Annotated in this window: 57 protein-coding genes, 2 tRNA genes and 1 pseudogene (1 of these 60 only partly in view); 25 read left to right on the top strand and 35 right to left on the bottom strand. The window is 68.0% G+C overall.

All coding sequences use genetic code 11. The features are described from left to right. The 3 genes in view from IC535_RS16665 to IC535_RS16655 are tightly spaced (at most 32 nt apart) and all read right to left on the bottom strand, a layout consistent with a single transcriptional unit that may run on beyond the window. Positions 1-1,310: the 5' portion of a purple acid phosphatase family protein gene (locus tag IC535_RS16665; protein WP_228887554.1), read on the bottom strand. Its footprint begins 40 nt before the window's first position; 1,310 of the gene's 1,350 nt are visible here — the first part of the coding sequence; its start codon is at positions 1,308-1,310; the stop codon falls past the left edge of the window. Positions 1,311-1,342: 32 nt separating this feature from the next. Beyond that, entirely contained in the window at positions 1,343-2,461 is a 1,119-nt protein-coding gene (locus tag IC535_RS16660) for a phytase (RefSeq protein WP_228887501.1), read from the bottom strand. Next, positions 2,461-4,965, bottom strand: coding sequence for a TonB-dependent receptor (locus IC535_RS16655; RefSeq protein ID WP_267473093.1), 2,505 nt, complete (start codon positions 4,963-4,965; stop codon positions 2,461-2,463). Before IC535_RS16655 ends, IC535_RS16660 begins: the two co-directional genes overlap by 1 nt. Positions 4,966-5,485: 520 nt before the next feature. Here IC535_RS16655 and upp point away from each other — a divergent pair. After that, positions 5,486-6,121 (top strand): uracil phosphoribosyltransferase, encoded by a 636-nt coding sequence (gene upp / locus IC535_RS16650; RefSeq protein ID WP_228887503.1) that lies wholly within the window; start codon positions 5,486-5,488, stop codon positions 6,119-6,121. A 108-nt stretch (positions 6,122-6,229) separates the two neighbouring features. Further along, a pseudogene (locus tag IC535_RS16645) lies at positions 6,230-6,513 on the top strand (PsiF family protein). A gap of 119 nt (positions 6,514-6,632) precedes the next feature. Here IC535_RS16645 and IC535_RS16640 read toward each other — a convergent pair. The 6 genes from IC535_RS16640 to rsmD all read right to left on the bottom strand — a co-directional run bounded on the left by IC535_RS16640 (position 6,633) and on the right by rsmD (position 11,406). Beyond that, positions 6,633-7,520, bottom strand: a complete 888-nt coding sequence (locus tag IC535_RS16640) for an MBL fold metallo-hydrolase (RefSeq protein WP_228887504.1) — start codon at positions 7,518-7,520, stop codon at positions 6,633-6,635. 91 nt (positions 7,521-7,611) lie between these two features. Further along, the gene (gene ggt, locus IC535_RS16635; RefSeq protein WP_429000409.1) at positions 7,612-9,339 is read right to left on the bottom strand and encodes a gamma-glutamyltransferase; all 1,728 of its coding nucleotides are present in this window, start codon (positions 9,337-9,339) and stop codon (positions 7,612-7,614) included. Continuing rightward, entirely contained in the window at positions 9,336-9,617 is a 282-nt protein-coding gene (locus tag IC535_RS16630; protein ID WP_228887506.1) for a YfhL family 4Fe-4S dicluster ferredoxin, read from the bottom strand. The genes ggt and IC535_RS16630 overlap by 4 nt, the downstream gene beginning before the upstream one ends. A gap of 127 nt (positions 9,618-9,744) precedes the next feature. Continuing rightward, complete coding sequence (locus IC535_RS16625; protein WP_228887507.1) at positions 9,745-10,236, bottom strand: hypothetical protein; 492 nt, start codon at positions 10,234-10,236, stop codon at positions 9,745-9,747. Between the two features lie 47 nt (positions 10,237-10,283). Beyond that, positions 10,284-10,793 carry a pantetheine-phosphate adenylyltransferase gene (coaD, locus tag IC535_RS16620; protein WP_228887508.1) on the bottom strand — a complete coding sequence of 170 codons (510 nt, stop codon included), beginning with the start codon at positions 10,791-10,793 and terminating at the stop codon, positions 10,284-10,286. Positions 10,794-10,800: 7 nt separating this feature from the next. Then, entirely contained in the window at positions 10,801-11,406 is a 606-nt protein-coding gene (gene rsmD / locus IC535_RS16615) for a 16S rRNA (guanine(966)-N(2))-methyltransferase RsmD (RefSeq protein ID WP_228887509.1), read from the bottom strand. A gap of 473 nt (positions 11,407-11,879) precedes the next feature. Between rsmD and htpG the strand changes: the two genes are divergently transcribed. Further along, a complete protein-coding gene (gene htpG / locus IC535_RS16610; protein WP_228887510.1) occupies positions 11,880-13,778 on the top strand; it encodes a molecular chaperone HtpG in 1,899 nt (632 codons plus the stop codon). Between the two features lie 165 nt (positions 13,779-13,943). Here the strand turns inward: htpG and IC535_RS16605 are convergent, their stop codons facing one another. Continuing rightward, a complete protein-coding gene (locus IC535_RS16605; RefSeq protein ID WP_228887511.1) occupies positions 13,944-14,240 on the bottom strand; it encodes a hypothetical protein in 297 nt (98 codons plus the stop codon). A gap of 145 nt (positions 14,241-14,385) precedes the next feature. Between IC535_RS16605 and ftsY the strand changes: the two genes are divergently transcribed. From ftsY to IC535_RS16590, 3 genes are all read left to right on the top strand, one after another. Continuing rightward, positions 14,386-15,708 (top strand): signal recognition particle-docking protein FtsY, encoded by a 1,323-nt coding sequence (gene ftsY / locus IC535_RS16600; RefSeq protein WP_228887512.1) that lies wholly within the window; start codon positions 14,386-14,388, stop codon positions 15,706-15,708. A gap of 116 nt (positions 15,709-15,824) precedes the next feature. Beyond that, entirely contained in the window at positions 15,825-16,964 is a 1,140-nt protein-coding gene (mutY, locus tag IC535_RS16595) for an A/G-specific adenine glycosylase (protein WP_228887513.1), read from the top strand. A 5-nt stretch (positions 16,965-16,969) separates the two neighbouring features. Next, positions 16,970-17,239: an oxidative damage protection protein gene (locus IC535_RS16590; RefSeq protein WP_228887514.1), complete on the top strand. Its 270-nt coding sequence runs from the start codon at positions 16,970-16,972 to the stop codon at positions 17,237-17,239. Between the two features lie 169 nt (positions 17,240-17,408). On the opposite strand, the gene IC535_RS16585 is transcribed toward IC535_RS16590, so the two are convergent. The 10 genes from IC535_RS16585 to IC535_RS16540 form a co-directional block, all read right to left on the bottom strand. Next, positions 17,409-17,873 (bottom strand): DUF6491 family protein, encoded by a 465-nt coding sequence (locus IC535_RS16585; RefSeq protein WP_228887515.1) that lies wholly within the window; start codon positions 17,871-17,873, stop codon positions 17,409-17,411. A gap of 86 nt (positions 17,874-17,959) precedes the next feature. Continuing rightward, positions 17,960-18,673, bottom strand: coding sequence for a lipoprotein-releasing ABC transporter ATP-binding protein LolD (lolD, locus tag IC535_RS16580; protein WP_228887516.1), 714 nt, complete (start codon positions 18,671-18,673; stop codon positions 17,960-17,962). Further along, positions 18,666-19,907 (bottom strand): lipoprotein-releasing ABC transporter permease subunit, encoded by a 1,242-nt coding sequence (locus IC535_RS16575; protein WP_228887517.1) that lies wholly within the window; start codon positions 19,905-19,907, stop codon positions 18,666-18,668. Before IC535_RS16575 ends, lolD begins: the two co-directional genes overlap by 8 nt. Before the next feature lie 23 nt (positions 19,908-19,930). Beyond that, entirely contained in the window at positions 19,931-20,380 is a 450-nt protein-coding gene (locus IC535_RS16570) for a hypothetical protein (RefSeq protein WP_228887518.1), read from the bottom strand. Then, positions 20,331-20,579: a succinate dehydrogenase assembly factor 2 gene (locus tag IC535_RS16565; protein WP_038689039.1), complete on the bottom strand. Its 249-nt coding sequence runs from the start codon at positions 20,577-20,579 to the stop codon at positions 20,331-20,333. Before IC535_RS16565 ends, IC535_RS16570 begins: the two co-directional genes overlap by 50 nt. Positions 20,580-20,699: 120 nt before the next feature. Further along, a complete protein-coding gene (locus IC535_RS16560) occupies positions 20,700-21,485 on the bottom strand; it encodes a succinate dehydrogenase iron-sulfur subunit (protein WP_088432210.1) in 786 nt (261 codons plus the stop codon). A gap of 163 nt (positions 21,486-21,648) precedes the next feature. Then, complete coding sequence (gene sdhA / locus IC535_RS16555; protein WP_228887519.1) at positions 21,649-23,439, bottom strand: succinate dehydrogenase flavoprotein subunit; 1,791 nt, start codon at positions 23,437-23,439, stop codon at positions 21,649-21,651. Between the two features lie 31 nt (positions 23,440-23,470). Beyond that, on the bottom strand, positions 23,471-23,857 hold the full coding sequence (sdhD, locus tag IC535_RS16550) for a succinate dehydrogenase, hydrophobic membrane anchor protein (protein WP_228887520.1): 387 nt from the start codon (positions 23,855-23,857) through the stop codon (positions 23,471-23,473). Then, a complete protein-coding gene (sdhC, locus tag IC535_RS16545) occupies positions 23,854-24,246 on the bottom strand; it encodes a succinate dehydrogenase, cytochrome b556 subunit (protein WP_228887521.1) in 393 nt (130 codons plus the stop codon). The genes sdhD and sdhC overlap by 4 nt, the downstream gene beginning before the upstream one ends. A 56-nt stretch (positions 24,247-24,302) precedes the next feature. Further along, on the bottom strand, positions 24,303-24,476 hold the full coding sequence (locus tag IC535_RS16540; protein ID WP_228887522.1) for a DUF1674 domain-containing protein: 174 nt from the start codon (positions 24,474-24,476) through the stop codon (positions 24,303-24,305). Between the two features lie 39 nt (positions 24,477-24,515). Here IC535_RS16540 and IC535_RS16535 point away from each other — a divergent pair, with 39 nt between their 5' ends. Further along, positions 24,516-25,379, top strand: a complete 864-nt coding sequence (locus IC535_RS16535) for a YgfZ/GcvT domain-containing protein (RefSeq protein WP_228887523.1) — start codon at positions 24,516-24,518, stop codon at positions 25,377-25,379. Between the two features lie 141 nt (positions 25,380-25,520). On the opposite strand, the gene IC535_RS16530 is transcribed toward IC535_RS16535, so the two are convergent. Beyond that, complete coding sequence (locus IC535_RS16530) at positions 25,521-26,615, bottom strand: ABC transporter ATP-binding protein (protein ID WP_228887524.1); 1,095 nt, start codon at positions 26,613-26,615, stop codon at positions 25,521-25,523. 353 nt (positions 26,616-26,968) lie between these two features. On the opposite strand from IC535_RS16530, the gene zwf reads away from it, so the two are divergent. From zwf to IC535_RS16505, 5 genes are all read left to right on the top strand, one after another. Next, complete coding sequence (zwf, locus tag IC535_RS16525) at positions 26,969-28,405, top strand: glucose-6-phosphate dehydrogenase (protein ID WP_306433113.1); 1,437 nt, start codon at positions 26,969-26,971, stop codon at positions 28,403-28,405. Then, positions 28,402-29,409 (top strand): glucokinase, encoded by a 1,008-nt coding sequence (glk, locus tag IC535_RS16520; RefSeq protein WP_228887526.1) that lies wholly within the window; start codon positions 28,402-28,404, stop codon positions 29,407-29,409. Before zwf ends, glk begins: the two co-directional genes overlap by 4 nt. After that, the gene (gene pgl / locus IC535_RS16515) at positions 29,406-30,128 is read left to right on the top strand and encodes a 6-phosphogluconolactonase (RefSeq protein ID WP_228887527.1); all 723 of its coding nucleotides are present in this window, start codon (positions 29,406-29,408) and stop codon (positions 30,126-30,128) included. Before glk ends, pgl begins: the two co-directional genes overlap by 4 nt. A gap of 44 nt (positions 30,129-30,172) precedes the next feature. Beyond that, a complete protein-coding gene (gene edd, locus IC535_RS16510; protein WP_228887528.1) occupies positions 30,173-32,089 on the top strand; it encodes a phosphogluconate dehydratase in 1,917 nt (638 codons plus the stop codon). 202 nt (positions 32,090-32,291) lie between these two features. Next, positions 32,292-32,951 carry a bifunctional 4-hydroxy-2-oxoglutarate aldolase/2-dehydro-3-deoxy-phosphogluconate aldolase gene (locus IC535_RS16505; RefSeq protein ID WP_228887529.1) on the top strand — a complete coding sequence of 220 codons (660 nt, stop codon included), beginning with the start codon at positions 32,292-32,294 and terminating at the stop codon, positions 32,949-32,951. 110 nt (positions 32,952-33,061) lie between these two features. On the opposite strand, the gene IC535_RS16500 is transcribed toward IC535_RS16505, so the two are convergent. The 3 genes from IC535_RS16500 to ispG all read right to left on the bottom strand — a co-directional run bounded on the left by IC535_RS16500 (position 33,062) and on the right by ispG (position 35,884). Further along, positions 33,062-33,709: a response regulator gene (locus IC535_RS16500; protein ID WP_228887530.1), complete on the bottom strand. Its 648-nt coding sequence runs from the start codon at positions 33,707-33,709 to the stop codon at positions 33,062-33,064. Between the two features lie 221 nt (positions 33,710-33,930). After that, the gene (locus IC535_RS16495; RefSeq protein WP_228887531.1) at positions 33,931-34,638 is read right to left on the bottom strand and encodes a phosphatase PAP2 family protein; all 708 of its coding nucleotides are present in this window, start codon (positions 34,636-34,638) and stop codon (positions 33,931-33,933) included. Beyond that, a complete protein-coding gene (gene ispG, locus IC535_RS16490) occupies positions 34,619-35,884 on the bottom strand; it encodes a flavodoxin-dependent (E)-4-hydroxy-3-methylbut-2-enyl-diphosphate synthase (RefSeq protein WP_228887532.1) in 1,266 nt (421 codons plus the stop codon). The genes IC535_RS16495 and ispG overlap by 20 nt, the downstream gene beginning before the upstream one ends. Before the next feature lie 143 nt (positions 35,885-36,027). On the opposite strand from ispG, the gene IC535_RS16485 reads away from it, so the two are divergent. Continuing rightward, the gene (locus tag IC535_RS16485; RefSeq protein WP_228887533.1) at positions 36,028-37,254 is read left to right on the top strand and encodes an ATP-binding protein; all 1,227 of its coding nucleotides are present in this window, start codon (positions 36,028-36,030) and stop codon (positions 37,252-37,254) included. Then, on the top strand, positions 37,251-37,820 hold the full coding sequence (locus tag IC535_RS16480) for a response regulator transcription factor (protein WP_228887534.1): 570 nt from the start codon (positions 37,251-37,253) through the stop codon (positions 37,818-37,820). The genes IC535_RS16485 and IC535_RS16480 overlap by 4 nt, the downstream gene beginning before the upstream one ends. Before the next feature lie 36 nt (positions 37,821-37,856). Here the strand turns inward: IC535_RS16480 and IC535_RS16475 are convergent, their stop codons facing one another. The 8 genes from IC535_RS16475 to pcnB form a co-directional block, all read right to left on the bottom strand. Continuing rightward, positions 37,857-38,294: an XVIPCD domain-containing protein gene (locus tag IC535_RS16475; protein ID WP_228887535.1), complete on the bottom strand. Its 438-nt coding sequence runs from the start codon at positions 38,292-38,294 to the stop codon at positions 37,857-37,859. 13 nt (positions 38,295-38,307) lie between these two features. Then, positions 38,308-39,822 (bottom strand): glucose-6-phosphate isomerase, encoded by a 1,515-nt coding sequence (gene pgi / locus IC535_RS16470; protein ID WP_228887536.1) that lies wholly within the window; start codon positions 39,820-39,822, stop codon positions 38,308-38,310. After that, positions 39,819-40,199: an aspartate 1-decarboxylase gene (gene panD / locus IC535_RS16465; RefSeq protein ID WP_228887537.1), complete on the bottom strand. Its 381-nt coding sequence runs from the start codon at positions 40,197-40,199 to the stop codon at positions 39,819-39,821. The genes pgi and panD overlap by 4 nt, the downstream gene beginning before the upstream one ends. 148 nt (positions 40,200-40,347) lie before the next feature. After that, positions 40,348-40,665, bottom strand: a complete 318-nt coding sequence (locus IC535_RS16460) for a DUF5076 domain-containing protein (RefSeq protein ID WP_228887538.1) — start codon at positions 40,663-40,665, stop codon at positions 40,348-40,350. A gap of 20 nt (positions 40,666-40,685) precedes the next feature. Then, positions 40,686-41,528: a pantoate--beta-alanine ligase gene (panC, locus tag IC535_RS16455; RefSeq protein ID WP_228887539.1), complete on the bottom strand. Its 843-nt coding sequence runs from the start codon at positions 41,526-41,528 to the stop codon at positions 40,686-40,688. Next, a complete protein-coding gene (panB, locus tag IC535_RS16450; RefSeq protein WP_228887540.1) occupies positions 41,525-42,340 on the bottom strand; it encodes a 3-methyl-2-oxobutanoate hydroxymethyltransferase in 816 nt (271 codons plus the stop codon). The genes panC and panB overlap by 4 nt, the downstream gene beginning before the upstream one ends. 31 nt (positions 42,341-42,371) lie before the next feature. After that, positions 42,372-42,860: a 2-amino-4-hydroxy-6-hydroxymethyldihydropteridine diphosphokinase gene (folK, locus tag IC535_RS16445; RefSeq protein WP_228887541.1), complete on the bottom strand. Its 489-nt coding sequence runs from the start codon at positions 42,858-42,860 to the stop codon at positions 42,372-42,374. A gap of 3 nt (positions 42,861-42,863) precedes the next feature. Next, a complete protein-coding gene (pcnB, locus tag IC535_RS16440; protein WP_429000412.1) occupies positions 42,864-44,231 on the bottom strand; it encodes a polynucleotide adenylyltransferase PcnB in 1,368 nt (455 codons plus the stop codon). A gap of 50 nt (positions 44,232-44,281) precedes the next feature. Here pcnB and IC535_RS16435 point away from each other — a divergent pair. Further along, a tRNA-Glu gene (locus tag IC535_RS16435) sits at positions 44,282-44,356 on the top strand. 149 nt (positions 44,357-44,505) lie between these two features. On the opposite strand, the gene IC535_RS16430 is transcribed toward IC535_RS16435, so the two are convergent. Beyond that, positions 44,506-45,936 carry a sugar porter family MFS transporter gene (locus tag IC535_RS16430; protein WP_228887543.1) on the bottom strand — a complete coding sequence of 477 codons (1,431 nt, stop codon included), beginning with the start codon at positions 45,934-45,936 and terminating at the stop codon, positions 44,506-44,508. A 322-nt stretch (positions 45,937-46,258) separates the two neighbouring features. Here IC535_RS16430 and IC535_RS16425 point away from each other — a divergent pair, with 322 nt between their 5' ends. Both IC535_RS16425 and fdxA read left to right on the top strand, forming a co-directional pair. Beyond that, entirely contained in the window at positions 46,259-47,191 is a 933-nt protein-coding gene (locus IC535_RS16425; RefSeq protein WP_228887544.1) for an SMP-30/gluconolactonase/LRE family protein, read from the top strand. Positions 47,192-47,296: 105 nt separating this feature from the next. Then, on the top strand, positions 47,297-47,620 hold the full coding sequence (gene fdxA, locus IC535_RS16420; RefSeq protein WP_228887545.1) for a ferredoxin FdxA: 324 nt from the start codon (positions 47,297-47,299) through the stop codon (positions 47,618-47,620). A 173-nt stretch (positions 47,621-47,793) separates the two neighbouring features. On the opposite strand, the gene IC535_RS16415 is transcribed toward fdxA, so the two are convergent. Next, positions 47,794-48,315 carry a hypothetical protein gene (locus IC535_RS16415; RefSeq protein ID WP_228887546.1) on the bottom strand — a complete coding sequence of 174 codons (522 nt, stop codon included), beginning with the start codon at positions 48,313-48,315 and terminating at the stop codon, positions 47,794-47,796. 26 nt (positions 48,316-48,341) lie between these two features. Further along, a complete protein-coding gene (gene dapA, locus IC535_RS16410; RefSeq protein ID WP_228887547.1) occupies positions 48,342-49,235 on the bottom strand; it encodes a 4-hydroxy-tetrahydrodipicolinate synthase in 894 nt (297 codons plus the stop codon). 96 nt (positions 49,236-49,331) lie between these two features. On the opposite strand from dapA, the gene IC535_RS16405 reads away from it, so the two are divergent. The 8 genes from IC535_RS16405 to IC535_RS16370 all read left to right on the top strand — a co-directional run bounded on the left by IC535_RS16405 (position 49,332) and on the right by IC535_RS16370 (position 55,029). Continuing rightward, positions 49,332-49,961: a glycine cleavage system protein R gene (locus tag IC535_RS16405; RefSeq protein WP_429000410.1), complete on the top strand. Its 630-nt coding sequence runs from the start codon at positions 49,332-49,334 to the stop codon at positions 49,959-49,961. A 78-nt stretch (positions 49,962-50,039) separates the two neighbouring features. Continuing rightward, the gene (locus IC535_RS16400) at positions 50,040-50,519 is read left to right on the top strand and encodes a peroxiredoxin (protein WP_228887548.1); all 480 of its coding nucleotides are present in this window, start codon (positions 50,040-50,042) and stop codon (positions 50,517-50,519) included. Between the two features lie 81 nt (positions 50,520-50,600). Beyond that, positions 50,601-51,998 carry a PhoH family protein gene (locus tag IC535_RS16395; protein ID WP_228887549.1) on the top strand — a complete coding sequence of 466 codons (1,398 nt, stop codon included), beginning with the start codon at positions 50,601-50,603 and terminating at the stop codon, positions 51,996-51,998. Beyond that, positions 51,995-52,501 carry a hypothetical protein gene (locus IC535_RS16390; protein WP_429000411.1) on the top strand — a complete coding sequence of 169 codons (507 nt, stop codon included), beginning with the start codon at positions 51,995-51,997 and terminating at the stop codon, positions 52,499-52,501. The genes IC535_RS16395 and IC535_RS16390 overlap by 4 nt, the downstream gene beginning before the upstream one ends. A gap of 29 nt (positions 52,502-52,530) precedes the next feature. Next, positions 52,531-53,202: a YoaK family protein gene (locus IC535_RS16385; RefSeq protein WP_228887550.1), complete on the top strand. Its 672-nt coding sequence runs from the start codon at positions 52,531-52,533 to the stop codon at positions 53,200-53,202. Between the two features lie 43 nt (positions 53,203-53,245). Next, on the top strand, positions 53,246-54,055 hold the full coding sequence (thiD, locus tag IC535_RS16380) for a bifunctional hydroxymethylpyrimidine kinase/phosphomethylpyrimidine kinase (protein WP_228887551.1): 810 nt from the start codon (positions 53,246-53,248) through the stop codon (positions 54,053-54,055). Further along, a complete protein-coding gene (locus tag IC535_RS16375) occupies positions 54,052-54,891 on the top strand; it encodes an alpha/beta hydrolase family protein (RefSeq protein ID WP_228887552.1) in 840 nt (279 codons plus the stop codon). Before thiD ends, IC535_RS16375 begins: the two co-directional genes overlap by 4 nt. Positions 54,892-54,952: 61 nt before the next feature. Then, positions 54,953-55,029, top strand: a tRNA-Arg gene (locus tag IC535_RS16370).

Genomic DNA, 55,029 nt, shown 5'->3' with positions numbered 1-55,029 from the left:
GCGCGCGTACAGTCGCGGGGGGCGATGCGTCCCTGCGTCAATTCGGTCTTCCGCTTGCGGCCATCGGCGCTACGCGTCAACTCGAAACCGTCGTACAGGCGTCCGGTGACGGTGCGCGCCTCGTAGCGCAGGTGGCCCGGATCGATCTTCAGCACCTGGAACAGCTGGGTGTCCTCGCCGACCGGTGCCATGCTGGTGCGGGCCTCGTCCGAGAGCCGGTACTGCTTCGGCCCGGCCACGCTGACCACGAACTGCGGGGTCGCGCCCTGCCCTTCGCCGCGGCGGCCGTAGGTGTGGTCGTGGCCCTGCAGGACTAGGTCGACCTGGTGTCGGCGCACCACCGGCAGCAGCACATCGCGCAGCTCGGTGTTCTGGCGGCCCTCGCGCGGGGAATAGAACGGCTGGTGCAGCAGCACGATGCTCCACGGGTGCGGGTTGTCGGCCAGCACCTTGTCCAGCCAGGCGGCCTGCGCCTGGGCCGTGCCCAGATCGAGTGCGGAGGTGCCGTCGAGCACCGCGATGCGCACGCCCTGGTAGTCGAACCAGTAGGTGCTGGTATCGGCGGCGTCCACGCCATTGCGCGGCAACGCAAAGGTCACCGGCCAGTGCCGGCCGAGCACCCGGCGCTCCTGCGGGGTGTCTTCGAATTCCTCGAAGTACTCGTGGTTGCCGATCGCCGGGGCCACCGCGGTTTCCTGCGGCAGCCAGCCGGCGGCGGCGAACCACTCGCCCCACTCGCTGTCATCCTGGCCGTCGCCGCCGCTGACCAGGTCGCCGGCGAACAGGCTCAGGCGTGCGTCCGGGGCAGCCTTCAGGCCGGCACGCATGACGCGCGAGACGTGGCTGAGGTTCTTGTTCTGGGTGTCGCCGAAATACAACAGCGTGAGCGGCTGGTCGGCACGGCCGGCGGTACGCAGCTGGTTCCATGCACTCCAGGTGTTCTGGCCCTGCACGCGCCACAGGTACAGCGTGTCCGGCTGCAGTCCGGTCACGTCGGCACGGTGATGATGGGACGCGCCCAGTTCGGTGGTCAGCGCCTGGGTGGTGGCGGTGATGCGGGTCGGCGTGCCGACATCGGGCGAGTCGCCGGCCAGTACCCATTCCAGCACCGGCGCCTGCACCGAGGTGTCGGTCCGCCAGGCGACCGAGAAGCCGCGCGCGGCGTCCTGCGCCGGCGAGGCGACCAGCCGGTCCGGGAAGCCGGTGGCTGCGTAGTGGCGGTTGCCGGCCGGCACCTGGGTGTTCGGCTCGGCGCCGGCCACGGCTTTCTTCTTGGCCAGGGCAGCGCCGCTGCACAGCAGCAGCGCCATCGCCAGCGCGGTCAGGGCGGCAGGAACGCGGCTCACGCGCCACACTCCAGCGGCAGCGACAACTGCCTGGCGATGCTCGCCCAGTCGAAGGCAACCACGCCCTGGTCATCGTGCACCGCGTACAGCGCGCCATGCGGGAAGCGCGCCGACGGCGCCTGCATCGACCAGATGCCATCGGTGTTGGCCACCGTGTTGCCCTGGAACGCACCAACGTGCTTCAGGCTGTGCCGGTCGAACAGATGGAACACGCTGCGCTGCCTGCCCTGCTCGGTGGTGATCCACCAGCCGTCCTTGCCGCAGGTACGCAGCATCACGCCCTCCGCCTGGGCCTTGAACGCATCGCGGCCGAAGGTGGTGCCGGTGAAGCGCCCTGCCAGTGTGTAGACCTTGAGCTCGCTGGCATAGCTTTCGTCTTCTTCGGCGATCAGCAGGCGGTCATTGGCCGGGTCGCCCCAGATCGATTCGACCACGCGCAGCGCGCCGGCCTGGCCGGTATCGCCGATGCTGGCAGTGAGCGTGGCCTGCGCCTTGCCGTCCTGCACGGTGAGCGCGTAACGGCGCACGCGCTTGTCCAGTTCGGCCAATGGCGGCAGCACGTCGTTGCCCTGCGCATCCTCGCCGGCATGGTAGGAGTCGGTCACGTAGACGTCATAGCCCTGGCCCTGCTTGTTGACCCACAGCCCGTAGGGCTTGCGCAGATCGGCGCCGGCAAACACGCCCAGCGGCTTGAAGTCCGGCAGCTGCAACACCTGCACGCGGTGGTTGTCGCGTTCGACGATCAACACCAGGTCATCGACCACGGCGATGCCGTTGGGACGATCGAACTGGCCCTGCGCGGTGCCGGCGCTGCCGACATCGCGCAGATGCGCCCCGGTCTGGCCGTCGTAGACCACCAGCTTGTCGGTGGCCTTGGCGGTGGCGATCAGCCACACCGCGCCGTCGGGCGTGGTCCAGCTGGCCGGCGAGTCGATGTTGTCGTCCGGGGTCATCGGGGTGAGGAACGCCTCGGCGACGGTGGCGACATTACGTGCAGCGGGGGCATCGGCAGCGGCCGTCGGCGCGGCCGGTGCCGCCGCGTCCGGCGTGGCGGCCGGCGTACAGGCAGTGGACAACGCCAGCGCGAGCAGGCCCAGGCAATGGGAGACGCGCATTACAGAGCCACCTTCAGGCCGAGGGCATAGGTGCGACCATACTCTTCGTTCTGCAGGGTGCGCGAGCGCACGCCTTGGTACAGTTCCAGCGGCTTGTCGAGCAGGTTCTGCGCTTCGAAGTAGACGCTCACGTTGGGGGTGAACTTGTAGTCCAGGCTGAAATCGAGCTGGGTATTGGGCGCCACGTAGATGTCGTAGGCGCCGCTGTCGCCCAGCGAATCCAGGTACTCGCTGCGATAGACCGCGGCCACCCGGGTGCTGAAACCGGCCTTCTCATAGCCCAGGTGCGCGCTGTATACATGCTTGGAGGCGCGCGGCAGGGTGAAATCCTCGCGCTCGCGGCCGGCCAGGCCGGGGTCGAAATCGGTGTCCAGCCAGGTGCCGCTGGCGCCGACCAGCAGGCCGTCCCAGCCCGCCGGCAGGAAGGCGAGCTGCTGCTGCCAGTTGAACTCGGCGCCCTTGACCGTGGCCTTGTTGCCGTTGATCACCCGGGTGACCTCGAAACCCGGGTACGCCGGGTCGTTGTTGCTCACCGTGTTGACGATGTAGCCGTCGATCGACTTGTGGAACACGCCCAGCGAGACGATGCCGGTGCTGCCGATGTACTTCTCCAGCGAGAGGTCGATGTTCTTCGATTCATACGGGTCCAGCTGCGGATTGCCGATCCGGACTTCCTCGTCGCCCCGGCTCAGGCCGACGCGCGGCGCCACGTCGCCGAACGACGGGCGCGAGACGGTCTTGTTGGCGGCCGCGCGCAGCACCCAGTCATCGCCAGCGTCGTAACGCAGGTGCAGGCCGGGCAGCACGTTGGTGTAGCTGCGGCTCACGCTCAACGGCGTGACCGTGAAGCTGCGGCCGTTGCTGGCCACCGCGACGTTGTTGCCGGTGGCGCTGAACTGGGTGTTCTCCACGCGCACGCCGCCGATGATGCGCAGCGCGCCGACATCCCAGGTGCCCATGGCGTAGCTGGCGAAGATGTCCTCGCTGGCGGTGTAGTCCTCTTCCAGCGAGGTCAGCGCGTTGCCGCCGGCATCCTGCGGGCGGGCGCTGTACCGGCCGCCGTTCTGCGCCCAGTAGCGGCGCATCGCGTCCGAGCTCATGCCCTGGCCCAGGCTGCCGCCGCGATGGTCGGGGCTGGCGGTGGTCCAGTCCGACAGCGCGATCGCCGGACCCAGGCGCAGTTCGCGCTCGTCCACGTTGACATCGCGGTCGCGCCAACGCCCAAGCAGGCCGAACTTGTAGCTGGACGCATCGCCATCGAAACGCAGGTTGATCTGCGCGCTGTGTTCCTTGTCGTCCACGCGCTTGGGCGAGAGCACTACGCGGTCGAAATCGTAGTTGCCGTTGTCCATCCAGCGCGCGTCGCCGAGCGTATAGCGTGGGATGCCGGTGTTCTGGTCCACCGTGGCGCCCAGGTCGTCGCCGTCGTACTCGAAGCGCGCTTCCATCTCGTCGTTGACGCGCTCTTCGGTGCGGGTATAGCCGAGCTTGTAGTCGACCACCGCGTTGGTGAGGCGGTTTTCGCCGCCGGCGCTGGTGGTGAAGGTGTTTTCCTTCTTGGTGCGGTAGCGCATCCGCTTCTGGATCGCATCGGCCGGCAGGTCATCGACGCGGTACTGGTTGTTGCCCAGCGCGGTGACCTCGCCATCGCCGAAGTTGAAGATGGTGCGCTGGCGGGTTTCGGCGTCGTCGAACTGGCTGTACAGCGTGCGCAGGTAATAGCGGTTGTCTTCATCCGGGCGCCAGTCCAGGTTGAGGTTGGCGCCGATGCGCTTGCGCTCGATCTCGTACTTGCGCTGCTGCAGGCTGTTGGCGAACAGCTCGCCCTCGTCGCCGCCGTCGAACTGGCCGTACTCCACTTCGGTGTTGTCCGACTCGAACTTGCGGTTCTGGTAGTTCACGCCCAGCGCCACGCCGAAGGTATCGGCGAACACTTCGCTGTAGTTGATCGCCGCCTTCGGGCTGGTATTGGCGGAGAGCTGCTGGTGGCTGGCTTCGATCTTGCCGCGCAGGTTGCGGCCTTCGCGGTCGAAGGCCGAGGCGGACTCGACCAGGATCGCGCCGCCGATGGCGTCGCCGGGCATGTCCGGGGTGGGCGACTTGACCACGCGCAGGCGCTCGGTCGAGTCGGAGGGAATCACATCCAGCGGCGCGGCGCGGCTGGAGTCTTCCGGGGTGCCGATGGCGATGCCGTCGACGCTGACGCTGTTGAGGGCGGCATCCAGGCCACGGATCACCACGAAGCGGCCCTCGCCCTGGTCGCGGGTGACGCTGACACCGGGCAGGCGCTGCAGCGATTCGGCCACGTTCTTGTCCGGGTAGACGCCCATGGCGTCGGAGGACACCGCGTCCTCGATGGCATCGCTGCTGCGCTTGAGGTCGACCGCGCGGGTCTGCGACTCCAGCTGCGGGCGGACCTCGACCCGGTCCAGGTCGATCGCGCTGCCACTGGCGGCGGCACCGCTGGCCAGCGCCTCTGCGGCGAAGGCGGACGGACTGGTCATGACCAGCAACGACAGGCTGATGGCCAGCCCCAACGAGGTCTTCTTGTGCACGGTTTCCCCAACGGTGTAAAGATTGGGTCAGCACGTTATGTCCGGCAGGTTGCATGGGCATGACACCGGGGGTATGGCGTGACCTCCAGCCCTATTCCGGTAGTGCCGGCCGCTGGCCGGCAACCTCACTGAAGATCTAAGGCGAAGTGCAGCATCTCGATCTCCTGCGGGAGGGGAGGACAGGCAGCCCCATGCGGGACACGCCGTAAATACGTCCGTGTAGGCTTGGCGAAAACATCCTTGTTTCGACAGTCCCGCATGGGGCTGCCTGCCCTCCCCTGCATGGATGGCCGTATGCGGATGGGCAAGCCGTCGTGCTACCGCACGGCCGCCGTTGATATGCCTACCTTGCGTAATCGGCGTTCTCTCACATCAATGAACAGCCAAACGCTGGCGGGCATCCACTGGCTTTTGGCTTCGGTTGGGCGTTGCGGCACACTAGGCATCTCCCCTCTTCGTTGCCCTCCCCATGAAAATCGTCGAAGTGCGCCATCCGCTGGTGCAGCACAAGATCGGCCTGATGCGCGATGCGTCGCTGAGTACCAAGGATTTCCGCGAACTGGCCAATGAGCTGGGGGGCCTGCTGGCCTACGAGGCCACCGCCGACCTGGATACCGAAGCCCACACCATGGCCGGCTGGGCCGGTCCGGTGACGGTGCAGCGCATCGCCGGCGCCAAGATCACTGTGGTGCCGATCCTGCGCGCCGGGTTGGGCATGCTCGGCGGCGTGCTGTCGCTGATCCCGGCCGCACGGGTCAGCGTGGTCGGCCTGCAGCGCGACGAAGAAACCCTGCAGCCGGTGCCGTACTTCGAGCGCCTGACCGGCCGCCTGGAAGAGCGCGATGCGCTGATCCTGGACCCGATGCTGGCCACCGGCGGCACCCTGATCGCCACCATCGACATGCTCAAGCGCGCCGGTGCGCGCCGCATCAAGGGCATCTTCCTGGTCGCCGCGCCGGAGGGCATCGCCGCGGTGCAGGCGGTGCACCCGGACGTGGAGATCTTCACCGCCGCCATCGATGCCCGGCTCAACGAGAAGGGCTACATCCTGCCTGGCCTGGGCGATGCCGGCGACCGCATCTTCGGCACCCGCGTGGTCGGTTGACCCCGGCGTCTGCAGCGGCGGCCGTCACCGGCCGCCGCTGCTTCACATGGTTTAGCCCTGCCCGGGAAGAAGCTGCGCGCATCCTCAACCCGTGCGTGGAGCTGCGTCATGAAGACCCTGTCCCTGCTGGCCTGCCTGCTGCTGCTCGGCAGCCCCCTGATCGCCAGTGCGGCCACGCCGCAGCAACAGCGCATGGCTGACTGCTCGGTCAAGAACAAAGGCAAGACCGGCGAGGACTACAAGACCGCGCAGAAGGCGTGCCTGAGTGGCCCCGCCCGGTGGCGAGCACGCCGCAGGAGCGCATGAAGACCTGCAATGCCGATGCCGCCGCGAAGAAACTGGCCGGCCATGCGCGCAAGACGTTCATGAGCGGGTGCCTGAAGGCGCATTGACGCGTCGAGCCGGGCTATTCCCGGTGCCGTAGGGTGCCGTGCCGACCACCGGTCGGTGCCTACCGGTGGTTGCGCAGACGGTAGTGCCGGGCGGTGCGCGGCCGAACCAGCCGTAGGCCTTATGCCAGCGCGCGCGCCTTCAATTCACCCAGTTCATGGATGGTGCCGAAGCGGCCCTTTTCATCGCGTGACACCTGGGCCAGCGCGCACTGCGGGTCGTGGGTGAAGAACAGGTGCACGTTGCGCACCAGTTTGTCCTCCAGGAAGCTGCGCTTTTCGTCGATCAGCAGTTCGGCGTTGCGGTCGTAGCCCATGGTGATCGGCACGTGCACCCACGACCGGCCCGGGATCAGGTCGGCGCAGAACACCACCCCGCCGCGTGGCTGGCCGTCGGCCGCCTGCGGCCCGACGATCTCGGCCAGCATCAGGCCCGGGGTATGCCCGTCGCTGAAACTGAAACGCACGCTGCGGCCCAGTGCCTTGGAATACGGGCCCTGGACGATCTCCAGCCTGCCGCTGGCCTGCAGCAGGCCCGGCAGTTCGGGGATGAAGCTGGCGCGGTCGCGCGGATGCGGATGCAGGGCCCGCTGCCAGTGCTCGGCACCGACCAGGAAGGTGGCATTGGGGAACAGCAACTCGGGGCTGCGGCCCTCGCTCCACTGCGCCAGTAGGCCGCCGGCATGATCGAAATGCAGGTGACTGAGCACCACCACGTCGATATCCTCATGCTCGAAACCGGCTTCGCGCAACGACTCCATCAATACGTGGCGCGATTCCTGCACCCCATAGCGGTCGCGCAGTTTCGGCTCGAAGAACGCGCCGATCCCGGTTTCGAACAGTACCGTCTTGCCCGCCAGCGGACTGGCCAGCAGGGCCCGGCACGCCAACTCGATCCGGTTGAGGTCATCGGGCGCCGCCCATTTTTCCCAGACCGCGCGCGGGGCATTGCCGAACATCGCACCGCCATCGAGTTTCTGTGTGTTGCCGTGTATCGACCATAGTTTCATCGGCAAATTATCCGGCGATACGCGTTAAATATTCGCTAGGCATGGTGGCGCCTGTAAAGAAAATCCCGCCTTGCGGGCGGGATTTCGATTGTTACCTGACCGCGGCGCTGCCCACCGGGTTGCGCGGGTCGCTGCCACCGCTGAGCACGTTGCTGCGGCGGTTCCATTCCACCGTCTGCAGGTTGCCCCAGACGTGGCTGGAGCCGCGGCCGCCGGCGGCGCTGTCGCCGGGCAGGTCGATCTTGTGGCCCATCGCCTGCAGCTGCTTGATGGTGCCGGCATCGAAGGCACCGCTTTCGGCCTCGATCAGGTCCGGCAGCCACTGGTGGTGGTAACGCGGCAGCGCGGCGACCTGCTGTGCATCCAGGCCATCGTCATAGCCGAGGATGCCCAGCAGCACCATGGTGATGATGCGGCTGCCACCCGGGGTGCCCAGCACCACCACCTTGTCGGCCGACTCCATGAAGGTCGGGGTCATCGAGCTGAGCATGCGCTTGCCCGGCTTGGGCGCATTGGCGGCATAGCCCATCACCCCGAACGCATTGGGCGTGCCCGGCTTGAGCGCGAAGTCGTCCATCTCGTTGTTGAGCAGAACGCCGGTACCCGGCGGAATCAGGCCCGAGCCGTACAGCAGGTTGACGGTCTGGGTGGCGCCGACGCGGTTGCCGTCGCGGTCGATGATCGAGAAATGGGTGGTTTCGTCATCTTCCAGCGGGGTCGGGTTGCCCGACAGCAGGTCGCTGGGGGTGGCCTTTTCCGGGTGGATGGTGGCGCGCAGGCCCTGGGCGTAGTCCTTGCTGGCCAGCACCTTCTGCGGAATCTGCACGAAATCCGGGTCGCCCAGGAAGAAGGTGCGGTCGCGGTAGGCGCGGCGCATCGCTTCGACCACCAGGTGGGTACGGTGCGCGGCATCCATCGACTTCAGGTCCCAGCCTTCCAGGATCTGCAGCATCGAGGCCAGCGCGATACCGCCCGAGGACGGCGGCGAGGCGGTGGTGATCTTCCAGTCGCGGTAGTTGAACACGATCGGCTCGCGCAGCTTGACCCGGTAGCCGGCCAGTTCCTCGGCCGTCCACTTGCCGCCGGCCTGCTTGACCCCGGCCAGCAGCAGCTTGCCGGTCTGGCCACGGTAGAAGCCGTCGAAGCCCTGCTCGGCCAGGCGTTCCAGGGTGGCCGCCAGTTCCGGCTGGCGGAACAGGTCGCCCTCGGCGATCGGCTTGCCGTTGCGCAGGTAGACCTCGCGGGTGCCGGGGTAACGCTCCATCACCTCGCGGCGCGAGGCGTAGCCGCGCGCCATGCGCGCATATACCGGGAAGCCGTCGGCGGCGATGCGGATCGCCGGGCCCAGCGAGGTGCGCAGCGGCAGCTTGCCGTGTTTGGAGGACAGCTCCACCAGCGCCGCCGGCAGCCCGGGAATGCCGGCCGACCAGGCGCCGTTGACCGAGCGGTCGCGGTCAAGGCCGCCCTGCTTGTCCAGGAAGGCTTCCGGCGTGGCCGACTGCGGCGCGGTTTCGCGCGCGTCGAGCATCACGTCCTTGCCGGTTTTCGCATCGTGCAGCAGGAAGAACCCGCCGCCGCCCAGGCCCGAGCTGATCGGCTCGACCACCGACAGCACCGAGGATACCGCCACGGCCGCATCGAAGGCATTGCCGCCCTTGGCCAGGATCTCCATGCCGGCCTCGGTGGCCAGCCGATGACCGCTGGCAATGGCCGCGCCATCGGGGTGCTGGGCCAGGGTAGCCGGGGCGGCGCCAGCGGACCAGGCCGCCGGCGACCACAGCAGGACGAGCAGCAACCAACGAGGCGAGCGCATGTTCATTCGGATGGGGGCTCCGCATAAAGTTCGGGATGGTCGCGCTGCAGCCCGTACAGCTTGGCCAGCAGGGCGTCCTGGGTTTCGGGGATGTCCGGATCCGGATCGATGCATTCCACCGGGCAGACGACCACGCACTGGGGTTCGTCGAAGTGTCCCACGCACTCGGTGCAGCGGGCCGGATCGATCACGTAGATGGTTTCACCCATCGAGATGGCCTGGTTGGGACAGGCAGGCTCACAGACGTCGCAGTTGACGCAGAGCTCATTGATTTTCAGCGACATGGCGTTATTGCTCCACGCCCGCGCCGGCGGATGAAAACCGGCCTGCGCGGGCGCGCGGGCCGGTCATCGGCGGCCTCCTGCCGGAAGCCGCCCGGGCCGCGCCAGGGCGCGGCCGCCACTGCACGGGTTACTTGGCTTCTACGAAGATGTACTCGGCGCCGGTCGGCTGCACGATGGACTGCACGCGGGCGTTGTCAGCGGCCTGGCCGATGAACACCACGCGCACGCCCTTCATCGAATCGGCAGGCACGTCCTTGAACACGGCCTGGATCATGTCGGCCATCTTCGCCGATGCCGACGAACCGAAGGCCAGCATGTTGCCCGGCTGGATGCCACGGGCCACGGCCTGGGTGGCGCTTTCGACCTGGCGCTCGTACTTGGCGGCGAATTCCGGATCCGATTCGGGCGAGAGGTAGTACAGGAACGGGCTGTTGCTGATGTTGCCCATGTTCTGCACGGCCACCGCCTGCAGGTACTTCTTCCAGCCGGCATCGTCGTTGGCGTCCGGGGCGACCAGCGCCTGCTGGGCTTCGGCGACCGGGGCGGCCTCTTCCTTCTTGCAGGCGGTGAAGGCCAGCGCGAACGACGCGATCAACATGGCACGCATGGTGTTGTTCATGGAATTCCTCCCTTGGTGATTCTTGGTATGTATGGGTCTGACAGGGGTTACGACTGCGCCGCCTTCGCTTCCCGCACCCTGCGCAGTGCTTCAAGCACGGCCGAGGGCACGAAACCGGACACATCGCCGCCCAGGCGGGCGATCTCCCGGACCAGCGAAGACGAAATGAAGCTGTGCTGCTCGGCCGGGGTCAGGAACAGGGTCTCGACCTCCGGGATCAGATGGCGGTTCATGCTCGCCATCTGGAATTCGTACTCGAAATCGGACACCGCGCGCAGCCCGCGCAGCAGGATGCCGCCCTGCACCGAGCGCACGAAATGCGCCAGCAGGGTATCGAAACCGATCACTTCCACGTTGCGGTTGTGGCCCAGCGCGTCGCGCGCCAGTTGCACGCGCAGCTCCAGCGGCAGCGTCGGACCCTTGGACGGGCTCTGCGCCACGCCCACCACGACCTTCTCGAACAATGGCGCGGCCCGGTTCACCAGATCGATGTGACCGTTGGTGATCGGATCGAAGGTGCCCGGGTACACGGCAATGCGGCGGTTGGCCACGGTCATGCGGAAGCTACGCGTTTAGGTCTGGTGAAAGTGTAGCAGTGGCGCGCCGGTACAGGGCAAAACGCACCTCGCGGGTACCGCCTTCACGGTGCAGCAGCCACGGTGCGGGCACCGGCGGCGCCTGCGCGGCCGGCGCCTCCAGGTACAGCCAGGCATCGGCGGCCAGGTGCGGCGCCAGCCCGGCCAGCACCTGGTCCCACAGCCCGGCCGCGAACGGCGGGTCGACGAACACGATATCGGCCAATCCCGCCGGCCGCTGGCCCAGCCACTGCAGCGCATCGGCCTGGACCACCTCGACCTGCCCCTGCGCGCCCAGCCTGGCCACCGACTCGCGCAGCTGCCGGGCCAATGCCGCATCCCGTTCCACCAGCGTGGCCTGCCCGGCCCCGCGCGACACCGCCTCCAGCCCCAGCGCGCCGCTGCCGGCGAACAGGTCCAGCACCCGCGCCCCGCCGATCCGCGGCATCAACCAGTTGAACAGCGTCTCCCGCACCCGGTCGCTGCTTGGCCGCAGCCCCGGCGACAACGGCACCGGCAGCTTGGTCCCCCGCCACTTGCCACCGATGATCCGCACCTGGCCCACGGCCGGCGCCACCGGCTGGCGCGGCTTCATGCGCGGCTCCAGAAGGAAAGAGCGGACGGGTCGAACGAGCAGGAACAGGTCATGGGCACGAAGATCAGGCGATTCAGGGCGTCATTCTAGGCGGTCCGGCCCCCGTCACCACCACGAGTACCGATTCCAGAACGAAGAGCAGCCACGCGTGGCGTGGCTCTACCCGCGTCACTCGGAACGTCTGCCAGAGGCCGGTGGGGATGCGGTCCCGGGACCGTTGGGCAACATGGATGTTGCCCACGAGGCTCCAAGGATGGATTTACGCCGTGTCCCGGGACCGCGTCCCCACCGGCCTCCCACGCAGACAGGTAGGCGCCGCGCTTTTGGCTTCATGCTGCGGCGTCATGCTTCGGCTTCGGCTCCGGCCCTTGGCTCTCGCTCCGGCCCCGCTCTTGAAAACCCACCCCACCACCCCTACCCCTTGAGCCAGCCGCCGCGCCGGGCGCGGCATCGTCCAAGGAGCATCGCCACCCATGACCGAGCAGACCGCAAAACAAACCCTGGGCTTCCAGACCGAAGTCAAGCAACTGCTGCAGCTGATGATCCACTCGCTGTACTCCAACAAGGAAATCTTCCTTCGCGAGCTGATCTCCAATGCCGCCGACGCCGCCGACAAGCTGCGCTTCGAAGCACTGACCCGGCCGGACCTGCTCGAAGGCGACGGCGACCTGCGCATCTGCATCAGCTTCGATGCCGATGCCCACACCCTGACCATCGACGACAACGGCATCGGCATGAGCCGTGACGAGGCCATCGCCCACCTGGGCACCATCGCCAAGTCCGGCACCGGCGACTTCCTGCGCCAGCTGTCCGGCGACCAGAAGAAGGACTCCCAGCTGATCGGCCAGTTCGGCGTCGGCTTCTACAGCGCCTTCATCGTCGCCGACCAGGTCGACGTCTACTCCCGCCGCGCCGGCCTGCCCGCCAGCGACGGCGTGCACTGGTCCTCGCGCGGCGAAGGCGAGTTCGACGTCGAATCCATCGACAAGCCCGAACGCGGCACCCGCATCGTCCTGCACCTCAAGGACGACCAGCACGACTTCGCCGATGGCTGGCGCCTGCGCGGCATCATCAAGAAATACTCCGACCACATCGGCCTGCCGATCCAGATGGCCAAGGAACACCACGGCGAGGACGCCCCGGCCGCGGTCGAATGGGAAACGGTCAACCGCGCCAGCGCGCTGTGGACCCGCCCGCGCACCGAGATCACCGATGCCGAGTACCAGGAGTTCTACAAGCACGCCGCCCACGACCACCAGGACCCGCTGGCCTGGAGCCACAACAAGGTCGAAGGCAAGCTCGAGTACACCTCCCTGTTGTATGTCCCCGGCCACGCCCCGTTCGACCTGTACCACCGCGACGCGCCCAAGGGCCTGAAGCTCTACGTCCAGCGCGTGTTCGTGATGGACCAGGCCGAGCAGTTCCTGCCGCTGTACCTGCGCTTCATCAAGGGCGTGGTCGACTCCAACGACCTCTCCCTGAACGTCTCGCGCGAAATCCTGCAGTCCGGCCCGGTGATCGACTCGATGAAGTCGGCGCTGACCAAGCGCTCGCTGGACATGCTGGACAAGTTGGCCAAGGACAAGCCGGAGGTCTATGCCGGTTTCTGGAAGCAGTTCGGCCAGGTACTCAAGGAAGGCCCCGCCGAAGACTATGGCAACCGCGAGAAGATCGCCGGCCTGCTGCGCTTTGCCTCCACCCATGAGGCCAGCGGCGAGCCCAGCGTATCGCTGGCCGACTACATCGGCCGCATGATCGAGGGCCAGGACAAGATCTATTTCCTGACCGGCGACAGCCACACCCAGGTCAAGGACAGCCCGCACCTGGAAGTGTTCCGCAAGAAGGGCATCGAGGTGCTGCTGCTCACCGACCGCATCGACGAATGGCTGATGGGCTACCTGACCGAGTTCGACGGCAAGTCGTTCGTCGACGTCGCCCGCGGCGACCTCGATCTGGGCGCGCTGGAAAGCGCCGAAGACAAGCAGGCGCAGGAAGCGGCGGCCAAGGACAAGCAGGGCCTGGTCGAGCGCATCAAGAGCGCGCTTGGCGAGGACGTGGCCGATGTGCGCGTCTCGCACCGCCTCACCGACTCCCCGGCGATCCTGGCCATCGGCGAACAGGATCTGGGCCTGCAGATGCGCCAGATCCTGGAAGCCAGCGGGCAGAAGGTGCCCGACAGCAAGCCGGTATTCGAGTTCAACCCCGGCCACCCGCTGATCGGCAAGCTCGACCAGGAAGCCGACACCGCCCGCTTCGATGACCTCAGCCGGGTGCTGTTCGACCAGGCCGCGCTGGCCGCCGGCGACACCCTGAAGGACCCGGCCGCGTATGTGCGCCGGCTTAACAAGCTGTTGCTGGAATTGTCGGCGTAAGGCAGCACAGCCAGGTGCCGACCCCCGGTCGGCGCCCGGCGGGCCCGGTAGTGCCGGCCGCTGGCCGGCTCCTCGCATCACCATGGGTTCCCAGGAGCCGGCCAGCGGCCGGCACTACCGGCGGCGGGCAGGATCCACGTTACCGGCGGCGGCCAGACGCCGCGTTCAGGCGTGCACGTCCAACAACGCGCCCAGCATCTGGTCGCTGCGACGGATCAGCAGCGCATTGGCCGAAAACGCCAGCACTGCTTCTTTCGCCGCAACCAGGTCCGACACCGGGGCCGACGGATCGGGTGGCAGTTCGACCAGACCGGCCGCCACCCCGCCGCCGGCAACCGGGGACTGGGCAACGCCGATCCGGGGGGCGCCAGCCACCGGCAACCGCGCCACGTTCGCCGCGGCGGCCTGCACCCCCAGGTGGGCGGCGCGCAGGCCCGAACCGGCAATGGACATCACGTTCATGGTGGCACGCTCCACGCTACAAGGGCCGCATCGCATGACGCGGCTGTTCACACCCGTTAGCGGCCAGCGTGCGCCAGCCTTTAGCCCGGCCTGCCAGCGCAGGGCGCAGTGGTAGCATATCCCCCTGATTTCAGCGCCGAATCCAATGCTCAGTTTCTTCCGTCGCAAAAAGCCCCAGGACGCTCCGCAGGACGCGCCCAAGACCCAGCACTACTCGGCTGAAGAGCTGGCCGCGGCGTTCCCGCAGGCCAGTCAGGACGGCCCGACGGCGCCGGTCGATGCGCCTGCCGCTGCCGTCGCAGCGTCGCCGATCGCGGCCGAAGTCGCGGCACCGGTGGCCGCGCCTGCCGTGGACCCGGTCGCCGTGCCCGATACGGCCGCTGCCGTTGCGCCCGCCGCGGCCCCGCCGGTGGTTGCAGAACCGCTGGTGGTTGCAGAGCCCATCGCCGCGCCCTTGCCGCCACCGGTGCTGGTTGCCAGCGCGGTCACCCAGGAAGCGGCCCAGCCGCTGCCCGACGCCGGCCAGGACAGCACCGTGCCGGCCGCCCCGGGCAAGACCGGCTGGCGCGACCGCCTGCGCAACAGCGTGATCGCGCGCAGCTTCGGCGGCCTGTTCTCGCGCAACCCCAAGCTCGACGACGACCTGCTGGACGAGTTGGAAACGGCGCTGATCACCGCCGACGTCGGCGTCGGCGCCACCACCGCGCTGGTGGAAAGCCTGCGCAAGCGCATGAAGGCACGCGAGTTCGCCGATGCCAACGCGCTGCTGGCCGCGCTGCGCGGCGAACTGATCGCCATCCTGCAACCGGTCGCCAAGCCGCTGCGGATCGACCCGGCCGCCAAGCCCTTCGTGGTGCTCACCGTGGGCGTCAACGGAGTCGGCAAGACCACCACCATCGGCAAGCTGGCCAAGCGTTTCAAGGACGACGGCCACAGCCTGATGCTGGCCGCCGGCGACACCTTCCGCGCCGCCGCCGTGGCCCAGCTGCAGGCCTGGGGTGAACGCAATGGCGTGGCCGTGGTCGCCCAGGGGCAGAACGCCGATGCCGCCTCGGTGGCCTTCGACGCCCTGCAGGCCAGCAAGGCGCGCGGCACCCAGGTGCTGATCGCCGATACCGCCGGCCGCCTGCATACCCAAGCCGGGCTGATGAACGAACTGGGCAAGATCCGCCGCGTACTCGGCAAGATCGACCCGACTGCCCCGCACGAAGTACTGATGGTGATCGACGGCACCACCGGCCAGAACGCGCTGTCGCAACTGCGCCAGTTCCATGCCGCAGTCACCGTGACCGGCCTGGTGGTGACCAAGCTGGACGGCACCGCCAAGGGCGGGGTGGTGTTCGCGCTGGCCCGCGAATTCGGCATTCCGATCCGTTACTGCGGCATTGGCGAGCGCCCCGAAGACCTGCGCGTGTTCGACCCGGAAGCCTTCGTCGACGCACTGTTGCCCGAAGCGCTGGGCGCCTGAGCAGACAACGCGTGCGCCGGTAGAGCCACCCCATGGGTGGCTGCTTCATCCCCGGTGCATCCGATTGCCGACGCAGCCACGCACGGCGTGGCTCTACCCTTCCGTCCGGAACCTGCATGACCCGCCAGCCTCACGCCAGCGCCCCATTGCCGACCGACGATGCCTTCGTCGCGCGGCTGCTGCCGTGGTTCGACGGCCACGGCCGGCATGACCTGCCCTGGCAGCATCCCCGCGCACCGTACCGGGTCTGGCTGTCGGAGATCATGCTGCAGCAGACCCAGGTCGTCACGGTGATTCCGTACTTCCTGAAGTTCCTGCAGGTATTCCCGACCCTGCCCGACCTGGCCGCCGCCAGCAACGATGCGGTGATGGCGCAATGGGCCGGGCTGGGCTACTACGCCCGCGCGCGCAACCTGCACGCCGCCGCGCAACGCTGCGTCGAACTGCACGGCGGCGAGTTGCCACGTGATTTCGACGCGCTGCACGCCCTGCCCGGGATCGGCCGCAGCACGGCCGGGGCGATCCTCAGCCAGGCCTGGAACGATCGCTTCGCGATCCTGGACGGCAACGTCAAGCGCGTGCTCACCCGCTACCACGGCATCGACGGCTTTCCCGGGCTGCCGGCGGTGGAAAAGGTACTGTGGGCGCTGGCCGACGCGCACGTGCAGTGCGTCCCCGGCGCGCGCCTGGCCGATTACACCCAGGCGCAGATGGACCTGGGCGCCACCGTCTGCACGCGCAGCCGGCCCGCCTGCGTGATCTGCCCGCTGCAGCACGACTGCGTGGCGCGCCGCGACGGCCGCGCGGACCAGTTGCCCACCGCCAAACCGAGCAAGACCCTGCCCGAACGCGAAGCCACCGCGCTGCTGCTGCGCGATGCGCACGGCCGCATCCTGCTGCAGAAGCGGCCGGACACCGGCATCTGGGCGCAACTGTGGACCTTGCCGCAGGCCGACAGCGGCAGCGCACTGCAGGACTGGTTCGATGCACACATCGACGGTTCGCTGGAAGACGCCGAGCCGCTGCCGGTGCTGCAGCACACCTTCAGCCATTACCGGCTGCACCTGCAGGTGCTGGTGCGCCGGGTCCACGGTCTGCGCGTGGAAGACCCCGGCCTGCGCTGGGCCGATACCGATGCGCTGGCCACGCTGGGCCTGCCTGCGCCGATCCGCAAGCTGCTCGACAGTGGCGCGCCGCCCCGCGCGGCCAAGCGCCGTACAATGCGCGGTGCAGCATCCCCGAACGATTCCGAGTAACCCGCATGCCCCGCACCGTCTTCTGCCAGTACGAACAACGCGACACCGAAGGCCTGGACTTCGTGCCCTATCCCGGCGAGCTGGGCCAGCGCATCTTCAACCAGATCGGCAAGAGCGCCTGGAGCAAGTGGCTGGCGCACCAGACCATGCTGATCAACGAAAACCGGCTGTCGCCGCGCGACCCGCAACACCGCGCGTTCCTGGAAGCGGAACTGGAGAAATACCTGTTCGGCGGCGGCGCCGAGGCACCGGCCGGGTTCGTGCCGGAGGCCTGATCGCGCCACGCGCGTACCGGCGCATGCGTACCGACCAACGGTCGGTACCTACCGGGGGGGCGTGGGTCGGCACGCAGACGCGGTGGATACCGACCGTTGGTCGGTACGCGCACGATGACCGGTTCCGGGGAGCCGGCCAGCGGCCGGCACTACCGGTTGCGCGCGGCGGTCAATTTCCTGGCGCAGGCTGCCCTTCTTCGCGCTCCTGCAACTGCGCCTGGCGCAGCTCCTGTTCCGAAGCGCGCAGCGCCTTGACGTCCAGTTTGCGGATGCTGCCGATGAAGCACGGCATGTTCATCGGGCCGGCGGTCGGATCACGCACCAGCACCTTGTCAAAACGCGCCGAGACCCGCCCCATCTGGCTGGTCAGGCCGATCGCCGGGGCATAATCCAGCCCCTGGCAGGGTCCACGCAGTTCCAGCAGGAACGCCTCGCCAGGCTTGGTCCACACCGCCAGCGCGCTGTCGCCCAGCGCGCTCCAGCCATTGAGCGAGTGGAAGTACTGCAGGCTGTCCTGCGGCGGGCCGGCGTGGGCCCGGTACAGGGCCAACCGCTGTTCATCGGTGAGCCGGCCGGTGGTGGCGCAGGCGGCCAGGGTCAGGCACAGCGCGGCGGTGGCAATCAGGGTCTTCATGGCGCCTCCAACGGGATGACTGCCGCGATCATGCACCCTTGCGGCAACGCCGGCGACGGGCCGCCGCCGGCCATTCAGCGCCCAGCTCAGACCTGGCTGTGGGCCAGCGCGTGCAGCCGCCCTTCGCGCAGTTCCAGCACGCGGTCCAGCTTGCGCGCCAGGCTGCGGTCGTGGGTCACCAGCACCAGGGAGGTGTGGTGGGCGCGGTTGAGTTCCAGCATCAGCTCGAACACCGTCGCGGCGGTCTTGTCGTCCAGGTTGCCGGTGGGTTCATCGCCGAGCACGCAGGCCGGTCGGTTGACCAGCGCACGGGCGACGGCGGCGCGCTGGCGCTCGCCACCGGACAGCTCGCCCGGCTTGTGGTCCATGCGATGGCCCAGCCCCACCGACTCCAGCAGCGCGCGGGCACGCGCGGACGCGGTGGCCACGCTGTCGCCGCCGAGCAGCACCGGCATCATCACGTTTTCCAGCGCGGTGAACTCCGGCAGCAGGTGGTGGAACTGGTACACAAACCCCAGCGCCTGGTTGCGCAGCTTGCCGCGCTGGCTGTCCGACAGGCCGGACATGGCCTGGCCGGCCACGAACACCTCGCCGGCGGTGGGCGTGTCCAGCCCGCCCAGTAGGTGCAGCAGGGTGCTCTTGCCGGCGCCGGAGGCACCGATGATCGCCACCGTCTCCCCGGCCGTCACGCCCAGCGACAAGCCGTTGAACACCGGGGTGCGCATGCGGCCTTCGGCATAGGTCTTGGCCAGTGCCTCGGCGCGGATCACTTCATCGCCATGCTGCATCGGCTCATTCATAGCGCAGGGCCTCCGCCGGCTGGGTGCGGGCGGCGCGCCACGCGGGGTACAGGGTGGCCAGGAAACTCATGGCCAGGGCGATCAGGGTGATGATGACGATGTCCGGGGTCTGCATGTCGGTGGGCAGGCCGGTGATGTAATACACATCCTCGGGCAGCAGCTTGACGTTGAATACGCTCTCGATCGCGCCCAGGATCCGCTCCAGGTTCAAGGTCAGGGTGATGCCGCCGACCACGCCGAGCACGGTGCCGAAGATGCCGATCAGCGAGCCCTGCACCATGAACACCTGCATCACCCCGCCCGGGGTCAGCCCCAGCGTGCGCAGGATGGCGATGTCGGCCTGCTTGTCGGTGACCAGCATGACCTGCGAGGACACCAGGTTGAACGCGCCCATGGCGATGATCAGCGACAGCAGGATGCCCATCACCACCTTTTCCATGCGCAGCGAGTGGTACAGGTTGGCGTTCTGCTGGGTCCAGTCGCTGACCCGGTAGGCACCGCCCAGGCTGCGGGCCAGATCCACGCCCACCTCCAGCGCCTTGTCCATGTCGTGCAGCTTCAGGCGCACGCCGGTGACCCCGTCCATGCGCAGCACGCGTTCCAGGTCGTCCATGTTGGCGTAGGCCACGCCGCGGTCGATTTCGTTGTAACCGGCCTCGAAGATGCCGCTGACGGTGAAGCGTTTCAGCCGCGGCATCGCCCCGACCGGGGTGCCCTGCACTTCGGCCAGCGTCACCAGCACGGTGTCGCCGACCTCCACGCCCAGCCAGATCGCCAGTTCCTGGCCCACCAGCAGGTTGTAGCTGCCCGGGGTGAGGCTGTCGAAGCTACCCTTCTTGATCTTCTGGTTGATCACCGACACGCCCGGCTCCAGCGCCGGGTCGATGCCCTGCACGATCGCCCCCTGCACGCGCGGGCCGCTGAGCATGCCCTGGATCTCGATGTACGGCGCCGCACCGGACACGCGCGGGTCCTTCTTGGCCACGTCCACCGCACGCTGCCAGTCGGACATCGGCGCGCCGTCGCTGGTGATGGTGGTATGGGCGGTCATCTGCAGCAGGCGGTCGCGGATCTCCTTCTGGAACCCGCTCATCACCGCCAGGGTGGTGATCAGCACGGTCACGCCCAGCGCGATGCCGAGGATGGAGGCCATCGAAATGAAGGAGATGAAGCCATTGCGGCGTTTGGCGCGCAGGTAGCGCAGCCCGATTGAAACAGGTATGGGTTTGAACATGCAGGTGCGCCGGACGATTCAGGCTATGGTGCCACTGCCGGACGTGAACGGGAAATGCAGTGTGCACGCACGGCCAGTCGCAGTTCACGTCGGCGCGCAGGGGCCAGCGTATCGGGCCAGAACAGCCGCCAGCGGTGGCGCCCGCCCTGCCGCCAGCCAAGCTGCAGCAGCACCCCGCGATCGGACAGCTGCAGGTCCTGGACCGCCTGGCCGGCGACCCGCGCCGGGGCCGGGCCGGGCGCAATGACGATGGCCAGGGCCGGTTGGCGCCAGTAGCGCCATGCCTGCAGGCCGCCGCCGGCCACCACCAGCAGCGAGGCCGGCCACCACCAGGCGCCGGGCAGCGCACTGGCATGCAGCGCCCACGGCGCCAGCGCGGTGATCAGCAGCTGCGCGCCGCATTGCCAGCGCGACGGGCGCCATTCAAGCCGGCAGGGCGCGGATCCTGGCGATGAGTGCGGCGGGCTGGGCATGCGGGCATTCCTCGTAACCCATGAACCAACGCCACAACCTATCGTCCTCGCTTTCCAGCAGGAACAGGAAAACCTCGCGTTCTTCGGTAGGTGCCTGCAGCCAGCAACGGTCCAGGTAACGGCCGAACAGCTGGTCCAGCTCGCGCATGCCGCGCCGGCAGCGCCAGCGCAGCTTCTTCAGTTCAGTGGCTTCGTCCATCGACATCGCATTCCTCGGGATGCCGGCCAACCAAGGCCGGAAACAACAGCGGCACCGGACCTTCCGGTCGGTGCCGCCGCAATCGCCGCCCTGGGGGCGGCGATGACATGAATCGCTGGATCAGGCGCGGCGCGCCATCATCAGCTTCTTGATCTCGGCGATCGCCAGGGCCGGGTTCAGCCCCTTCGGGCAGGTCCGCGAGCAATTCATGATGGTGTGGCAGCGGTACAGCTTGAACGGATCTTCCAGCTCGTCCAGGCGTGCGCCGGTGTCCTCATCGCGCGAGTCGATGATCCAGCGGTAGGCCTGCAGCAGGATCGCCGGGCCCAGGTAACGCTCGCCGTTCCACCAGTAGCTCGGGCAGCTGGTCGAGCAGCACGCGCACAGGATGCACTCGTACAGGCCGTCCAGCTTCTTGCGGTCTTCCGGCGACTGCAGGCGCTCGCGGTCCGGCGGCGGCGGGGTCTGGGTACGGATCCACGGCTTGATCGAGGCGTACTGCGCGTAGAAGTGGGTCAGGTCCGGCACCAGATCCTTGACCACGCTCATGTGCGGCAGCGGGTAGATCGGCACTTCGGCCTTGCCGCAGTCGGCAATCGCACGGGTGCAGGCCAGCGTGTTGGTGCCGTCGATGTTCATCGCGCACGAACCGCAGATGCCCTCGCGGCACGAACGACGGAAGGTCAGGGTCGGATCGATCTCGTTCTTGATCTTGATCAACGCGTCCAGGACCATCGGGCCGCAGGCGTCCAGATCGATCTCATACGTATCGGTGCGCGGATTGCTGTCGTCGTCGGGACTCCAGCGGTAGATCTTGAAGGTGCGGGTGTTCTTCGCACCGGTCTGGGCGGGGAAGTGCTTGCCCTTTCCGATCTTGGAATTCTTGGGGAGGGAAAACTCGGCCATGGCTGTTCTCGTTGGCTCAGGCGGCTCGCGCTGCAAAGCAGGCGCGGGTAGCACGGAAGATGAGGAAGTCGACACCACCGGGCAGCGGCGCACGCGCCACCCCACCCGTGCGGGTGGCGGCGGTCGCGAGCGCTGCGTGAACGGAGGTCATGCCGCAGGTCTGTCAGTAAACGCGCGGCTTGGGCGGGACGACGTCCACGTCCTTGCTCAGCGTGTACATGTGGACCGGACGGTAGTCGAACTCGCACTTGCCGTTTTCGTCGACGTTGACCAGCGTGTGCTTCTGCCAGTTGACGTCGTCGCGGTCCGGGAAGTCCTCATGCGCATGCGCGCCGCGGCTTTCCTTGCGCTGTTCGGCCGAGTTGATCGTCGCCACCGCGTTGAGCAGCAGGTTGTTCAGCTCGTAGGTTTCGATCAGGTCCGAGTTCCACACCAGCGAACGGTCGGAGACCTTGACGTCCTGGAAGGAGTCGAAGATCTCGGCCATCTTGCTGCAGCCCTCTTCCAGCGTCTTGCTGGTACGGAACACCGCCGCGTCGTTCTGCATGGTGCGCTGCATGCGATCGCGGATGACCGAGGTCGGGGTGTCGCCGTTGGCGTAACGCAGCTTGTCGAGCAGGCCCAGGGCCTTGTCGCAGGCATCGGACGGCAGGGTCTTGTGCGGTGCGCCGGACTTGATGGTGTCGGCGCAGCGGTTGGCCACCGCACGGCCGAACACGACCAGATCCAGCAGCGAGTTGGAGCCCAGGCGGTTGGCGCCATGCACCGACACGCAGGCCGCCTCGCCGATGGCGTACAGGCCCGGCACCACCGCATCGGGGTTGTCGCCGACCTTGCGCACCACTTCGCCGTGGTAGTTGGTCGGGATGCCGCCCATGTTGTAGTGCACGGTCGGGATGACCGGGATCGGCTGCTTGTGCACGTCCACGCCGGCGAAGATGCGCGCGCTTTCGGCGATGCCCGGCAGCTTGTCGTCGATGACGCCCGGCCCCAGGTGGGTCAGGTCAAGCAGGATGTGGTCCTTGTGCTCGCCGACGCCGCGGCCTTCGCGGATCTCGATGGTCATCGAACGCGACACCACGTCGCGCGACGCCAGATCCTTGTAGTGCGGTGCATAGCGCTCCATGAAGCGCTCGCCGTTGCTGTTGCGCAGGATGCCGCCTTCGCCGCGCACGCCTTCGGTGATCAGGCAGCCCGCGCCGTAGATACCGGTCGGGTGGAACTGCACGAACTCCATGTCCTGCATCGGCAGGCCGGCACGCATGACCAGACCGCCGCCGTCGCCGGTGCAGGTGTGGGCCGAGGTGGCGCTGAAGTAGGCGCGGCCGTAGCCGCCGGTGGCCAGCACCACGCCGTGGGCGCGGAACAGGTGCAGCGAGCCGTCGGCCATGTCCAGCGCGAGCACGCCGCGGCAGACGCCTTCGTCATCGAAGATCAGGTCGAGCGCGAAGTACTCGATCATGAAGCGCGCGTTGTGCGCCAGCGACTGCTGGTACAGCGTGTGCAGCATGGCGTGGCCGGTACGGTCGGCCGCCGCGCAGGTACGCTGCGCCGACGGGCCTTCGCCGTACTTGGTGGTCATGCCGCCGAACGGGCGCTGGTAGATCTTGCCCTCTTCGGTACGGCTGAACGGCACGCCGTAGTGTTCCAGCTCGATGATGGCCGGGATCGCTTCGCGGCACATGTACTCGATGGCGTCCTGGTCGCCCAGCCAATCCGAACCCTTGATGGTGTCGAAGAAGTGGTAACGCCAGTCGTCCTCGCCCATGTTGCCCAGCGCGGCGGAAATACCGCCCTGCGCGGCCACGGTGTGCGAACGGGTCGGGAAGACCTTGGTCAGGCAGACGGTCTGCAGGCCCTTGGCCGCCAGACCGAACGTGGCGCGCAGACCGGCACCGCCGGCGCCGACCACGACCATGTCGTACTTGTGTTCGGTAATTTTGTAAGCGGACATCTAATCTGGATTCCTGTCTTGGTGCCTGGGCTCAGGCCACGCCGAGCGCAATGCGGGCGACCGCGAACACACTGATGATCGCGCCGAGCACCGCGATGAACTTCACCGTGGTCTGCAGCGCCAGGGCCAGCAGCGAGTTGTGGATGTAGTCTTCCAGCACGACCTGCAGGCCGAGCTGGGCGTGCCAGAACGTGGCCACCAGGAAACCGACCAGCAGCACTGCGTTCCACGGCTTGGACACCGCCTCGGTGGCGGCCACGTAATCGGCGCCGATCAGGCTCAGCACGAACACCAGGAACCAGATGGTCAGCCCGACCAGCGCGGTGGCGGTGAGGCGTTGCATCACGAAGTGTTCGGTACCGGTCTTGGCAGCGCCAAGGCCGCGCACGTTCTTCAGCGGAGTACGGTACTTGTTCATGCGGCGGCTCCGGCGAACACGTAGGCCCACACCAGCGCGGTGAGCACCAGGCTGGCGAATACCGAAATCCAGCTGCTGCGCACGAAGGCGGGGATGGAGAAACCGATCGCGAAGTCCTGCACGATGTGGCGCAGGCCATTGCACAGGTGGTAGGCAAACGACCAGGTCCATGCGAACAGGAACAGCTTGCCGTACCAGCTGCCGGCATGGCCGGTGAAGCAGCTCCAAGATTCAGGGCCCATCATCAGGGCGAGCAGGCCGCCGGCGATGATCAGGGCTCCAACAGACAGAAAGATGCCGGTGGCTCGATGCAGGATCGAGGTGGCCATCTGAATCTGCCAGCGATACACCTGAAGGTGCGGGGAAAGGGGACGTTCTCTGGCGGCCATTCGCTGGGCTCGTTGTCTCGGCTGGGCGGCGCAATGCCGCGTTGGCTCAATGCTGATCAGAAATCGATGCAGCGTCCGTTTTTTTCCCAGTCTCCATACCGCACCGGATCAAGTCCGCCGCGGCCGCCGATTTCCACAGGCACCGCCGGGGTCTGCGGAAGCGGCTGCTTCTGTTCGACCTGCGGGGCTTGGGGTTCGGATTCTGGAGTGGGGGTTGTTTGGCCTATCATGGGTGTTCTCGCAACGCACAAATTTTAGACCCCGTTCACGTGCCTGACAACCTGCCCCTCGATTTTCCCGCGTATCCGCGCCTGCCTGGCCACCAGCTGCTCAGCCTGGATGGCCCCGATGCGGCGGCGTTCGCCCATGCCCAATTCTCCAGCGACGTCACCGCCCTGCCCCTGCGGCACTGGCAGTGGAGCGCCTGGTTGAACGCCAAGGGCCGCACCATTGCTGTGTTCCAGCTGCTTCGGGTGGATCCGGAACAGGTGCTGCTGGTGCTCGCCGACGGCGATGCCGATGCGATTGCTTCGCAATTGCAGCGTTTCGTGTTCCGCCGCAAGGTCAAGGTCGCGGTGCGCCAGGACCTGGGCGTGGCCGGCAGTTTCGCGGCGCCGGAAGCGGCGTCGGGCGCGGCAATCGCGGTTGACGGTGAGACGCTGGAGCTGGATCTGGGCAGCGACGCCCTGCCGCGCACGCTGCGCATCGGCGCCGTGCACGGCGCCGCGCTGCCCGACGATGCGGCCTTCGCCCTGGCCTGGCGCCAGGCCGACCTGCGCCATGGCCTGCCGCGGCTGGACGCCGGCCAGCGCGAACAATGGACGCCGCAGCAGCTGGGGCTGGACCGGTTGAACGGTTACAGCGTCAAGAAGGGCTGCTATCCGGGCCAGGAGATCGTGGCGCGCACCCATTTCCTGGGCAAGGCCAAGCGCGCCCTGCAGCTGCTGCGGGTGGCCGACGGCACCGCCAGCGGCGCGCAGGTACAGCAGAACGGCGGGGCGATCGGCAGCATTGCCAGCGTGGCCGGCGATCTGGCCTTGGCGGTGCTGCCGCTGGAGATTGCGGCAGACCCCCTGTCCGTGGACGGCATTGAGGCAGTGCACCTGCCGCTGCTGGACGGCCTGGCCCGGTAGGCATCGACCGTTGGCCGATGCGTAGGTGGCCCGCCGGCATCGCGGTCACGACCAACGGTCGCGACCTACCGCACGGACAGGTAGGCATCGACCGTTGGTCGATGCATGCCTGACCCGCCGACGGTTGGTCGGCGCGCCCGCTCAATCGGCCGCGTTCAACCGCTCGCCGCTATCGGCATCGAAGAAATGCAGCCCCTGCGGATGGATCGCCACGGCGATGGTTTCGCCCACCTTCGGCAGCGCCTGCGGGGCCACGCGCATCACCAGCGGCTGGCCGCCGGCGGTCATGTTGACGAAGATTTCGTTGCCGACCGGCTCGATGCCGTCGATGGTGGCCACCAGCGCGGTCGCACCCCCGGCCGCGGCCGGCTGCAGATGCTCCGGGCGCACGCCCACCGCGAGCGTCCGGCCGATCCAGGCCGGGTCGATCGTGGCCTGGCCCAGCGGCGCGGTCAGCTGCGCCTGGCGCACTTCCACGCCGTTGTCGCCCTGCTGCAGGGTGCCGCGCAGCACGTTCATCGCCGGGCTGCCCAGGAAACCGGCCACGAACAGGTTGGCCGGGCGATCGTACAACGCCATCGGCGTGTCGATCTGCTGGATCACCCCGTCCTTGAGCACCACGATGCGCTGGCCCAGGGTCATCGCCTCGACCTGGTCGTGGGTCACGTAGATCATGGTGGTGCCCAGCTTGCGGTGCAGCTGCGCGATTTCGGTGCGCACGCTGTGGCGCAGCTTGGCGTCCAGGTTGGACAGCGGTTCATCGAGCAGGAACACCGCCGGCTCGCGCACCAGCGCCCGGCCCAGCGCCACGCGCTGGCGCTGGCCGCCGGACATGGCCTTGGGCAGCTTGTCCAGCATCTCGGTCAGGCCCAGCGTTTCGGCGGCCTCGTTGACCCGCCTGGCGATGGTGGCCTTGTCGTGCCCGCGCAGCTTCAGGCCGAACGCCAGGTTCTCGGCCACGGTCATGTGCGGGTACAGCGCATAGCTCTGGAACACCATGGCGATGTCGCGGTCCTTGGGCGCCACGTCGTTGACCACCCGGTCGCCGATGCTCAGCGTGCCGCCACTGATTTCCTCCAGCCCGGCGACCATGCGCAGCAAGGTCGACTTGCCGCACCCGGACGGCCCGACCAGCACCATCAACTCACCATCGGCCACTTCGAAGGTCGCGCCCTGGACGGCCACCTGGCCGTTGTCGTAGACCTTGCGCACGCCCTGCAACTGCACTTTTGCCATGTCACCCATTCCAGTCCGCCCGCTACCGGGCTGTTGATACGGAACTGCCCTCGGCCCTCCCGATGGCAGGTCGATGGCGTGGTGCCGCATGACGGCGACCACTGCAATCGAATACAGTCTGCGCATTCTGCCATGTAAACGTTTTCACGTGGCAGTATCCAAGGTCGGTCATGCGCACGACGCACCTTCGGGGCCAGATTGTCCCCGGTACGCCACGTGCATAGGCCATCATGGGTTGGCACCTGCCTGTTCATGTTGCCCTGCAACAACTGGACAAAGCATACAACCCGTACCCCGAGAACATAGACGAGAAGCGATTGACAACGATGTCACCCGGATCTGAAACTCGAGCGATGCACGACACCCTCTTCCTGTTTGGCGCCACAGGCGACCTGGCCCAGCGCTATCTGTTCCCCTCCCTGCTGCGCCTGCTCGGCGACGGCCTGCTGCCGGAGGACTTCAAGATCCGCGCACTGGCCCTGTCCGCGCACGACACCGAGGGTTTCCGCGAAATCCTGCGGCCGCGCCTGCAGCAGGCGATGCCGCAGGCCAGCCAGGACGACATCCAGTCGCTGCTGGCGCGCATCGATTACCGCTCGGTGGACCTGCGCAATCCGGACTCGGTGGCCGAGTCGGTCAGCGACCTGGTCAACCGCCACTGCGTCAGCTACCTGGCCATTCCGCCGGGCCTGTACATTTCCACCTGCGAGGGCCTGGCCAAGGGCGGCGCACTGGCCGCGCCGCACCGGCTGATGCTGGAAAAGCCGATCGGCAGCGACAGCGCCAGCGCCGAGGAAATCATCTCCACCATCGGCCAGTGGATCGATGAAGACCGGGTGTTCCGCCTGGACCACTACCTGGGCAAGGCCGCGGTACAGAACCTGATCGCGCTGCGCTTCGGCAACACGCTGCTGGAGGCGGTGTGGAACCGCAACTACATTGAGTCGGTGCACATCGTTGTGGCCGAAAGCGAAGGCGTGGACGGCCGCGATGCCTACTACGCCCGCTCCGGCGCGCTGCGCGACATGGTCCAGAGCCACATCCTGCAACTGCTGTGCCTGGTGGCGATGGAGCCGCCGGCCTCGCTGGAAGCCGATCGCATCCGCGATGAGAAGGTCAAGGTGCTGCGTGCGCTGCGCCCGCTCGATGCCAAGCACGCCGCGCGCGACAGCGTCCGCGGCCGCTACACCGCCGGCACCATCAACGGCCAGCCCGCGCAGGCCTACCAGCCGCCGGAAGGCAGCGATGTGGAGACCTTCGCCGGGGTCACCGCGCATATCGACAACTGGCGCTGGTCCGGGGTGCCGTTCCACCTGGTCACCGGCAAGCGCCTGGCCGAGCGCACCACCCGCGTGGTGGTCACGCTCAAGCCGGTCACCCACTGGCTGTTCGAGCGCCCGCACCGCGGCAACGCCACCCCCAACCGCATCACCTTCCAGCTGCAGCCGCAGGAAAACATCGAGCTGGGCCTGATGAGCAGCCTGGCCGGCCCGGAATGGGGCGCGCTGGAACTGCACCCGCTGGAACTGGAACTGTCGGTCCCCACCGGCCTGCACCGTCGCATCGCCTACGAGCGGCTGTTCCTGGATGCCTTCAACGGCAACCACGCGCTGTTCGTGCGCGATGACGAAGTGCGCGCGGCCTGGGCCTGGATCGACAGCGTCAGCGATGCCTGGAAGGCCGCCAAGCTGCCGCTGCAGCCCTACCCGGCCGGGCAATGGGGCCCGGAAGAAGCCGCCGGCTTCCTGCCCGTCGATGCCGACGCCAGTGGCAAGGACGGCACGGCATGACGGCGCAGAACCAGCCGGTGCTGGTCGCCGACATCGGTGGCACCAATGCCCGCTTCGCGCTTGCCGACACCCAGCTGGCCGCGCCCCTGCAGCAGGACAGCATCCGCGAATTCGCGGTCGCCCAGTTCCCCTCGCTTGGCGATGCCGCGCGCCACTATCTGGAGCAGGTCGGCGCCGAAGCCAGGCGCGGGGTGTTCGCGGTCGCCGGGCGCGTGGACGGTGACGAGGCGCGCATCACCAACCATCCGTGGGTGATCTCGCGGATGCGCACCGCGCACATGCTCGGCTTCGGCGAACTGCACCTGATCAACGATTTCGCCGCACAGGCGATGGCCATTTCGCTGCTGCAGCCGCAGGACGTGATCCAGGTCGGCGGCGCGGCATGGGTGCCGGGCACGCCCGGCCAGCCGCGCAACTACGCAGTGATCGGCCCGGGCACCGGCTTGGGCGTGGGTGGGTTGATCCTGCGCCATGGCCGCTGCTATCCGCTGGAAACCGAAGGCGGCCACGTCAGCTTCCCGCCGGGCACGCCGGAGGAAATCCGCATCCTGGAAATCCTGTCCGAACAGTTCGGCCGGGTCTCCAATGAACGGTTGATCTGCGGCCCGGGCCTGGTCAACATCCACCGTGCGGTATGCGAGATGGCCAACATCGATCCGGGCCAGCTGCAGCCGGTGGATGTCACCGCCCGCGCCCTGCACGGCGATCCGCAGGCGATGCGCACGGTGGACGTGTTCTGCGCGGTGTTCGGCGCCATCGCCGGCGACCTGGTGCTGATGCAGGGCGCTTGGGACGGGGTATTCCTGACCGGCGGGCTGACCCCGAAGATGCTGGATTCGCTGCAGCATTCCGGCTTCCGCCAGCGCTTCGAACACAAGGGCCGCTTCTCCTCGATCATGGCCCGGGTGCCCTCGCTGGCGGTGATGCATCCGCATGCCGGCCTGCTCGGTGCGGCCGCCTACGCCGCCGATGTCGAACGCGACCTGCCCGGAGGCAACGCATGAACACCTTGGACATTTCCGATCGTTACACCCTGGTCCGCCATGGCGATGCCGATGCCTGGATCGAGGCCGTCGCCGCTGAAATGGCGCAGGCGCTCAACCACGACATCGCCGCGTTCGGGCGTGCACGCATGCTGCTGTCCGGCGGCACCACGCCGGCGCCGGTATACCAGGCGCTGGCCGAGCTGGACGTGCACTGGGACCGGGTCGAAGTGAGCCTGGTCGATGAGCGCTGGCTGTCGCCGCAGGACCGCGACAGCAATGCCTGGCTGGTGCGCGAGAGCTTCCTCACCCGTGCCGAAGGCGCGCACTTCGATCCGCTGGTGCGGGTCGGCAAGCCGCTGCCCGAGTGCGTCTACACCGCCAACCTGCAGGCCCAGCACACCCAGGCGCCGTGCCTGAGCGTGCTCGGCATGGGCAACGACGGGCATACCGCCTCGCTGTTCCCCGGCTCCAGGGACCTGGCCCGCGCACTGGAAAGCACCCTGCCCTACGCCGCGCTGGACGCCACCGGCTGCCCCGGCGCCAACCAGTGGCCGCTGCGCATCACGCTGACCCCGCATGGGTTGAAGCAGAGCCGCCAACGCCTGCTGCTGCTGCGCGGCAAGCAGAAGCTGGAAGTGCTCAGGCAGGCGCTGGAAAGCAACAACCCACAGCTGTATCCCATCCTCAATGCGATCGATCTCGACGGCGCGAAACTGCGCATCCACTGGTGCGACTGATCGTGCCCGGTGTCGTTCGTTCGCCCTCTCATAGCCGGTAGCCAATGAGCCTGCATCCCACACTTCATGCCATCACCGAGCGCATCGTCCAGCGCAGCGTCGCCTCACGCGCGGCCTACCTGGCCGGCATCGACGCCGCGCTGCGCGAAGGTCCGTTCCGTTCGCGCCTGAGCTGCGGCAACCTTGCCCACGGCTTCGCCGCCTGCGGCCCGACCGACAAGTCGCGCCTGCGCGGCGGGGTCACCCCGAACCTGGGCATCGTCACCGCCTACAACGACATGCTCTCGGCCCACCAGCCGTTCGAGCACTACCCGGAGATCCTGCGCGATACCGCGCGCGCGATGGGCGCCACCGCCCAGGTCGCCGGCGGCGTACCGGCGATGTGCGACGGTGTCACCCAGGGCCGCGGCGGCATGGAGCTGTCGCTGTTCTCGCGCGATGTGATCGCCCAGGCCACCGCGATCGGGCTGAGCCACGACATGTTCGACGCCAGCGTCTATCTGGGCGTGTGCGACAAGATCGTGCCGGGCCTGCTGATCGGCGCGCTGGCGTTCGGCCACCTGCCGGCGATCTTCCTGCCGGCCGGGCCGATGACCCCGGGCATTCCCAACAAGCAGAAGGCCGAGGTGCGCGAACGCTATGCCGCCGGTCTGGCCTCGCGCGAGGAGCTGCTGGAAGCCGAAGCGGCGTCCTACCACGGCGCCGGCACCTGCACCTTCTACGGCACCGCCAATTCCAACCAGACCCTGCTCGAGGCGATGGGCGTGCAGTTGCCGGGCGCCTCGTTCGTCAACCCCGATACCCCGCTGCGCGATGCATTGACCCGCCGCGCGGCCGAACGTGCGCTGGAAATCTGCGCGCTGGGCGATGATTTCCGTCCGCTCGGCCGCTTGATTGACGAACGCGCGATCGTCAATGCGGTGGTCACCCTGATGGCCACCGGTGGTTCGACCAACCACACCATCCACTGGATCGCGGTGGCGCGTGCGGCCGGCATCGTACTGACCTGGGACGACATGGACCAGCTGTCGCAGCTGATTCCGCTGCTGGCGCGGGTGTACCCGAACGGCGAGGCCGACGTGAATCGTTTTGCCGCCGCCGGTGGTACCGCGTTCGTGTTCCGCGAACTGATGGAGGCCGGGCTGATGCATGCCGACCTGCAGACCGTGGCCGAAGGCGGCATGGCCCAGTACGGCCAGGAGCCGGCGCTGCGCGAGGGCAAGCTGATCTACCTGGACGGCGTGCGCGACAGTGCCGACCCGGACGTGGTGCGCGGGGTGGCCGCGCCGTTCGAAGCCCAGGGCGGGCTGCGCCTGCTGCGCGGCAACCTGGGCCGTTCGCTGATCAAGCTGTCGGCGGTGAAGCCGCAGTTCCGCACGATCGAAGCGCCGGCGGTGGTGGTCGATGCGCCGCAGGTGCTCAACAAGCTGCATGCCGCCGGGGTGCTGCCGCACGACTTCATCGCGGTGGTGCGTTTCCAGGGTCCGCGCGCCAATGGCATGCCGGAACTGCATTCGCTGGCGCCGCTGCTGGGCCTGCTGCAGAACCAGGGCCGGCGCGTGGCGCTGGTCACCGATGGCCGTCTGTCGGGCGCGTCGGGCAAGTTCCCGGCGGCGATCCACATGACCCCGGAAGCCTCGCGCGGCGGTCCGCTGGCGCGCGTGCGCGAGGGCGACATGATCCGCTTGGACGGCGAGGCCGGCACGCTGGAGCTGCTGGTGGATGCGGCCGAGTTCGCCGCGCGCGCACCGGCGGCGAACACCGCACCGGCCGCGCATGACCTGGGCCGCAACCTGTTCGCGATGAACCGCCGCCTGGTCGGCCCGGCCGACCAGGGCGCGATTTCGATTTCGTGCGGGCCGGCCACCGCCGAGGGCGACATCTGGAACTACGACGCCGAGTACGAGTTGGGGCATGACGCTTCGGCGGCGTTGGCGCCGCATGAGTCCAAGGACGCCTGATACGTTTGAAGCCAACGGCAGCGGTTGGACTCCCTGGCTGAGGCAGCGGCGTGCCCCCATTCGGGACACGCCGTGAACCCATCCATGGGGCCTCGTAGAAAACGTCCTTGTTTTCTACGGTCCCGAATGGGGGCCCGCCACTGCCTCACGACATATCGCGGCGCCTCCCTGCGCCGCATGATCCGGAACAGGAAAAGCGAACATGAGCATTGCCGAACACCAGAAGCGAGCTGAAACCCTGCTGCATGCCGCCGGCATCCTGCCGGTAGTGACCGTGCACACCCTCGACCAGGCGCGCGCGGTGAGCGCGGCGCTGCTGGAAGGCGGCCTGCCGGCGATCGAACTGACCCTGCGTACGCCGGTGGCGATGGAGGCGTTGGCGATGCTCAAGCGCGAGCTGCCGGACGTGGTGGTGGGCGCGGGCACGGTGCTGACGGTGGAGCAGATGCAGCAGGCCATCGATGCGGGCGCGGATTTCTTGGTGACCCCGGGCACGCCGGCGCACATGGCCGACGCGCTGGCGCAGGCGCCACTGCCGGTGGTGCCGGGTGCGGCGTCGCCGACCGAAATGCTGGCGCTGTATGCGCGCGGCTTCCGCGTCTGCAAGCTGTTCCCGGCCTCGGCCGTGGGCGGACTGGCGATGATCAAGGGCCTGGCCGGCCCGATCCCGGACCTGAAGCTGTGCCCGACCGGCGGCATCACCGAGGACACCGCGGCCGAGTACCTGGAGCAGAAGAATGTGGTCTGCATCGGCGGTTCGTGGATGGTGCCGGGCAGCTGGATCGAACATGGCCAGTGGGACAAGGTGCGCGACAGCGCGGCGCAGGCGGCCAGGATCGTGGCACGGGTGCGTTCGCGCTGAGGCGCGTATCGGCGGGCAGCCACGCATGGCGTGGCTCTGCCGGTACGTTGCCGCAACGAAAAACGCCCGGGCATGCCCGGGCGTTTTTTCATGGGGTGCGGCAGCGGGATCTACATCGGCCGCGCCGGATCCACCAGGCCGTACTGGCTGGCCATGCGTGCCAGCGCGATGTTGTCGTGGATGCCCATCTTCTCGAACAGGCGGGCCTTGTGCGTGTTGACGGTCTTGGCGCTCAGGCTCAAGCGCTTGGCGATGTCTTCCTGGCGCAGGCCCTGGGTCAGCAGCAAGGCCACTTCCAGTTCGCGCGGCGACAGCGAATCGAAGGGCGACTGGCTGCCTTCCACGTTGGACAACGCCAGGTTCTGCGCGATGCTGCTGCCCAGGTAACGCCGGCCCAGCGCCGCATCGCGTACCGCGCGCAGCAGTTCCTGCGCATCGCAGCCCTTGCCGATATAGCCGGACGCGCCGGCCTCGAGCAGCCGCTTGGGCATCGGGCCGTCTTCCAGCACCGATACGATCACCACCCGCGTGCCGTGGTCGCCGCGCACCACGCGTTCGGTGACTTCCATGCCGCTCACGCCCGGCAGGTGCAGATCGCACAGCACCACGTCCGGGCGCAGCTGACGGATGTCGGGCAACGCGTCTTCGCCGGAGTCCGCTTCACCGACTACCTCGATATCGGTCTCGTTGGACAGGATCATCTTCATGCCGGTTCGCACCAGCGCATGATCGTCCACCAGATACACTCGAATCGTCATCCACGCACCTCATCAAACGCTGCGAACGGGGCAAGCCTAGCGGCGGGGTAGCGCGATAACAAGGAACACCGCCCCCTGTCACCGCGTTCTGGTGCCCGCATCACACCCTGCTGTCTTGCCCCTTCCCGTATGCCTTTCACCCCAGGCCTTATCGGTTTACATGGCCTATCGGAATCCTGGGACGCCCTGCCGTTTTCGGCACGCCTGACGCCCCGTCCCGCTTACGTCCGGTCTCCCCAGGGATGCCGGCGGCGGAACATGACCAGGAAGCACCCTACCACCCAAACCAGTGCCGCACACCACCCGGCCAGGATGTCGGAGGGGTAATGCACGCCCAGGTAGACCCGCGACACGCTGACCAGCAGGCTGAACGACGGCGCCAGCACCAGCACCGGCCAGCGCCAGCGCGTGTTCCAGGCCAGCAGCACCACGGTGATGGCCAGCGTCATCGAGCCCATCGCATGGCCGCTGGGGAAACTGAACGTGCTTTCCGGCGCGATCGATTCCCACAGGCTGGGCCGGTCGCGCTGGAAGAACTGCTTGCTGCCCACGTTCAGCAGCGCCGAACCGACAAAGCAGATCGCCACGAAACTGGCCTCACGCCAGCGCCGGCGCCACAGCAACGCGGCCACGATCAGCACATCGGCCGGAATCAGGAACCACTCATAGCCCAGCTTGGACAGCAGCACGAAGAACCGGTCCAGGCCCGGCGCATGCAGATCGTGTAGCGTCCACAGCAGCGGCGCGTCGAAATACAGCGCCTCCAGCTCGTGCACTTCATCGGCCAGGGCCACAAAGCCGGCCAGCGGCAGCAGCACGCCCACGAACAGCAGCGCCAGGCGCCAGGCGTTGTGCCCCATCCAGCGGCGGAACCCGGCCGCCGGCTCGGGCGCGGCCAGCACCGTCGGTTTATCCGACGCTGCGGACATACTTGCGTTCGACGTAGTCGTCGATCAGCGCCACGAACTCCTGGGCGATGTTCTCGCCGCGCAGGGTCACGGTCTTTTCGCCGTCGACGAACACCGGCGCGGCCGGGGTTTCACCGGTGCCCGGCAGCGAGATGCCGATGTTGGCGTGGCGCGATTCGCCCGGCCCGTTGACGATGCAGCCCATCACCGCCAGGGTCATGTTCTCCGCGCCGGGGTGGCTGATCTTCCATTCGGGCATTTTCCCGCGCACGTGGTTCTGCACCACCTTGGCCAGTTCCTGGAAGAACTCCGAGGTGGTCCGCCCGCAGCCCGGGCAGGCGGTAACCAGCGGGGTGAAGGCGCGCTGGCCGGTGGTCTGCAGCAGTTCCTGGGCCACGATCACCTCGGCGGTGCGCGACTGGCCCGGTTCGGGAGTGAGCGAAATGCGGATGGTGTCGCCGATCCCTTCCTGCAGCAGCACCGCCAGCGCCGCCGAGGAGGCGACGATGCCCTTGCTGCCGATCCCGGCCTCGGTCAGGCCCAGGTGCAGGGCGAAGTCCGAGCGTTGGGCCAGGTCGCGGTACACCGCGATCAGTTCCTGCACGCCGCTGACCTTGGCCGACAGCACGATGCGGTCGCGCGGCAGGCCCAGCTCCACGGCGGTATGCGCCGAATCCAGCGCCGAGCGGATCAGCGCCTCGCGCAGCACCCGGCCGGCATCCCAGGGCTGGGCGCGCTGGCTGTTCTCGTCCATCAGCCGTGCGGCCAGCGACTGGTCCAGCGAGCCCCAGTTGGCGCCGATCCGCACCGGCTTGTCGTAGCGGATGGCGAACTCGATCAGCTGCGCGAACTGGGTGTCCTTCTTCTTGCCGAAGCCGACGTTGCCCGGGTTGATCCGGTACTTGGCCAGCGCCTGCGCGCAGGCCGGCTCCTGGGTCAGCAGCTGGTGGCCGTTGTAGTGGAAGTCGCCGATCAGGGGCACCTCGATGCCCATCATCTGCAGCTTTTCCACGATCCGCGGGATCGCCGCCGCCGACTCGGGGTTGTTGACGGTCAAGCGCACCATTTCCGAGCCGGCCCGCCACAGTTCGGCCACCTGCTTGACGCTGCCGGCGATGTCGGCGGTGTCGGTGTTGGTCATCGACTGCACCACCACGGGGTGGCCTCCCCCTACGACCACGCCGCCGATACGGACGGACTGGGTCTGGCGGCGGGCCCACACGGTGGTGTCGGAAGGTTGGGTCGGTTGGCTGACGGCGTCGTGCATCGGGCCATTTTAGCGCGCCCGGCGCGCCGGTAGGTGCCAACCGTTGGTTGGCACTCATCTTGGGCGGCCCTCCCGGGGCGGCCGCCGCCGATGCGGCCGATTGTCGCAGGCAGGCCGCGCCGCGAGCGCATAGGATGTGCGCAATGACCGGTACCGACGCCCCCTTCCTCCGCACCTTGTGCAGCCTGCGCTGGCTGGCCGTGGCCGGCCAGGCCACCACCATCCTGGTCGCCAGCTGGGTGCTGGGGCTGGAGCTGCCGCAGTGGCCGCTGTGGTCGGGGGTGGCGGTGCTGGCGCTGTTCAACCTGTACGCCCAGCTGCGCGTGGACGGGGACGATACCGCGCCGCTGACGGCCTTCGGGCATATCCTGGTCGATGTGATCGTGCTGACCTGGATGGTGGGCTGGAGCGGCGGCATCGCCAACCCGTTCGGTTCGCTGTTCCTGATCCTGATCGCGCTGGCCGCGCTGGCCCTGCCGCTGCGCTGGACCCTGGCGGTGGCCGCAGCCTGCCTGATCGGCTATGCGGCCAGCGGCATCTTCGGCCTGCCCCTGCCCAGCGGCTACTTCACCGGCGCGCAGATGCAGCAGTGGGGCGTGGTCTGCAATTTCCTGCTGTCGGCCACCGTGGTACTGGTGTTCGCCACCCGGCTGGCGATCGCCCTGCGCCAGCGCGAGCACGAACTGGCGATGCTGCGCGAACGCTTCGTGCGCAATGAGGGCATCGTCGCCCTGGCCACCCACGCCGCCTCGGTGGCGCATGAACTGAACACCCCGCTGGCGACCATGACCCTGCTGGCCGACGACATCGCCGACCAGAGCGAAAGCAGCGAAATGCGCGACGACGTGGAAACCCTGCGCGAACTGCTGGTGCAGTGCCGCGAGCGGGTGCTGGCGCTGGCCCGGCCGGCTGCCGGCGATGCGCCGGGGCGCGACCGGGTGACCCTGCCGCAGGTGTTGGAACAATGGCGGCTGGTACGCCCGACCATCACGCTCAAGCGCAACGACGATGCGCCGCTGACCCTGCCGCTGGACCCGGGCATCGGCCACCTGCTGATGGTGCTGCTCAACAATGCCGCCGACGCCGGCGAAAAAGCCGAGCGCCCGCAGGTGGACCTGAGCGTGCGCATCGAAGGCGACCACCTGGTCGGCGAAGTCCGCGACTACGGCCACGGCTTCGACGCGCGCCAGGCCGTGCTGCCCGGCACCTTGTTCAACAGCGGCAAGAGCCAGGGCATGGGCGTCGGCCTGGCCCTGTCCCATGCCACCATCGAGCGCCTGGACGGCGAGCTGTGGATGCGCCCGGCCAGTGGTGCCGGTACCCGCGTCGGCTTCCGCCTGCCGCTTTCGTCTCCGGAGACTTCCGCATGACCCTGCCCTCCCCGTCTGCGGCCAGCCATGGCCTGCTGGTCGACGACGACGAACTGTACCTGCGCACGCTGCAGCGCAGCCTGGCCCGCAAGGGCCTGGAAACGGTGACCGCCAGCGATATCGCCTCGGCGCTGCTGCTGGCCCGCCAGCAGCCGCCGGCCTATGCGCTGATCGACCTGAAGCTGGGTGCCGAATCGGGCCTGTCGCTGATCCAGCCGCTGCGCGCGTTGCGCGAGGACATGCGGATCCTGCTGGTTACCGGCTATGCCAGCATCGCCACCGCGGTGGAGGCGATCAAGCTCGGCGCCGACGACTACCTGCCCAAGCCGGCCACGGTGCCGATGATCCTGCGTGCGCTTGGCGAAGAGGACGATGGCCCGGCCGATGACGGCGAGCTGGAACCGCCCGATGCGATGACCCCGATCAGCCGCCTGCAGTGGGAGCATATCCAGCAGGCCATGCACGAAACCGGCGGCAATGTATCGGCCGCTGCGCGCCTGCTGGGCATGCACCGGCGTTCGCTGCAGCGCAAGCTGGCCAAGCGGCCGAGCCCGGAACGCCCGTAACCGGGCTGCCGCGGCAACAGCGGCAGCCCCGGCCGTTCAGCCCTGCGAATGCGGGGCGTGCTGCGGATTCTGCGGCAGCTGCTGCTCGCTGCGTTGGCGGGCCTGGGCCTGACCGTCGACGGCCTGTACCCGTTCGAACGAGGCCGCCACCGGGGTTTCCACGGCCTGTTCGGTGCGCATGTGCGCGCGCAGGTGGGCCGGGTCGTCCAGCGCGCCCTGCACCACGAAGACGTTCTCGCCCGGCTTGGCATGCGTGCCCTGCTGGCTCAGGACCACGTGGTCGACGCGGGTCAACCCGCTCTCCTTGGCCAACGGCAGCAGGCTGGCGGTGAGCCGCTCGCTGGCCTGGTCGAAGCTGCGACCGTGCTGGGCGTCGATCGCGGCCACGCCCTGGCGGATCTGCTGGTACATCGGATGATCGGGATGCCCGGCCTGGTCGGGCGTGGGGCGGCTGGAAGCGGTGTCCTGGTTCATGGTGCGGTCTCCCTCAGCTCTTCAATCGGTCCAGCAGTTCCAGCGTCACCAGGTCGGTGATCGCATGTGGCTGGCCCTGCAATGCCGGCAGCAGCTGGCTGGCCAGTTGTTTGCCCAGCTCCACCCCGAACTGGTCGAAGGCGTTGATGTTCCAGATCAGCGACTGCACGTAGACGGCGTGTTCGTACATGGCGATCAGCGCGCCCAGCGCTTGCGGGGTGAGCGCATCGAGCAGGATCAGGGTGCTCGGGCGGCCGCCGGGGTAGTCGCGGTGCGCATCGTCGCTGCCCTGGCCGTTGGCCAGCGCTTCGGTCTGCGCCAGCAGGTTGGCCATCAACGCCTGGTGGTTGACCAGATAGGGGTCATCGTTGCGCACGCAGCCGATGAAGTCGGCCGGGATCACGCTGGTGCCCTGGTGCAAGGCCTGGAAGAAGCTGTGCTGCACATCGGTACCGGCACCGCCCCACCACACCGGCACGGTATCGCTGGCCACCGGACTGCCGTCCAGCTGCACGCGCTTGCCCAGGCTTTCCATCACCAGCTGCTGCAGGTAGGCCGGCAGCAGCGCCAGGCGCTGGTCGTAGGTCATCACCGCGTGGGTGGCGTGGCCGAGCAGGTTGCGGTTCCAGATATCGGTCAGCGCATGCAGCACCGGCAGGTTCTGCTCCAGCGGCGCGGTGAGCGCGTGCTGGTCCATCTGCGCGGCGCCCTCGAGCAACTGTTCAAAACGCTCGAAGCCGATCGCCAGTGCGATCGGGAAACCGACCGCCGACCACAGCGAATAGCGCCCGCCCACCCAATCCCACATCGGCAGCACGCGGCCGGCGGCGATCGAGAAGGCCTGGGCGGCACGCTCGGGGTTGGCGCTGACCGCATACAGGCGTTCGCTGCCACCCAGCCAGTCGTGCAGGATCTGCCCGTTGAGCAGGGTCTCTTGGGTGCCGAAGGTCTTGGAAATCAGGATGCCGGCGGTAGTGGCCGGGTCCAGCGCGGCCAGCGTGCGTTGCATCGCCGCGCCGTCCACGTTGGAGACGAAATGCACGCGGAAACGCGCGCCGCTGGCCGGGCGCAGCGCATCGGCGACCAGTCGCGGACCGAGGTCGGAGCCACCGATGCCGACACTGACAATATCGGTGACGCCGGTCTTTTCCAGCGCGCCGACCAGCTGGCCCATCTGCGCGCGCACCCCGGCGGCGGTGGCGAAGGCCTCGCCGGCCACCGGCGCACCGCTGAGGTCGCCGCGCAGGGCTGTATGCAGTGCGGCGCGGCCTTCGGTCGGATTGACCGTTTCACCGCGGAACAGGCGCTGGAAACCGCCGGCGACATCGCGCGCGGCGGCCAGCTGCAGCAGTGCGTCCAAGGCCGCGCGGTCGTACTTCTGCCGCGCGAAATTGACGTACAACGGACCGACCCGCAGCCCCAGCGATTGTGCGCGGCCCGGTTCGGCGGCGATCAACGAAGGGATGCTCGCGCCGCGCAGGCGCTGGGCATGGGAGTGGAGCGGGTCGAATCCGTTGGTCTGTGTCATGCGGCCTGGGTCGGGATGCTGTCGTTGGTGTGGGAGATCTGGTTGTTGCCGTCCACGTATACCAACTTCGGCTTGAAGCTGTCAGCTTCCTGCTCGCTCATGCTGGCGAAGGCGGCGATGATGATGATGTCGCCCACCTGCACGTGGCGCGCGGCGCCACCGTTGAGCGAGACCACGCCGCTGCCGGCGTCGGCACGGATGGCATAGGTGGAGAAACGCGCACCATTGGTGACGTCCCAGATATGCACCTGTTCGAACTCGCGGATGCCGGTGGCCTGCAGCAGGTTGTCATCGATGGCGATGGAACCTTCGTAGTTCAGCTCGGAGTGGGTGACGGTGGCGCGGTGGATCTTGGTCTTGAGCAGGGACAGATGCATGGCAACGGGACAACGGTAAAGGAAAGGCAAATTCTAGCACCCACCGGATCGGCGGCAGCTGCCGCCCGCCCCGCCCGGCGCTGCCGGCCGTTCAGCCACCCCGGGCGCGCAACCCTCGCCGGGCCTGGGCCGGGGCGAACCGACCCGGTCAGCCGTCGCCGTCGCCCGCCACGCCGGTCGCTGCCGCGGCCGGTTGCCCGAGCTCGGCCAGGAAATGGCCGACGATCGCCTGCAGCCGCTGCTCCGGGTCGGCGCTGCCATGCAGGCCGGCGATGCCCTCGGCCAGCTGGCGGGAAGTGTCGGCCAGGATCATCCCCCAGGCCCGTTCTTCGGCGATGCCCAGGGTCTGTTCCTGCAGGCCGACCTTCATCGAGCAATGCAGGCCACGCCCGGCGATCCATACCCGCAGCATCTCCACGGCGCGGTCATCGTCGAGCGCGGCCAGCGGTATCGGTCGTTCGTTCATCGGGTGTCCGGGGCGGCCCCTCAGAACTCCAGGTTGTCGATCAGGCGGGTGCTGCCGATCCGGGCGGCGATCAGCGCCACGCGGGTGCCGTCATTGGCGTCGGCCGGCTCGGACAGGTCCGGCAGGCGCAGCACCGCGTAGTCGACCTGGAAGCCGGCCGCCTGCAGCGCCGCGGTGGCGTCGGCTTCGATCGCGCTGCGGGTCTTGCCGGCGATGAAGCCTTCGCGCATGCCCAGCAGCACCTGGTGGATGCGCGTGGACACCGACCGCTGCTGCTCGTTGAGGTACTGGTTGCGCGAGCTCATCGCCAGGCCGTCGGTTTCGCGCACGATGTCACCGCCGACGATCTGGATCGGAAAGGCCAGGTCTTCCACCATCTGGCGGATCACTGCCAGCTGCTGGTAGTCCTTCTTGCCGAAGGCGGCCACGTCCGGCTGCACCTGGTTGAACAGGCGCGAGACCACCGTGCACACGCCGTCGAAATGCCCGGGGCGGTGCGCGCCCTCCAGCAGCCCGCTGATGCCGGGCACGTTGACGCTGGCCGCCAGCTCCACCCCGAACGGATACATCGATTCCACCGTGGGCAGCCACAGCACATCGCAGCCGGCCTGCTCCAGCCCGGTGGTGTCCGCTTCGGGCGTGCGCGGATAGCGGGTGAAGTCTTCGTTGGGACCGAACTGGGTCGGATTGACGAAGACACTGGAGACCACCCGGTCGGCATACTGGCGCGCCAGCGTGACCAGCGAATAGTGGCCTGCATGCAGGTTGCCCATGGTGGGGACCAGCGCGACGCGCAGGCCCTCGCGCTTCCAGCCGTTGACCACGGCGCGCAGGCGGGACAGTTCGGTGATGGTGTCGATCATGAGGCGTAGGCGTGTTCTGCGTCGGGGAAGGTGCCGTCGCGCACGGCGTCGGCGTAGGCACGGACCGCGCCGGCCACCGAACCGCCTTCGGCAAGGAAATCCTTGACGAACTTGGGCCGGCGGTGGCCGCTGTCCAGGCCGAGGAAATCGTGCAGTACCAGCACCTGGCCGTCGCACTGCGGGCCGGCGCCGATGCCGATGGTGGGCACGTCAATGGCAGCGGTGACCTCGGCGGCGACCGGGGTCGGCACGCATTCGAGCACCAGCAGGCTGGCGCCGGCGGCCACCACCGCCCTGGCATCGTCCACCAGTTGGGCGGCGGCGTCGCCGCGGCCCTGCACCCGGTACCCGCCCAGGCGCAGCACCGACTGCGGGGTCAGGCCCAGGTGCGAACACACCGGAATCTCGCGCTCGACCAGGTAACGGATCACTTCCAGCTTGAAGCCGGCGCCTTCGATCTTGACCATCTCCGCACCGGCCTGCAGCAGGCGCAGCGAGGCATCCAGCGCGCGCTCGGGGGTGGCGTCGGCGCCGAACGGCAGGTCGGCCACCAGAAGCGCGCGTTCCAGCACGCGGGCCACCGCGCGGGTGTGGTAGACCATGTCGTCGGTGGTCACCGGCAGGGTGGAATCGTGCCCCTGCACCACCATGCCCAGCGAGTCGCCGATCAGGATCAGGTCCACCCCGTTGGCATCGAAGCTGCGCGCAAAGCCGGCATCGTAGGCGGTCAACATCACCAGCTTCTGCCCGTTGCGCTTGGCCTGCGCCAAGGCGGGGACGGTCCAGGGCTTGCTGTCTGCGTGGGTACTCATGAGCTGATAACCGGTGGCGATAAGCGGCGCATTATCCTCCTATTGGCGCGATCCCGCTGGCCTCCACCCGCATCACAGCATCCCGCACCCGGCCGTGCCCCGGGATCACCGCCTCCGGCGCGATCTCGGCCAGCGGCAGCAGCGCGAAGGCGCGCTCATGCAGATAGGGGTGCGGTACCTGCAGCTGTGGCAGGTCGATCACCGCCTCGCCGTACAGCAGCAGGTCCAGGTCCAGCGTGCGCGGCCCCCACTGCGCGGCCGGGTCGCGCACGCGGCCGAAGCGGCGCTCGATCTCCAGCAGCGCCTCGAGCAGCTCCGGCGCCGGCAGCGTGGTATCCAGCACGGCGGCGGCGTTGACGAACGCCGGCTGGTCCGGGTTGCCCCAGGCCGGCGTGCTGTACAGCTGCGACTGCGACTGCAGGCGGCTGCCCGGCAGCTGTGCCAGCGCGGCGAACGCCGCGCGCAGGGTCTGCGCGGCATCGCCCAGGTTGGCGCCCAGTCCGATACAGGCCAGGGTCACCGCTTACTCGCCCGCAGCGCCACCGGGACGGCGCCGGCGCCGACGCCGCTTGCGCGGTGCCCCGTCTTCGCCCTCGCCTTCTTCGCGTGCGGCGTCCAGCGCCGAATCCAGCTCGGGGCCGGACTGCAGCTGGGCTTCGCGCCAGAATTCGACGTCGGCCGCATGCTCGCTGGAGGCGACCTGGCGCAGTACCAGGAAATCGTAGGCGGCGCGGAAGCGCGGATGGGTCAGGGTGCGGATCACCCGCTTGCGCTGGCGCGAGCCGAAGCGGCCCTGCAGCAGCCAGATCTCCTGCATTGGCAGCGAGAACCGGCGCGGCAGCGCGATGGTGGTCAGCTGGTGCAGGGTGACCCGGTCGGCGGCGCGCCGCTGCGCTTCTTCCAGCGCCACGCCCTGCTTCTGCAGGCTGGCCAGGGCGCGGCAGAACGCCGGCCACAGCAGCAGCGCGAACAGGAACGAGGGCGAGACCGGTTCGTCGTTGGCAACGCGCAGGTCGGTGTTGTGCAGGCCTTCGATCACCATCCGGCGCAATGCGCCGCTGCGGTTGCTGCGCAGCGCCGCGGCGCTTTCCGGGAACATCACATCCAGCAGGCCGTAGCGTTCCAGGCCTTCGAAGCTGGCCACGCCGCGCCCGGACAGGAACAGCTTGAGCACTTCCTCGAACAGGCGCGCCGGCGCCGCTTCGGCCAGCAGGCCGGCCAGGCGCGGCAGCGGCTCGGCACTGGCATCGTCGATCTGGAAGCCGAGCTTGGCGGCCAGGCGCACCGCGCGCAGCATCCGCACCGGGTCTTCCTGGTAACGCTTTTCCGGGTCGCCGATCAACTTCATCAGACGGGCCTGGACGTCCTCGAAGCCGCCGGTGTAGTCGCGCACCGAGAAATCCTCGATCGCGTAGTACAGGGCGTTGCAGGTGAAGTCGCGGCGGATCGCGTCGTCTTCGATGCTGCCGTAGACGTTGTCGCGCACCAGCATGCCGTTTTCCATCTCACGGTCGCCGCTGCCATCGTCGATGTTGGCGCGGAAGGTGGCCACTTCGATGATCTCGCGGCCGAACACCACGTGCGCCAGCCGGAAGCGGCGCCCGATCAGACGGCAGTTGCGGAACAGTGCCTTGACCTGTTCGGGGGTGGCGTCGGTGGCCACGTCGAAATCCTTGGGGTTGCCGCCGACCAGCAGGTCGCGCACGGCACCGCCGACGAGGTAGCCCGCAAACCCGGAATCGCGCAGCCGGTACAACACGCGCAGTGCGTTGGGGCTGATGTCCTTGCGGGAGATGGTGTGCTGGTCGCGCGGGATCACGCGCAGGCTGAACGGTGATGTAGCAGAGGAATTGATGTTGGCGCTTCCGGTTGAGTTTTCGGGATTGCCCAATGGCATCTAGGTCCATATACTAGCGCGCTGCGCAGTTCGCGACAAAGCATGCTCCCTTCGTCTAATGGTTAGGACGTGGCCCTCTCAAGGCTAAAACAGGGGTTCGAGTCCCCTAGGGAGCACCAGTCGCGGTGCAGAAAGCCAAAAACCCCGCCACGGCGGGGTTTTTTGCGTTCCGGGCCCGGGCCCGTGGCGCCTGCCCTGCCAGGCATGGCCCGGGGAGCATCCTCCCCTGGCCCGGCCTGCCGCCCGCTCCGACCGCGTCGGAAGCGGCTCAGCCCTCCATCTGCTCCAGCTCCTTGCCCTTGGTCTCCTTGACGAAGCGCAGCACGAAGAACACCGAGATCACCGCGGCGACCGTATAGATGCCGTAGGCCCCGGCCAGGCCGATGCTGGCCAGCAGGATCGGGAAGGACACGGTGATGGCGAAGTTGGCGGTCCACTGCGCCGCCCCTGCCACCGCCAGCCCCGAGCCGCGGATCTGGTTGGGGAACATCTCGCCCAGCATCACCCACATCACCGGGCCCCAGGACATGTTGAAGAAGATCACGTAGACGTTGGCCGCCACCAGCGCCAGCACGCCCATGCGGTCGGTCAGCTGCAGCTTGCCGCCGGCATCGAGCGAGCCGCTGGCGAAGGCCAGGGTGACCAGCGCCAGCGAGATCGCCATGCCGACCGATCCGACCCACAGCAGCGGCTTGCGCCCGATGCGGTCGATCAGGACCACGGTGATCAGGCAGGCGCCGATGCTCAGCGCACCGGACAGTACGTTGATCAGCAGCGCGTCGTTCTCCGAGAAGCCCACCGCCTGCCACAGCACCGCGCCGTAGTAGAAGACCACGTTGATGCCGACCAGTTGCTGGAATACGGCCAGGCCGATGCCGATCCAGACGATCGGGCGCAGCTTGCCGGTGGCCTTGCTGATCAAGTCCGAGAAAGTCGGGCGGTGCTGGTCCTGGGACAGCGAGCCCTCGATCTCGCCGATCTTGGTCTGCGCTTCGGCCGGGCCGTACAGGCGGGTGAGCACCGCCAGGGCCTGGCCACGGCGCCCCTTGACCACCAGGAAACGCGGGCTCTCCGGGATCACCAGCAACAGGCACAGGAACAGCAGCGAGGGAACGGCCTGCATCCAGAACATCCAGCGCCATGCCTCCTGCCCCAACCACAGCTCCTGGGTGGAGGCCCCGGCCGCCTTGGCCAGCAGATAGTTGCTCAGGAAGGCGCAGAACAGTCCGCTGATGATCGCGATCTGCTGCACCGTGGCCAGCCGCCCGCGATAGCGGGCCGAGGCGACCTCGGCGATGTAGGCCGGCGACATCACGCTGGCCGCACCGACGGCGAAGCCGCCGATCACCCGGGCGAGGATGAACACCGTGGAGCTGTGCGCCGCACCGGCCCCCAGCGCGGAGAACAGGAACATCACCGCGGCGATGATCAGCACGCCGCGGCGGCCGAGCCGGTCGCCGAGGCGGCCGGCGAAGAACGCACCGATCGCGCAACCCAGCAGCATCGAGGCGACCTCGAAGCCGATCCCGGCCGAACTGGACTGGAAGGTATCCTTCAGGCCATCGACGGTGCCGTTGATCACGCCGCTGTCGAACCCGAACAGGAAGCCCCCGATGGTGGCCACGCAACTGATCAGGACGATGAAGCCGGTGTTCTCGCCGCTGCCGGCGGAGGTACTGCTGAGCGAAGCACTGGGCATGGTGATTCCTGGGTCGGAAGGGGACGTCGGGTCAGCGCAGCGGGTACTGGTTGATCAGGTTCTCCTACCTTTCTGCCGGCCGCTACGCTGCCGCGCCTGGCCCTGGACCAGGGCCGGACGATCTGCGGGGCCAGTGGGAAGGGGGCTGTTCGACACAGCCCCACCCCCGATTGTCCATCGGTAGTCATCCGCATCTTGGCCCGGACGTCGACGGTGTTGCAATCGTGCACTGCGGCATGGCCTGGACATGGCAGCCCGGCGCATACGGCATTGATCGGGCCGGTGGCACAATGCAACGCCCCTGCCGTGGTGAGCCTGCCCCATGTCCGATGCCGTCGCCGCACCGCCCACCGCTGCCGCTAATGTTCCGCTGCTGGTCGACAGCCGTTGCACCCACGGCGAAGGCGCACTGTGGTCGGCACGGCGGCAGTGCCTGTTCTGGGTGGACATCAGTGAGCGCCGGTTGTGGCAGTACCGCAGCGCCGATGGCAGCCACCGGAGCTGGTTGCTGCCCGACCGCCCCGGCTGCCTGGCCGAGGGGGAAGACGGCCGCCTGCTGATCGCGCTGGCCGGTTCCCTGCAGCGCCTGGACCTGGACCGCGACGGCGATGCCCACGCACCGCCGCTGGAATGGCTGGCCGATGTGCAGCCCGAGGTCGCCGACACGCGCAGCAATGACGGCCGTACCGATCGCGCCGGCAACCTGGTGTTCGGCACCATGAGCGAGGATCCCGCGCGTGCGCCGCTCGGCCGCTACTACCAGTTCTCGATGCGGCACGGCCTGCGCGAGCTGAACCTGCCCGCCGTGGTGATCCCCAACGCGATCTGTTTCAGCGCCGACGGCACCATGATGTACTTCTGCGATTCGGTGCGCCCGGCGCTGTGGTGCTGCCACTACGATGCCGAGCGTGCGCACTGCGGGCCACCCCGCCTGTTCGCCACCCTGCCCGATCCGGGCTGGGAGCCCGATGGCGCCATCGTCGATGCCGAAGGCGGCCTCTGGAACGCGCAGTGGCGGGCCTCCCGCGTGGTGCGCTATCGACCCGACGGCGAAGTCGACCGGGTCGTCCTGCTGCCGGTGCGCAACCCCACCTGCGTCGCACTCGGCGGGCCCTCGCTGCGGCAGTTGATGGTCACCAGTTCCCGGCTCGACCACACCGACGCCGAACTGGCGGCCAGCCCGGGCGCGGGCGGTGTATTTGCGCTGGAAACCGGCATCGCCGGCCTGCCCGAGCGCCCTTTCCGCTGGTCCTGAGCCTTGCGCCAGGGGCATTTCCGGGTTCCAGGCACGATCCGATCCCGCGCCACGGACCAACCTGTTCTAGAATTGTCCGGCTTACTGTCGGATCCAGATCCAGCCATGCCTTTCGTCGTCACCGAAAACTGCATCAAGTGCAAACACACCGATTGCGTGGAAGTGTGCCCCGTGGATTGCTTCCATGAAGGCCCGAACTTCCTGGTGATCGACCCGGACGAGTGCATCGACTGCACCCTGTGCGAACCGGAATGCCCGGTCAACGCGATTTTCCCCGAAGACGACGTGCCGGCCGGGCAGGAAGCCTTCGTTGCGCTCAACGCCGAACTGGCCAAGGCCTGGCCGGTGCTGACCGTGCGCAAGGACCCGCCCGCCGACGCTGGCGAATGGGACGGCAAGCCGGACAAGCTGAAGCTGCTGGAGCGCTGAGTCTTCCAACGGCTCTGCGGGTACGAAGAAGGGCGCCATGGGCGCCCTTCTTGTTTGCATCGCATGGCCGGCTGCGCTCCAACGCCATCAGCATCGGACAGAGACACCATGCAGGGCGTGCCTGCCAGGCAGGCAGCCTACCGACCGACGGTCGGTAGCTACCCCCATTCCCCTTACGGGGCCAGCTTGGCCTTCAGCTCGCCCAGCAGCTTGACCGGGGCGGCGCCGGTGGCCGGCAGGCCGCGCGGGTCCACGGCCGAGATGTAGGCACCGGCTTCCACCGCCACCACGCGGACCAGGAAGTCGCTGCCTTCATAGGCCACATCGTAGGAACCCAGCAGCTGGGCCTTGCTGGCCACCTTCACGCCTTCCACCGACTCCAGCGCCGTCCCCACCTTGGCAAACACCTCGTCCTTGCCGCCGGACACGGTGAACCCACCGGTATTGGCCTGGGGTGCAGCAGCAGCGGCGGCCGGGGCCGGCTTGGCGGCCTGCGAGGCCAGCACCGGCACCGCCGCAGCCGGGGCGCCGCCCGGTGCGTTCAGGTCCGGCGGCACTTCCAGCGGACGCACTTCCGGGGCGAGCGCGTAATCGCCCTTGGCGCCGCGCTTGAAGCAACCAGTGGTGCCGACCAGGGTGGCCGTCGCCAGGATGGCAAAGGACAGCACGCGGATGGCGGAAACAGATTGACGCATGGGAATCTCCTGGGTGACCACTGTCATCAGTGGTTGGAAAGTGCTTCGAGCGCACCGATGTCGGTGGCAAGGTGTTCGGCAGCGGCCTGGTGGGCCGCAGACAAGGGCAACAGCGGCAGGCGCAGGCCGTGGCCGATGCCGATCCGGCGCAGCAGGTCCTTCACCGGGATCGGATTGGGTTCCACGCCGCAGAATTCATGGAAGGGCTGCAGGCGCGCATCCCAGGCCTCGGCCGCGTCGCGCTCGCCGGCCGCAGCCAGGTCGCACATGCGCCGGTAGGCGCCGGGCAGCGCGTTGGAGCCGACCGAGATCAACCCGTCCATGCCGGACAGGATCGAGCGCGCGGCGGTGCCGTCATCGCCGCTGAGGACGGCAAAGTCCGCCGAACGCAGGGCCAGCAGCGCCTGCACGCGACCGGTCTCGCCAACCGCTTCCTTGATCGCAACGATGTTCGGGTGCGCGGCCAGCGCGGCCACTGTCTCGGGCAGCATGTCGCAGCCGGTACGGCCGGGCACGTTGTACAGGATCACCGGCAGGCCGCCCTGGTCGGCCACCGCGCGGTAGTGCGCGATCAGCCCGGCCTGGGTCGGGCGCACGTACGGCGGGGTCACCACCAGCGCGTGGCTGGCGCCGTTGGCCGCGGCGCGGCGGGTCTGCTCGATGGTTTTGGCGGTGCCCGACAGCCCGGTGCCGGCCAGCACCGGCACCCGCCCGGCCACGGTTTTGACCGCGCTGCGCAGCAACTGGTCGTATTCGTCATCGGACAGGGTCGCCGCCTCGCCGGTGGAACCGGCCACGACCACTCCGTGAACGCCCCCCTCCAACTGCAGGTGCAGCAGACGCTGCCAAGCGTCGGGATCCAAGGCGCCATTGGCCTGGAAAGGCGTGGCCAGCGCGGTGATGAGACCTGAAAGAGACAAGGACGCGATGCTCGCATGAGGGGGGAAGCCCGGCCAGGGTAAACGCCGGCCGGATGTACTTTGCATGTTACTTGCGGGTCGAAAGCACGGGCAAGTATGCTGGACTCCGGCGAACGCGCCGTCGCCGGCGCCGTTCAGACTCAGCTTGCATTACCCGGAACCACTTTGACCGACACCACGCCGCGGCCTGCGCCGACCGAAAACCATCTCCTGATCAACGCCTATACGACGCATCCGGAGTCCCCCCTGCTGCCCGTGACCCGGCGTATCGCCGACAGTGGCTGCAACCTGGTCGATGCCCGCCTGGCCACCGTCGGCCGCGATGTTTCGGTGACCGCACTGGCCACCGGCTCGTGGGATGCGGTGGCCAAGCTGGAAGCGATGCTGACCCGGCTCGAGCGCGAGGAAGGGCTGAAGCTGGTGTGGTACCGCACCGGTGCCAAACAGGCCCAGTCCAACCTGCTGCCCTACATCGTCGAGGTGATCGCCGCCGACAAGCCCGGCATCCTGTTCCAGCTGGCCGATTTCTTCGACCGCCAGGGCATCACCATCGAGAACCTGCAAAGCACCCGATACCGCGCCATGCAGACCGGTGCGGAAATGTTCTCCGCGCAGGTCACCATCGGCGTGCCGGCCAACATGCACATCGCTGCACTGCGCGATGACTTCCTGGAATTCTGCGACCATCTGAACCTGGATGCCATCATGGATCCGATGAAGTTCTGATCTTTCGCGCGTTCGTCACGGGCGCGCGAGGTTTCATGCAGTTGTAATGGCACGACCCCAGGATCCGGAAAGGAACCCATGAACGACGGCGACACCCTGGACAGCACCACCCTCGCACTGCCGCTGGCCCTGTCCGGCGGCGAGCACACCACCCTCGGCGATCTGGCCGGCCAGTGGCTGGTGTTGTACTTCTACCCGAAGGACAGCACCCCCGGCTGCACCACCGAAGGCATCGACTTCAACGCCCTGCTGCCCGAATTCACCGGCCTGGGTGCGCGCGTGTTCGGCGTCTCCCGCGACTCGGTCAAATCCCACGACAACTTCTGCGCCAAGCAGGGTTTCGCCTTCCCGCTGATCAGCGATGGCGACGAAGCGCTGTGCGCCGCGTTCGACGTGATCAAACTCAAGAACATGTACGGCAAGCAGGTACGCGGCATCGAGCGCAGCACCTTCCTGATTTCGCCAGACAGTCGTATCGTGCAGGCGTGGCACAAGGTCAAGGTGGCCGGCCACGCAGACACCGTCCTTGAAGCCCTGAAGGCCGCGAAAACCCAGTGACCAACCTGCACCCCCCAATGGCCATCACCCTGCCCTGCAGGCTGTGATGGCTTGTCCCTGTTCTGCCACCAGGAAATGACGATGACCCGAGGCAAGCGCATCTACGTTCTGGATACCAACGTGCTCATGCACGATCCGACCGCGCTGTTCAAGTTCGAGGAGCATGATGTCTACCTGCCGATGCAGGTGATCGAAGAGCTGGACAACGGCAAGAAGGGCACCACCGAAGCCAGTCGCAATGCGCGCCAGGTCAGCCGCTTCCTCAATGAGCTGGTGCAGGCCTCGGGCCTGGACAACCTGGCCGATGGCATTCCACTGCAGCGTCCCAACGGCCTGCAGCTGCGCGGCAAGCAGAGCGTGGGCCTGCTGCGCTTCCAGACCAGCCACTTCGAAGCGGGCAAGAGCTTCGGCGCGGTGATTCCCGACAACGCCATCCTCGGCGCGATCCTGGCCCTGAAGGAGCAGGTGCCGGAGATTCCGGTGGTGTTCGTGTCCAAGGACATCAACCTGCGGATCAAGGCGGCGATCGCCGGCATCGTGTCGGAAGACTACGAGAACGACCGCGCGCTCGACGATTTCAGCCTGCTCTACACCGGCGCCACCGAGCTGCCGGAAGACTTCTGGAAGAAGCACACCGACAACCTGCGCAGCTGGAGCGACAAGGGCCGTACCAGTTACGAAATCATCGCCAGCGAAGACGAGGACTGGCACCCCAACCAGTACGCCTACCTGCCCGGCGAGGATGAAGTGGAACTGCGCGTGGCCAAGGTCGAGGGCGACAAGGTCACCCTGGCCCTGGTCAACGACTTCCGCCACGGCAGCCATGCGGTGTGGGGCATCAGCGCGCGCAACCGCGAGCAGAACTTCGCGCTCAACGCGCTGATGGACCCGGAGATCGACTTTGTCACCCTGCTCGGCACCGCCGGCACCGGCAAGACCCTGCTCGCGCTCGCTGCCGGCCTGGCCCAGACCATGGATCAGCAACGCTACCGGGAAATCATCATGACCCGCGCCACGGTCAGCGTCGGCGAGGACATCGGCTTCCTGCCCGGTACCGAAGAAGAAAAGATGACGCCGTGGATGGGCGCGCTGACCGACAACCTGGAAGTGCTCACCCATACCCAGGAAGGCGGCGCGTGGGGCCGTGCGGCGACCAACGACCTGATCGCCAGCCGGATCAAGATCCGCTCGTTGAACTTCATGCGCGGGCGTACCTTCCTGTCGCGTTACCTGATCCTGGATGAAGCGCAGAACCTCACCCCCAAGCAGATGAAGACCCTGATCACCCGTGCCGGCCCCGGCACCAAGATCGTCTGCCTGGGCAACGTGGAACAGATCGACACCCCGTACCTGACCGAGACCACCTCGGGCCTGACCTACGCGGTGGACCGTTTCAAGAACTGGCCGCACAGCGCGCATGTCACGCTGCGCCGTGGCGAACGCTCGCGCCTGGCCGATTACGCGTCGGAGGTGTTGTGAACCGTTCCCTGTTACGTGCCGTCCTGCCGCTGGCGCTCGCCGCGCTGGCGGCGGCCTGCACGCCCGCCAATACGCGGCCGGGCGCCAGCGTCCCGACCGCGATCAAGACCGGCCAGTCCTGGGTGGTGACGCGACCGCTGGTCGCCGCCCAGGTCCTGGATACCTGCTCGCGCGACAGTCCCGGCCGCGAGGCCGGGCGCGTGACCGGCTACTGGGCGCCCAGCCGCAAGGAAGTTGAACAGCTGGAGGCCGCGTTGCCGACATTGGAGGCGCAGGTGCCCAAAGCCGCCGATTTCGACCGCCAGTACGTCGGCATCGAAATGAGCGGACGCAAGCTGATCTACCTCAATGCCTTCCATCTACCCGATGACGCCGACATCGATCCGGCCCGCGAAGCGATCCGGGTCTGCGATGGTGGCGCGCAGTTCTGGGGCGCGGTGTTCGATCCGGCCAGTGCGCAGTTCACCGACGTGCGGTTCAACGGCGCCATCGACGGCCCCTGACCGGCCGTGGCCACGCCCGTGCCAGCCCGATGAGCATCCGCCTGCCCACCTGGGTCTGGATCGGCGCCATCGCCTTGTCGTGCGTGGCCGGGATGGTCAACGTGGTCGGCTTCCTGGGGTTCGAGCACCAGGCGGTCAGCCACATGACCGGCACCACCAGCCAGCTCGGCATGGCGCTCGCCCAGCGCGACTGGCGCGTGGTCGGCCATCTGTGGGGGCTGCTGATCGCGTTCTGCGCGGGCGCCACGCTCAGCGGGGTCATCATCCAGGACAGCGGCCTGCAACTGGGCCGGCGCTATGGCGTGGTACTAGCGCTGGAATCGCTGTTGCTGCTGGTCGCGATCCCGTTGTTCAAGCAGCAGCAGATATGGGGCGCACTGGCCGCGGCGATGGCCTGCGGCCTGCAGAACGCCATGGCGACCACCTTCAGCGGCGCGGTGGTACGCACCACCCATCTCAGCGGCATGTTCACCGACCTGGGCATCGGCCTGGGCCACCTGCTGCGCGGCCTGCCGCTGCCGGTCCGACGGCTGACCCTGAGCGGGCTGATCGTCAGCGGCTTCCTGGCCGGCGGCGTGATCGGCGCCGGGCTGTTTTTGCGCTTCGGCTATGATGCCCTGCTCGCCCCCGCCCTGCTGACCGGCGGCACCGGCCTGGGCTATGTGCTGTACCGCCAATGGGCCCTGCTGCGGGCGCACTGAGGGCGCGGCAGCAATGCCGCGGCAAACATTGCACAATCGAGGCATGACACCTTCCAGCCCCGTTTCCGCCCTGACCATCGCCGGCTCCGATTCCGGCGGTGGCGCCGGCATCCAGGCCGACCTGAAGGCCTTCGCCGCCCATCGCGTGCATGGCCTGTCCGCGATCGCCGCGCTGACCGCGCAGAACACCGGTGGCGTCACCGCCGTGCACGTGCCGCCACTGGACTTCCTGCAGGCGCAGATCGATGCCTGTTTCGCCGACTTTGATATCCATGCGGTGAAGCTGGGCATGCTGGCCAACGCCGAGGTGATCGACCTGGTCGCCGACGCACTGGAAAAGCACCGCCCACCCCACGTGGTGCTCGATCCGGTGATGGTCGCCACCAGCGGCGCCAGGCTGCTGGAGGAAAACGCACTGGAGGCGATGCGCGCGCGCCTGATCCCGCTGGCGACCCTGCTCACGCCCAACATCCCGGAAGCCGAGCTGCTGCTTGGCCGCCGCATCGTCACCGCCGAGGATGCGGAGGACGCCGCCGACGCCCTGCTCGAGCTGGGGGCCGGCGCAGTACTGCTCAAGGGCGGTCATCTGGACGAAGGCAGCCGCGTGATCGACCGCTACTTCGACGGTGTGACCCGCGAAGAATTCATCCACACGCGGCTGCCGGTGGATGCGCACGGCACCGGCTGCACGCTGGCCTCGGCCATCGCCGCACAGCTGTGCCAGGGACTGTCGCTGCCCAACGCCTGCGAGGCGGCGATCGACTACGTCGCTCGTGGCCTGCACGCTGGTTATTACCCGGGCCGCAGCGAGGTACTGGTGATCGACCACTTCGGCGCGGCGCGCCAGGCATGATCGATGCGCACGCCCTGCCGGTCACCGCCACCGATGGCCATCGCTTCGAATTGCTGGCCCGGGTGCCGGCACGGCCGCGCGCGCGACTGTTGTGGTTGCCGGCACTGGGCGTGGCCGCGCGCCATTACCTGCCGCTGGCCGAGGCGCTGGCCGCGCACGGCGTGGCGGTGTACCTGCACGAGTGGCGCGGCAACGGCAGCAGCAGCCTGCGCCCGTCGCGCACGCAGGACTGGGGCTATCGGGAGATCCTGCAAACGGACCTTCCGGCCAGCCTGGCCGCGCTGCAAGGTAGCGCCGCCGCCGACACCATCCTCGGCGGCCACAGCCTCGGCGGGCAGCTGGCCTGCTGTCTGGCCGGCCAGCATCCCGCGCAGGTCCAGCGGCTGTGGCTGGTTGCCAGCGGCACGCCCTACTGGCGCACCTTCCCGGCCCCGCGCGGCTGGACGCTGCCGCTGATCTACCGCTTCCTGCCATGGCTGGCGCAACGCCAGGGCGTACTGCACGGTCGCCGGCTCGGCTTCGGCGGCACCGAAGCGCGCGGGCTGATCGGCGACTGGGCCAAGGTGGGGCTGAACAACCATTACGCGGGCGCCGGCATTGCGCAGGACCTGGAAGCCGGCCTGCGCCGGCTGCGCGGGCGCGCCACTGCGGTGGTGATGGCAGACGATTGGCTGGCCCCGAAGGGCTCGATGCAGGGCCTGCTGGCCAAGCTGCCCCAGGTCGACGCTACGCTGGCCGTGCTGTCGGCTGCCGCCCTTGGCACGCGCGCCGATCACTTCGCCTGGATGAAGTCCCCGCAGGCCGTGGCCGACCTGCTTTTTCATTCATTGGAGTGAAGGCCTTCACAAAAGCGTTGACGAATGCGGCCTGCATCCGCATAATTCCGCTCCTGTTGACGCGCCCGTAGCTCAGTTGGATAGAGTACCTGGCTACGAACCAGGCGGTCGGGAGTTCGAATCTCTCCGGGCGCACCA

Origin of the sequence: Stenotrophomonas rhizophila (assembly GCF_020857975.1) — a bacterium.
Classification (GTDB): domain Bacteria; phylum Pseudomonadota; class Gammaproteobacteria; order Xanthomonadales; family Xanthomonadaceae; genus Stenotrophomonas; species Stenotrophomonas rhizophila_C.
The sequence above is the reverse complement of the archived record's forward strand: the minus strand, read 5'-3'. Positions and strand labels throughout refer to the sequence as shown.

Coding starts and splice junctions, on each gene's coding strand:
- IC535_RS16660 (WP_228887501.1), bottom strand. CDS start 2,461: ATGCGCGTCTCCCATTGCCTGGGCCTGCTCGCGCTGGCGTTGTCCACT.
- IC535_RS16655 (WP_267473093.1), bottom strand. CDS start 4,965: ATGACCAGTCCGTCCGCCTTCGCCGCAGAGGCGCTGGCCAGCGGTGCC.
- upp (WP_228887503.1), top strand. CDS start 5,486: ATGAAAATCGTCGAAGTGCGCCATCCGCTGGTGCAGCACAAGATCGGC.
- IC535_RS16640 (WP_228887504.1), bottom strand. CDS start 7,520: ATGAAACTATGGTCGATACACGGCAACACACAGAAACTCGATGGCGGT.
- ggt (WP_429000409.1), bottom strand. CDS start 9,339: ATGAACATGCGCTCGCCTCGTTGGTTGCTGCTCGTCCTGCTGTGGTCG.
- IC535_RS16630 (WP_228887506.1), bottom strand. CDS start 9,617: ATGTCGCTGAAAATCAATGAGCTCTGCGTCAACTGCGACGTCTGTGAG.
- IC535_RS16625 (WP_228887507.1), bottom strand. CDS start 10,236: ATGAACAACACCATGCGTGCCATGTTGATCGCGTCGTTCGCGCTGGCC.
- coaD (WP_228887508.1), bottom strand. CDS start 10,793: ATGACCGTGGCCAACCGCCGCATTGCCGTGTACCCGGGCACCTTCGAT.
- rsmD (WP_228887509.1), bottom strand. CDS start 11,406: ATGAAGCCGCGCCAGCCGGTGGCGCCGGCCGTGGGCCAGGTGCGGATC.
- htpG (WP_228887510.1), top strand. CDS start 11,880: ATGACCGAGCAGACCGCAAAACAAACCCTGGGCTTCCAGACCGAAGTC.
- IC535_RS16605 (WP_228887511.1), bottom strand. CDS start 14,240: ATGAACGTGATGTCCATTGCCGGTTCGGGCCTGCGCGCCGCCCACCTG.
- ftsY (WP_228887512.1), top strand. CDS start 14,386: ATGCTCAGTTTCTTCCGTCGCAAAAAGCCCCAGGACGCTCCGCAGGAC.
- mutY (WP_228887513.1), top strand. CDS start 15,825: ATGACCCGCCAGCCTCACGCCAGCGCCCCATTGCCGACCGACGATGCC.
- IC535_RS16590 (WP_228887514.1), top strand. CDS start 16,970: ATGCCCCGCACCGTCTTCTGCCAGTACGAACAACGCGACACCGAAGGC.
- IC535_RS16585 (WP_228887515.1), bottom strand. CDS start 17,873: ATGAAGACCCTGATTGCCACCGCCGCGCTGTGCCTGACCCTGGCCGCC.
- lolD (WP_228887516.1), bottom strand. CDS start 18,673: ATGAATGAGCCGATGCAGCATGGCGATGAAGTGATCCGCGCCGAGGCA.
- IC535_RS16575 (WP_228887517.1), bottom strand. CDS start 19,907: ATGTTCAAACCCATACCTGTTTCAATCGGGCTGCGCTACCTGCGCGCC.
- IC535_RS16570 (WP_228887518.1), bottom strand. CDS start 20,380: ATGCCCAGCCCGCCGCACTCATCGCCAGGATCCGCGCCCTGCCGGCTT.
- IC535_RS16565 (WP_038689039.1), bottom strand. CDS start 20,579: ATGGACGAAGCCACTGAACTGAAGAAGCTGCGCTGGCGCTGCCGGCGC.
- IC535_RS16560 (WP_088432210.1), bottom strand. CDS start 21,485: ATGGCCGAGTTTTCCCTCCCCAAGAATTCCAAGATCGGAAAGGGCAAG.
- sdhA (WP_228887519.1), bottom strand. CDS start 23,439: ATGTCCGCTTACAAAATTACCGAACACAAGTACGACATGGTCGTGGTC.
- sdhD (WP_228887520.1), bottom strand. CDS start 23,857: ATGAACAAGTACCGTACTCCGCTGAAGAACGTGCGCGGCCTTGGCGCT.
- sdhC (WP_228887521.1), bottom strand. CDS start 24,246: ATGGCCGCCAGAGAACGTCCCCTTTCCCCGCACCTTCAGGTGTATCGC.
- IC535_RS16540 (WP_228887522.1), bottom strand. CDS start 24,476: ATGATAGGCCAAACAACCCCCACTCCAGAATCCGAACCCCAAGCCCCG.
- IC535_RS16530 (WP_228887524.1), bottom strand. CDS start 26,615: ATGGCAAAAGTGCAGTTGCAGGGCGTGCGCAAGGTCTACGACAACGGC.
- zwf (WP_306433113.1), top strand. CDS start 26,969: ATGCACGACACCCTCTTCCTGTTTGGCGCCACAGGCGACCTGGCCCAG.
- glk (WP_228887526.1), top strand. CDS start 28,402: ATGACGGCGCAGAACCAGCCGGTGCTGGTCGCCGACATCGGTGGCACC.
- pgl (WP_228887527.1), top strand. CDS start 29,406: ATGAACACCTTGGACATTTCCGATCGTTACACCCTGGTCCGCCATGGC.
- edd (WP_228887528.1), top strand. CDS start 30,173: ATGAGCCTGCATCCCACACTTCATGCCATCACCGAGCGCATCGTCCAG.
- IC535_RS16505 (WP_228887529.1), top strand. CDS start 32,292: ATGAGCATTGCCGAACACCAGAAGCGAGCTGAAACCCTGCTGCATGCC.
- IC535_RS16500 (WP_228887530.1), bottom strand. CDS start 33,709: ATGACGATTCGAGTGTATCTGGTGGACGATCATGCGCTGGTGCGAACC.
- IC535_RS16495 (WP_228887531.1), bottom strand. CDS start 34,638: ATGTCCGCAGCGTCGGATAAACCGACGGTGCTGGCCGCGCCCGAGCCG.
- ispG (WP_228887532.1), bottom strand. CDS start 35,884: ATGCACGACGCCGTCAGCCAACCGACCCAACCTTCCGACACCACCGTG.
- IC535_RS16485 (WP_228887533.1), top strand. CDS start 36,028: ATGACCGGTACCGACGCCCCCTTCCTCCGCACCTTGTGCAGCCTGCGC.
- IC535_RS16480 (WP_228887534.1), top strand. CDS start 37,251: ATGACCCTGCCCTCCCCGTCTGCGGCCAGCCATGGCCTGCTGGTCGAC.
- IC535_RS16475 (WP_228887535.1), bottom strand. CDS start 38,294: ATGAACCAGGACACCGCTTCCAGCCGCCCCACGCCCGACCAGGCCGGG.
- pgi (WP_228887536.1), bottom strand. CDS start 39,822: ATGACACAGACCAACGGATTCGACCCGCTCCACTCCCATGCCCAGCGC.
- panD (WP_228887537.1), bottom strand. CDS start 40,199: ATGCATCTGTCCCTGCTCAAGACCAAGATCCACCGCGCCACCGTCACC.
- IC535_RS16460 (WP_228887538.1), bottom strand. CDS start 40,665: ATGAACGAACGACCGATACCGCTGGCCGCGCTCGACGATGACCGCGCC.
- panC (WP_228887539.1), bottom strand. CDS start 41,528: ATGATCGACACCATCACCGAACTGTCCCGCCTGCGCGCCGTGGTCAAC.
- panB (WP_228887540.1), bottom strand. CDS start 42,340: ATGAGTACCCACGCAGACAGCAAGCCCTGGACCGTCCCCGCCTTGGCG.
- IC535_RS16430 (WP_228887543.1), bottom strand. CDS start 45,936: ATGCCCAGTGCTTCGCTCAGCAGTACCTCCGCCGGCAGCGGCGAGAAC.
- IC535_RS16425 (WP_228887544.1), top strand. CDS start 46,259: ATGTCCGATGCCGTCGCCGCACCGCCCACCGCTGCCGCTAATGTTCCG.
- fdxA (WP_228887545.1), top strand. CDS start 47,297: ATGCCTTTCGTCGTCACCGAAAACTGCATCAAGTGCAAACACACCGAT.
- IC535_RS16415 (WP_228887546.1), bottom strand. CDS start 48,315: ATGCGTCAATCTGTTTCCGCCATCCGCGTGCTGTCCTTTGCCATCCTG.
- IC535_RS16405 (WP_429000410.1), top strand. CDS start 49,332: ATGCTGGACTCCGGCGAACGCGCCGTCGCCGGCGCCGTTCAGACTCAG.
- IC535_RS16400 (WP_228887548.1), top strand. CDS start 50,040: ATGAACGACGGCGACACCCTGGACAGCACCACCCTCGCACTGCCGCTG.
- IC535_RS16395 (WP_228887549.1), top strand. CDS start 50,601: ATGACCCGAGGCAAGCGCATCTACGTTCTGGATACCAACGTGCTCATG.
- IC535_RS16385 (WP_228887550.1), top strand. CDS start 52,531: ATGAGCATCCGCCTGCCCACCTGGGTCTGGATCGGCGCCATCGCCTTG.
- thiD (WP_228887551.1), top strand. CDS start 53,246: ATGACACCTTCCAGCCCCGTTTCCGCCCTGACCATCGCCGGCTCCGAT.
- IC535_RS16375 (WP_228887552.1), top strand. CDS start 54,052: ATGATCGATGCGCACGCCCTGCCGGTCACCGCCACCGATGGCCATCGC.